The following is a 57,671-nucleotide window of genomic DNA, read 5'->3' on the forward strand; positions in this document are numbered from 1 at the left end:
GTTTCTATTACTGAGCGCAGCGAATCTACCTGCGTTTGTAATTGTGCAGATTCTTTACTTCCACAGGCAGTCAAAAATGCCGCTACAGAAAGGAAAAGGAGAAGTTTTTTCATAAAGGGTTTAATATTTGATATACAAATGTAATTGGTTTGTGTAAGCTTTAGTTAACAAATTAAAATTATCGAAAAAGCACAAGCTTCAAAAGATTCAGGATAGCCGAAATCGATGGCAGCAACATAATCTCCTTTTTGCTTTGCTATTGCTTAAAGGCACTTAACTTTGCCACGTTTTTTTAAAAACACTCAACTAAAATGCCCAAATTAATTTCCACGCGAACGCGTATTGCAGACCTGGGCAAACCTCGGATAGTCGTTATTGGGGGTGGTTTCGGAGGATTGGAGGTAGCAAAGGGTATGGCTGGTTTTAAAGCACAAACCGTTTTATTCGACAAATATAACCACCATTGCTTTCAGCCTCTTTTATACCAGGTCGCTTCTTCAGGGCTTGATACAAGCTCTATTGTTTTTCCTTTCAGAAGAAGATTTGGCAGTCAAAAAGATTTTTACTTCAGATTAGGAGAAGTTACCGCCATTAAACCTGAGGAGAATTATATAGAAACCTCCATTGGTGGTGTTAAATACGACTACCTGGTATTGGCTAACGGGGCATCTACTAATTACTATGGCATGAAGGATGTTGAAGAACATGCCATGCCTTTAAAGAATATTATCGACTCAATTAAGCTGCGCAACCGTATTATCCAAAATTTTGAACTGGCATTACTTACAGATGATGTAGAGTTAATGAACAGCCTTATGGATTTCGTCATCGTTGGTGGTGGTCCTACTGGTGTGGAAATGGCTGGCGCATTAGCTGAATTAAAATCGCATGTATTTCCCCGCGATTATCCCGAGCTACAACTTAGTCATATGGACATTCACTTGGTGGAAGCCACCGGGCGTTTGTTAAACGGTATGTCAGACATTGCCGGAGAAAAAGCTTTGCAGTACCTTCAACAAATGGGTGTAAAAGTACACTTGAACACAGCCGTTAAAACCTATGATGGGCACGAAGTGAATTTCAACAATGGTAATAAACTGATGACCCGTACGCTTATTTGGGCTGCTGGTGTAAGAGCAAATGCCATTAAAGGTTTACCCGATGAAAGCATTGGTCGTGCGGGTAGAATTAAAGTTGATGAGTTTAACAGGGTAGTTGGCTTCGAAAATATTTTTGCTATTGGCGATGCTGCCATTATGGAGGGTGTGGATAAAGATTTTGTTTACGGTCATCCGCAAGTAGCACCACCCGCCATGCAACAAGGTCAGCTGGTGGCTGAAAACATCAAGCGCATCATTACAAATAAAAAATTAAAACCTTTTCGATACAAAGATCAGGGTAGCATGGCAACTGTAGGTCGCAACCGTGCTGTTGTTGATCTCAAAATACCTTTTAAAGTAAAAACACAAGGCACTGTAGCTTGGTTTATCTGGATGTTTGTTCACCTTATGTCGTTGGTTGGCGCCCGCAACAGAGTCTTGGTGTTAATTAACTGGCTATCCAATTACTTCTCTTACGACAAGAGCAATCGAGTTATCATAGCCCGTCCTAAAGACGGTGTATCATAAATGGAAAACGGTCATTCAAAACTTCAGACCCTAACGGGAGCCGGTGTGCTGGTGTCATTGGGCATTATCTATGGCGACATAGGTACCTCACCGCTTTATGTATTTAAAGCCATCATCGGGCAGCGCGATATTACTGAGGAACTCATCTTCGGTGGGTTGTCGCTGGTGATCTGGACGCTGACACTCGTCACCACTATCAAGTATGTGTACCTCGCTTTAAATGCAGATAACAAAGGTGAAGGTGGAATTTTTGCCCTTTATGCATTAGTAAGAAAATACAGAGCCGGTTGGGTAATTTTTCCTGCCATTATTGGTTGTGCTACATTGATCTCTGACGGCTTTATTACACCTGCTATCTCTGTATCATCTGCTGTAGAAGGTCTGCGGATTTTAAATGCAGATATTCCAACAGTACCTATCGTTATCACTATCATCATTGCCATTTTTGTTTTCCAACAATTTGGCACCAGTGTAGTGGGTAAAACATTTGGCCCTATCATGCTCATCTGGTTTACCTTTATTGGTACCATGGGTTTGCTTCAGCTTGTAAAAAATCCTGAAGTACTAAAAGCATTAAACCCAATGTATGCGATCAACTTATTGATTAAATACCCGGGTGGTTTCTGGATTCTAGGTGCAGTGTTTTTATGCACAACAGGAGCCGAAGCCTTATATTCCGATTTAGGTCACTGCGGCAAGAAAAATATTCGTGTGGGATGGGGGTTTGTAAAAGTTGCTTTGCTTCTCAATTACTTTGGTCAGGCTGCATGGTTAATGACACAAGTAGATAGCAGATTGGGAGACATCATTCCATTCTATGCAATCATTCCTGAGCCCTTGCTCATCTTCGGTATCATCATCGCTACAATGGCTGCTATCATTGCCAGCCAGGCTTTAATTTCAGGTACGTTTACACTGGTGAACGAAGCGATGAAATTAAAACTGTGGCCAGCTACACGTCTTCGTTATCCGAGTGAAGTAAAAGGTCAGATATATATTCCATCGATCAACTGGATTCTGATGATCGGTTGTATTGCCGTGGTACTTATCTTCCGGGAATCATCCGCAATGGAAGGTGCCTATGGTTTGGCCATTACATTTGATATGTTAATGACCACGTCACTGCTGGTCTATTACTTCTCCTTATCCAAGAAATCAACGATAAGGGCAATGGGTATGGCTGTGCTCTTCTTCTCCATTGAAGGCGCATTCCTCGTTTCTAACTTAAGTAAATTTGGTCATGGTGGTTGGTTTACTTTTACGATCGCATCTGCTTTTTTCTTTATGATGTTTATACTCGTGCGGGCACGCAAACTGCGCGACAGGCATACTGAGTTTGTTGATGTTAAGCATTATGTAGAATTGATGCAGGATGTGCAGAACGACCAGAGCATACCGAAAGAAGCTACTAACCTGGTGTACCTAGCCGTAGCAGACAGTAAGCGTTACATCGACTCAAATATTATTTATTCGCTTTTCAAGAAAAGACCTAAGCGCGCTGATGTGTATTGGTTCTTACACGTTGATACGGTTGACTCACCTTTTACCAGCAAATACTCTATTGATACTATTATTCCGCGCAAGTGTTTCTTCGTGCGCATGAAGCTCGGTTTTAAAACACCGCATCGCATTAATCTCTTGTTTAATAAAATTGTACACGAGATGGCCGAGTATGGTGAAGTAGATTTAGTGAGCCCCTACCCTGCTTTACATAAACACAGCATGACGGCAGACTTTAAATTTATTATTCTGAATTCATGGGCTTCATCCGATAGTGAAATTTCTAACTTCGACAGAATTGTTATTCAGGGTTATCGACTAATCAAGAAATTCAGTTTAGGTACTGCAGAACTATATGGTTTGGAAGCTGCCAATATTGAAACTGAACGTGCACCTATTTCTGTTGGGCCACAAGCGAAGGCGAAGATCAAGCGGGAAAAAGAAGATGTAGAGCGTGAGAAAGAAGAACGCTATGCTGAGTATGGGAAGAAGTGATTAGTTTTCCATTTTTCGTGGTTAGTTGTTCGTTGGTGGTTGTCGGTTATTGGCTATTTCAAATTTGAAATATGAAGTTTGAAATCTATCTATGGTTTACTGAGAAATAAAATGGATTCTAAGTAAATATGCTATTATGAACGCTGACATTCAGGAATACAATAATGCACAAGTTGCTAGCGACAAAGCAATCTGTAATCTATTAGCGAATGAAATTGATAAAGGACTGCCAGAGGCAGAAAATAAAATCTGGCATAAGCATCCTGTTTGGTTTTTAGATGGCAATCCTGTTGTAGGATACAGTAAATTGAAAGATAGCGTGCGTTTACTCTTTTGGAGCGGTCAGACTTTTGAGGAAGAAGGCTTACAAAAAGAAGGAAGTTTTAAAGCAGCTGAAATGCGATATACTGCTGTTGATCAAGTCAACACAAAAGACTTGGCGCGATGGCTTAAGAAGTCTCGCGACATACAATGGGATTACAAAAACATCGTAAAGCGAAAAGGCAAACTCGAGCGACTTAAATAACGAAGGGTTTTAGTGGGTGCAAATCAACTCATCACCGAATCAGGACATCATCTCATCAGCACATCAACTAACTGTCGATCCCGGATTTACTTCTTCGTTTGGTTCTATCAAACGCAACTTACCTTCGTTATCTTCGGCCATTAAAATCATGCCTTGCGATTCGATGCCCATCATTTTCCGTGGCGCTAAATTAGCAATGAAGGTAACTTGCTTACCTACCATCCCCAACTAGTCTTAGCGTCTCGCTAAGACCAACCAATTTCTCATTGGTTTGTCTTAAGTATTCAATTTTAGGCGAAGGAAAAGTTTAGTTCATACAAAATGATCCTCAGGGAATATAATCCTCTGGCAAAGACTTTTACATTTAATATCTAGAAAAAATTATCGATCTATTGTAGATTAGAATAAATGAAAAGATTATTAATTACCATAATTACACTTAATCTTATTTATAGTTGCACAAAATCGTCTAAGAACCAAGCGAATGAGGCTAAGCTTAAGTCAGAGGATTTAAACCGAATTGAAACTGATAATGGAAGAAATAGGTATTTGGAAATAAAGAAGAAATTTAATGAGGGCTATTATATTGATTTAGGGCGACAGATTTCGCAGTTTTATCAGTACAAGAACCAATCTCCCTTTCTTGATAGTGTTAAACAAATTCATGAAACATTATTGAGAAACAGAAAATTTATTAAGCAATTACGAGATTCCTTATCCCGTGTGTCTGCATTTACATATTTTGAAGGGCTCAATCTTCCAAAATTAGACTCAATTACAGGTGAGAACTATGATGTTAATGAGCACTTGTACGTCTTCGATTTTATTGATTTTGACCAAGATTTGTTTCAATCTAATTGGGATAACAGTTGGTATTTAAGTGAACAAGAATTGTCTAACAAGTTCAAATGTATTACTGTTTGTCATTTTCGAGATTGTGAATTTTCAATTGTGCTCTATAGTATCGGTGGCAATTTCAAAATAACAGATAGTAACGAAATCTTTCAAACTGGATGTTATGCCGAACCAGCCCCTGACTTTAAGTACCAAAACTACTTAGTAAATGAACATCAAAGAACGAGTGCTTCATATTTTCATGCTGACACCGCATTTACATTGATGAGAAGAACTTATTTCAGCCTTAAAGATACAATCACGTCAAGTGTTACCATTGAAATCGGAAGTGAATTTAATGTTACTTATAAACTTGATTCTTTGGGTAAATTAAAAGTTATAACAGATAAAAGTTTCAAAAAGAAATATGTAGAGCCCCTTTATAACGTGCCAATTTAGATAGTATCTCGTAACTTCTTAAAATAGGATTAACTATTTAAATGTTCAAAAAGCTTTTAGAATTTTCAGATATTCTAAGGAGCATAAGGAGCTTTTAATGTATTGGGGTTAATTAAGTAATTTTTAGCAGTATCTTCACAGGATCAATCAACAAATTTATGATAAATAGATTCTACTTTCTCTCTCTTATTTGGTTTTTGATGGTAGGCTGCGGCTCACAAGAAAAACCAAAAGAAATACAGCTGGGAATAGATACAGTTTTTAATGATATCTCCGAATCCTTTACTCCAAATACTAATCAACAAGATTTAAACTTTGAGATTCTATCTATTGAAAATTATGTTGATTCTATAGAATTGCTTCCATCTGCTGATATAAAACATGTAGAATTAAAAAAAAATTTAAATAACAAGGAACTATATTTAAACTCTGAAATTTATAAGAATAAGGGTTCTATATTTAAAATAATCCTTAATTCTAATTACCTTAGTTATTATCATCCATTAATACCTAAAACAGATTCGACAATTACTAATAAATTCTCAAGGGAGTATTATTATAGAAATGGTCTTTTGGTTTATATTAAAGAAAGCTACAATTTAAATAATTCTACCCAAGCTTTTGAAAACACCTATTATCTCAAAAAAGACTCATTAATAAAATGGACTTCTGATTATTTTTTCCAACATCAACAACTTTATCAACAATTAGATTTAGTTCTCACCAAGTTTCCACAACTTGATATAATCGATGTAATATTGAAAGCCACAAATAATTTATCAGATAAGAATTCTCTCTACGGAAAGAGTAAAACTGAAGCGATCGAAAAATGGATTGATTTTAAAAAAATTGAAGATAGTACCCTGATTGATGTGAAAATTCAAAATACAAATCGATTTTCTAACCTGATAGGAATTACAAGTTACTTTAATGGAAAAGATACTTCAGAACATTATCACATTTTAAACTTTAGCTACAACACTTATCTAAGCCCTGAGTATGTAGAAGTAACACAACAATATTTTGGTAAGGCTGTTAAGAAAATAGAGGAAATATCAAGACCAGGAGATGCAATGCTATATTTACTAGCTAAACATCAAGTTAGAGACACAACTTCAATAAAGAAACTCCTCTCAACTGATATTTCTTTAAGTTCTTTAGGTCTAATTGATTTTACAGACAATGAATGTAATATCGGCCTGGATAATAACTTTTTTAATGACAAAGGAATAGGGGAAATTTCATATTCGGGCGGTGGATGGGGTGACACATACGTATGGGAGAAAAGTGGTAAGAATCCAAGATTAATATTTGTTTCACGCTATAGCCATTAAAAAAACATTAGTATTCCAGAGACTACCAAGGAGCGAATGCCACTTTCAATATACGGGATTTAAAATCAGACATTATTCATAATTTGGTATACGCCCCGACTGGTCTTTGTGTCACCAACTGCATTTAAATCTATTCTAGTTAGCCCGTAGAGATATCCTATGACCAGTTAGGAGTTGCGCATATCGCTCGAAAAGTGGGTGCATTTTATATACTTGACTCCTTTGAATAGAATGGACTACTCACGATAATATACTAATATTAAACTTCCTAGCTTTATTCTTCACATTGAAAAGTTTATATGATAAGTAGCATAAGAATGCTTTAATTTTTTGAATAGCAAACAAATAACATGAAGACAGTCGCTTTAACAACAGTGATACTAATGTGCTGTTTTTCGGCTTTGGGCCAAAAGAAAGGTCTTGATTCTTTCTCACATCTTGATTCATTAAAAATTCCAGTCAGGAACTTTTGCCTACCTAACAGCTTTATAAAATTTGATCCAAAGAGTACAACCACATATGGAACTTATTTAGAAATAAATCTTGATACGCCAATTAATCAAGCCTACTCAGTTGGCAATGATAACATAAAATTAATTAAAACAAAGATTAACTCTAAAGACGATAAACAGTACTACATAAGTTTTGGATCCATTGATGGTCCTTCAATTGGGTTTACAATTTTTGAAGCAGCACTGCCCAACAAAATAATTGGACAAATACAAGCTATTAGCCTAATAATTCCAGGAAATGGAAGCTTATACTCAATAGACCGATGTTGGGAAAATTATATTACTAAAAGGAAGCATTCAATTGTAGAAGGAAAAATAATGGAAGACAAACAACCATTTTATTCTGTAGATATTAAATCCTATGCATTAAGACCAATAGAAATATACGCTGACGCCACCTTCAAAGACAAAATGGCAACAATACCCATTAATGGAAAAATTGAAATAATACTATGCACAGGATCTAACAGTACATCAGATATCTACTTAGTTCGAACTAGCTTTGGTTTGCTGGGGTGGGCCAGACTAAGAGCAGGACAATATCAATCTGTAGATGTTGAAGGGCTTTTCTATAATGGAGATTAATTTTCCTATACTCTGAATTTCCCCACCGGGCAATTATATTTTAGCCCAAGCATAGCAAAGTTGATTACAATTAAAAAAATAGAATTATGCACATTGAAAAAAATAAATCCACTTGTTTAATCCTGAATCTTAAATTGAGAAATACCCATTATCAGTTGAATGCACCTAAAATGAAAATCTTAATAATTTTATTGAGCACTTCAATCATATCCGCCTCTTGCACTACAAAAAATAATGATAAAAATGTCGTAGAGTATCCGATACATACTGACTCAATCTACCAATCTCCAATTGATAGTCTAGGAAAGGATAACTATTCTGGTACGAGATATCCTTTAAAAGTAGTAAAGTCTTTTATAAAGGATTTTAGTGGCACGAAATTTAAACTTATACTTTATGCCAGTTTTTCAACTGAAGTAAATGGAAATTTAGATAGTATTTTAATTGTAATTGATAATAAAGAGCATCCAATAATAATAGAAAAAGTCGATTATGAAATGTATCAAAAAGAACAGATTTTAGAAATAGAATCTGGTATCAGTCTCAAAGATTATAATTTTGATGGAGCACCGGATATCTCTATTTATAATACACAAAGTGGAATGAAAAATATTATAGAAACGATTTATCTATTTGACTTTGAGAAGCAAAGATTTAGTAAAAACGAAATTTTATCCCAAAGCTCCAACTGCAGCATAGACTCGATAAATAAAACTATATCAACTTTTGCACAAGGTGGCATGTCAAGTATGATTTTTAATTCAGAGCTCTACAATTGGGAAAATAACAAGCTACGTATAATAAAATCTGTTAGGCAGGATTATATAGATGAAATTGATCGCTTTGTAAGGATTACCAAAACCATGAGGAATCAGGAATGGATTATGCAAGTAGATACGCTATCTGAAGCTCAATTACTGGAAATGAGAGAGGCTCATAATTAAAATCAGTCTAGCAAAGATATTATTAATTTTCTCAACAGTTAAGAGCCAATGATGATGTTTTGTGAACTTTATGTGTCTATAGGAAAATAAATAGAAAAGCTCTTAACTTCAAATCTACTCTTATCCATTAGGAAAGATTTATAAAAGTTGACGATATTAGTCTATAAGAGGCATAAGTACCAATAAAGTGCAGCACTTGTATAAGCATAAACCTTTAAATATATCACGAATAATTTGCTAAAATGAAATACTTAATACTTTGGATTATTTTGTTCATCACAGTGTGGTGTAGTGGACAAACTTTACCCAAAATAAAATTCGAGGGACAATCAATCAACGATTTTGTTCCGGATAATTGGAGAATAATTTCAACTGCTTCTGGAGATCTAAACGAAGACAATTATGTAGATGAAGCAATAGTGATTCAAGAAATGGACTCCAAAAAAGTAATCATCAGTGAAGGTTCAGTGATGGATACATTAGATACAAATCCTCGAATGTTAATAATTTTATTTAAGGACTTTATCTCAAATCAGTTTAGATTAAAAGAAATTTCAGGAAACCTTATTCCTAACCACTATTCACCAACTATGGATGACCCTTTTGATAACATTATGATTTCAAAGGGAGTTTTAACACTGAATTTTCATTTTTGGTATAGCGCAGGGAGTTGGTATCAAACATTTCTAGAATATAAGTTTCGTTTTCAAAAAAATGAATTCTATTTAATTGGAGCAGAATTTGATGAAACTGATAGGGGAACATCAGAAGGGCTTAAAAGAAGTTTTAATTTTTTAACAAGGAAAATGAGCGAAACAAGCATAAGAGTTGAAGAGGATGAAAGCGGGGAACAGATTGAAAAAATTGAGACCAAATGGAAAACATTGGAAATTAAAGAACTTAAAACAATAAAAACTTTGACTGGCCTTTTAAAGTGGACTGTAGCACCTGATGTTGAGATCTAAAATTTTTCCCCACCTACTGGCGCGAGTGTTGTGCGGTGGCTAGCGCATGGATCACTCGAGCCAATTTCAAAAGCGTAATTATGGGGCATCAGTGAACAATCAATATATCCAAAATAAGACTCAATACAGAATCACTTCATACAAACAATATTTCGAATGAGTAAATTGATAATTTTGTTAGTAATCTTAATATCCTGTTGCTGTCGTGATATAAAAAAACCGAATGATTTTGCTGCCATTGACAACAATAAAGCAGAATTAAGACCAAATCTAGTCACGACTGACAAAGCCAGTAAACTCCAAAGATTTAAAGTTTGGATAGATTCGACTAGCATTTTAGATCTCCCATTCAAGGCAATTTTTGACACAACGACCGAAGGAACATTTAGGATTAAGTTCTGGGAAAAAGACTCGATTTTTAGAACTGATTTTAAAAGGGTTGGTGATATTTATTTAATGGGACTTATTTCTGACACAACTGATTTTTACGGGTTCGTTTTTGTTTCTATAACTGCGGCTGGTAACCCTGGTATTGTAACGTTTGATAAATTGGGAAACAAAGTTGACCTTAAGCTACTGACGAAGGATAATTGTATAATATATTCCGGGGATGTTTTACTCTGTAAAGAATATACAACAATTGGTCGTGATTGGTCTCTTGACTATTACTTTAAATCCATCGTTGCAGGAGAGGGTGACTCAATGGACACTGTCTGTACAAATTCAATAAGTAAGGGTAACATTAACAAGAGCGGAGAAATTAATCTCGGACAATTTACTGAGATTAATTGTGAAGATTAAATTTAAATTTGGCATCCCTTCGGTCTTAGCATTTCATAGGTGGTATACAACCCACACTAGTCTTAGCGTCTTGTTAACACCAAATGCATTTTTCTATAATCTTTTTAGGTCGTAGGAAGAGCCTAGGACCAGCGCTGGAATTGATTGTTCAATGCAATAGCAATACTGACATTTGTAAAAGACTAATTGTTGAAGATGTTCAGCAGGGAACCTGGTAATAATAGGTTATTGGATGTAAATTAGTAATTGTAGGTGTTAGTGGTTTGCTCTATTAAATCACAAACAGTGGGTTTACAACATGACTCCATTCTTAGTTCAAATTTAATTGTAAGAAGTCCATAGGATTGAAAAAGAGACAATAACTGTTAAATTTAATTCCAGAGCTGATTATGAGCAGCATATATCGAGAAGACAAATAAACATAACCTGCTTCGAATTTGAGATATGAAAAAATAGGGAAGATAATACTTGGCATATTCTTACCAGTTGCTAGTATCATTCTAGTGTTTGTAACACTTAAGCTGCTTGACATTAAAGGAACTACAGCATTGACCATATTAGTAATAAGTCTAATTGTATTAACCATCATTTTTATATACATAATCTCAGATCGTTATGTAAAACATGGAGTTGTTTGTGGGGCATCCTTACCTTTATTATTATTTGTTTATAGTAGCTGGATAATATATAAAAAATCAAATAGTCCAGAAACAAAATCAGCATTCGTTGAAAAAAGTAAAATCAATCTTCGGGAAGAAGCCAGCATCTTAAATTCATTAACTACAGATAGTTTTGCTATTCACGTTACAGCAGACACAATTCGGGAAAAGCATAGAAACGATGGAGGAGAAGTAAAATCGTTCCAAATTGATTTCAGTGAATTTAAAATCAAAAAGGTAAAAGAATTGAATAAATCAATAACAAATCCAAAATTTGAAATAGTTAACGACACACTTTTTATTCTCTATTTAGAGGTAAATAATATCATTAAGAAAAAACTTAAGCACACACGAAATGGTAGTGACTCTTCCAGCTATTTAGGCTATTTACCAGATAAAAATTTACTAATCTTTGCTGAGAATGTAAGTGAGTTTGGCCCCGACTACTCTTCGATTGATGCAATCACTGGACAAGTAATCGATGGTATTCCTCTTTACAAGTCTAAAAATCATAATTTGTACGGAAGTGTTTTATTTAGACACGATTTAGGTCAATTACAAGTTCCCGTTAAAATCTGGAAAAAAGAAAATACGAGATATAGAATAATTTATGAAAATGAAATTTTATTGCCAGGATATTATGGAGAATATGATAGATTCATCATTTCTGATATTAAGTGGGATAAAAAAGATTTTAAATTTAAGCTGTATGTTGACAATGATTCAATTGAACTAAAATTGAGAGTTTTGGGCATCTAAGTATTTCCAGAACCACTAAATATGATGCCGTTCAATTTTTCTCACTTAATAATTCTTGGCTTATAATCCCTGTATTTTCATCAACCAAATAGGTTTCAGTCTTTACTTCTTTAATAATTTCTTTTTTAGTTCCGTCCTTTCTTATCTCTTTATGCTTCAAAACAATGAATTGTCTACTGTCAAATTCATAACTACAGGCACGCTTACCATTAGTTGATGGATTATTATATCCTATTACAATTTTGTCAATTAATTTTCCTACACCATTAAACGTTGCAAAAGTAACTTTTTCATCTCCTTGAGCATTTATTGTCTTATAAATAATACCGGTGACCACGTCACTGAAAATTAGATCATCTACTGACCATAATGTATTTGATTCAAGAATTTCATCGCCAACTTGCAGGTATCTTACAGCAAGTTGTCTGGGTATCTCTTGAGGATAATCAAACACATCAAGAAAGTCAGTAAAGCGGTCCCCGCTTATTGGTTCCACCTTAGGTTTATTTCTTTTATCAGAAGTAATATCTCTTTGATATTCTAGGGCTATAAATGCCATTAGAAACATAACAATTAAAACGGGTACACCAATAGTGATTTTTTTATTGTATTGCTCAGCATTGTTTTCCTTATAGAATCCAAATTTAATAAGGAATAAATATTGTAAAACAATGTAAATAATGAATAGAAGACCTGCAGCAAATGGAATGGTGTCGGAGGACAGATGAGATTTTGAAATTCCATAAACCACCACACTAAGTCCTATCGCAACAAAAATGATAGTCAAAACTCCTAATATGTATCTATATACTCTCATAATTTATTATTTAATCCTAATGGTCTTAGTGTCTCGCTAAGACCAATTGAATTTCCACTTACGCTTATTAATTCGTATGGAGACTCTACGGCTAGCGAGGGTTAAGGAAAAACTTCAAATAATAGCTTCCCCAGATTGTATTAATCGTGAGTTTCTTCTAATTCACTTTCTTTAATTCGCCTCTTTAATTCATCAAAAGCCGGGTCCTTATAATTACTTAATAATCTCAACAACTCCCTTTGCATTACAGCCCTTATCGGCATCAATCCATCATCTTCTTCTATCGTACAGAGTAAAGGCAAATACACAACACCATCTTGGCTCACCGACTTATTCTTTATCATAACATCTTTGTACAAAATCGGATCATAAATCAAAAAAATGTACTTGCTATACCCAGGGCTACATTCATCCTCACCTTGAGTTATCCCTCTTTTTGCACTATCAAATCTTTTTAATAAAAAATTCTCATCAATCTTAAAATTGACTTGAAATTCATTTAAACGATCTAAAATAAACATTTTCCCTTTACGCTGTTCTTCAGTATAAGGTTTTACGTCATTGACTCTTTTGTAAATCATATTACATACAACAGTGACTTCTTTAGCATTTCCCTCTGTCATTCTTTCTTGAATTGATTTTAGATTTGAAAGTGACTTTTCAAATTGATTTTGACCAATTGAAGCCTTACAAAATTCAATCAATTCAATTTCAGAAAAGATCAATTTATGGAAGCTTATTGCCTTAAAATCTTCTTTCATTAAGGTCAATACCGAATGGTTAATCTGTGCTTGACTAGAACAAGTAGTCATAAAAAACACAAAGAATAAAATCACTTTTCTTTTAATCATGGATCTATTATTTCAGATGATTCATCAATAATAATTTGCTTATTAACGATCGCTCAACAGATCTTAGAGCTTCATTAAGGCCGTTTTATTACATATTAATCTAATGCATTACAATGTCCATATCTGGTTATAAGGAGACTCTACGTAAAGCAAGAGGAAAACCCATATCGTACAAACAGAATTATCATTTATTATATTTTTCGACTGTATGATTTATGGATTTTAACGCTTTAACAATAAGTGGCATTGAACTATTTTTATGCTTACTACTAATATAATCTACTATTCTTTTATTCAGAGTAGATTTTACTTTTGATTTAGTGCCGGGGTAATATCTAAATTCTTCAAATCCAAATTCTAACCACGCATTAAATCGATAAAGTGCTAATTTATCTCTCTCAATATCACTCCATACCGTAGATGGTAAATCAGTAATTAAGCTTATAATACAAGCATCATCAACTTGCTCCGGATACTCAATATAATTTTGGAAAGGAAAAGAATAGTTTTTAAATGTATAATCTCTTTTTAAGGGTTGCAGATTTTCAATTATTAATAAGGATTTAGGATAAATTATTTTATAATTTTTTATTGTTGATATCTGATTTAAAAAGAACACATACTCAAAAGTATGAAAGTATCTTTGCGATTCACTAAGCCTTTTATCAAAGGCTCTATTTATACGTTTTATAAAATCGTTTTGATAAGTAGAGTCTGATTCAATTATCTTTAAAACTTCTTCTGTACAAAAAGAAAGCTCATACAATTCAAGATTAAATTTTTCTTTTTTAATATATTCCATTAGAGCTGAGTCGTACCCGTAAGCCGAACCAAATCGTACGAATCCAAATAAACAAATGGTTAGAATTGGAATTAAAATTTCTTTTTTATACTTATCCACCTGTTTCATATTCATCAGAAATTATTATGATCTTTTCAATAATATCCAAATTAAACTTTTCTTTGATTTTAATTTCCCCAACGGGTCTTAGCGTCTCAATATGACCCACTGCGTTCTTCTATATCCTTGCTTAGTCGTAGGGAGACCTTAAGACAAGTGAGGATGAGGACTTAATAAATTAAAATTCGAATGAATATATTTTAATAGTATAATCAGATTGAAACATTAAATAATATGTATTGTTTAATGAAGTAATTCTTAGGTAGATCGTACTCTCATCGCTGTCGGGAGACGGATAGTCAGAGATAGCATTATAAAAGTCAACTTTTTTATTGCTTAAAATGTTAGGAGAAATTGTTAGTGTTTTATAATGATTCCCGGTACCTCTTTCAAAAAAAATTAATTTACCAAGCCCATGTTCTGGATTTGAGGCAAGTACAAAATACTTCTCATTTATATGGATTAAATCAAAGTTTTTCAGGGATAAATTACTGTTAAGGGTAAATCGGTCAATAGTTAACAATTGATTTACTTCTCCTGCACTAATAATACTGCTTGCTTCTAATGATTGATAATAAATCCTATCATCATGTTTTAAAAAAAGTCCATTTGAATTTGCCGGAATATTTTTATTTCTAGAGAATTCCATTAATTCACACTGAGTTAATTTGTAATTAATACTATGTGTAGACACTTTAATAGGTTCACTTAATAACGAACTCGCAACAAACAGAGGCATAGGTATTTGTGTACGACAAAATAGTTTGTTAGTATTTCTATTGAAAAGAATTAATTCATTTTTTGCCATGCTATAGAATGAGAGGAAACCTGAGTTTACATCGATTAGCTCTATGCGGTAATTTGGGTAGTCACCAATACTTTTAAGCTGGTTGCTTATTTCAAAAATATTTCTATTCCCTTTAGTCTTACAATCATATTCCATCAAGTTGAGAGAGAATTTATCAAAAAAGATCAGCTTATTATTTTCACTGAAAACCGTCTCTGGAAGAAAGGAATAGCGTTGGACTGAATATAAATCGTTATCTAGTATCCCCTTTATAAAAGTTAAGTCCTTTTCAAAATAATTTCTCTCACCAATTCTAGTAGTAAACTCTAAATTAGGTCTTATCAAAATTTCATTTTGTGAGTTACATTTTAAAAATGAAAGCAAAATCAAATACGTTACAATGCTAGGAATATTCTTCATATTAGATAATTAATTATGATTCTCAATCAAGCTGACCCCAAGCGATAAAAGTCATCTGATCACAACTACTATCCCAAACTGGCGCGAGTGTTGTGCGTTGGCTAGGGCATGGTTCACTAGTGCCTATTTTGAAAGTGTAAGTATCTAGCAAAAGTGAACTACACTCAAACAACACTTTCGCCAGAGGGTGCGGATCGATGAAAACACCGTCTGAAGGTGAAAAGATTAGGCTTTATCGAGCAATAAAGTCTATTGCAGAATCTTCAGTTATCTACTTATACTCCTCTTGGTTCAATCAAATTTCTATTCCTTAATCGAGTTAAGTTTCAACCTTACGATTTTCTTCTCATATCCACCTCCATCAATACCATAGAACTGTCCTTTTGAACTGAAATGAAAGAAATCGTACCTATAAACTCCTATATCATTTGGCATTTCCCTTCCGCTACAAATAGGTATTCCTGTTTTATTATCAATTAATATAATAAAACCATAACTATCACCATATATTCCTGTGACCATATATTTCTCGGATAAAGTAAAATTATCTTCATTAACAGCAGATGAATTAATATTGTCCGTCCATAAAAGTTTTCCAGTCGTAGTATCAAGACAATTAAACTTACCATCATTAAAATATATCTTATCACCGAAGACCATTATTTTAACATAAAAATCAGTATAGCTTGAATTATATTTCCATACTACCTTTTTGTTTATTGTATCGTACGCCACAAGACCCTGACCCCTATCCCAATAGATAATAAACCATTCATACGATAGAATGTTCGATTGCAAACCATTGAGTAGTTCAATTTCTGAATCTATATTTCCATTTTTCATATTGATATCATATAAAAAGCGTTTGTTCCCGATAAAAAGATGATTGCCCACTATCAATGTGTGACCATTAAAATTCCCATTTCCTGATATTCTTTTTAATATTCTATTTGTACCTACGTCAACTATAAGAAGCGTACTATCATTCTCAAAAATTGGGATAGACATTCCATTGTAAGATTCTATTCTTTTTATAGTTTTAAATACTCCCGTAGACCAGCGTTTGCGATAATACTGATAGTTTGAGAGAAGATTGAAAATATATTGCTCTTCATTAAGCCAAAGGCAAAGGATTGAGTCTTTAAGAATCTTATAAACTTCTTTACGATCTTCTGCCTTTTTTAAATCAAGAAGTTCTCCATCAACAAGGTTTAATATCCCCTTTTTATGTACGTAAACTAATCCATTCTTAATCTCTCTAATTTCCGTTTTTAGCAGTCCAATATTATAGATTTCGTCAGGTGAATTGTTTATATACTCCGAACAACTAACGTCAAGTCCTTTAATAATCGTATCACTTTTAAATGTGATTTTTGGGACTAAATGATATGTGCCACTCGTTCCATAAGCTTTAAAACCAACATTAAATGCACAAACAGATATAAGAGATAATAAAAATAATTTTCCCATTTTACTTAAGGTTTGGAGTTAACTCATAGAGCTCGAAGTGCATAAAATCCTTTTCATGATTATAATTTCCACCCCCAACTGGCGCGAGTGTTGTGCGATGGCTAGAGCGTGGTTCACTCGTACCAATTTTATAACCGTTTACATATGTGGTAGGAGTGAACTGCCACCTTTTCTCACACAACACTAGCATTGGAGGGATGCGCATTAGTCAAAAAGATTTGAGGAAACATCACAATCTGTTATATCTTTTACTATATCTTTAAACTCATGTTGGATTTCTTTATGACTAAGCCTTTTCAATATTCCTTCTTTTATAGGATTCCGTAGAGTTGTTGGATTTTCATTTGCCCGTAAGTAATTGCATAAAAAAAGACCAGTCCTTTTCCAATCTTCGTTTAGTCCATTTTTTATTAAAGTCCTTTTATAGAGCAAGGGATCATAGCAAAAAAAGGTAAATATACTTTCCTCAACTGTCCCCTCGTCATAACCATTAATTAAGCTTCTTTTGCTAGCATCGATTTGTTGAATAATCAGGTTCTGATCAACTGAAAAGTTTATCATACGTTTTTCACTTAGGAGATCTAAAAGAAATTCCTTACCTCTTTCATACTCCTTATTGTAATTTTTTTCAACCTTTAATTTATTATATAGTAAGTAAAGGGTCAACTGATACTCCCTTTGATCTCCTTCTGTTTTCCTATTAACATTATTATGCTTTCCCAATTTCTTTTTTAACTTATACTGGAAGCTAGTGTCTGTTGCAAGTTGTATTAATTCCTCTGTGAAGAAACTAAGTTTGGAAAATCCGATGCGATTAATATTTTTTTCTAATTCAAGCGTTATCGCACTTTTATTGATTTGCTGTGACGTACAAGAGGTCACGAACCCTACTAATATCAAAAGTGTAATTCCTCTTTTCATAAATCTGTTTTTTCGTCTTGTTCATCGATGATTATTCTTTTTACCACTTGGTCTATCTTATATTTCTCTTTTATCTCGGTTTCCATTGTTTGTATATATTGTTTTAGTTTAAAAGCAGGGTTATTTTCATCGTAGTGTTGATAATAAGTATTTGCAAGTGTATACTTATTTTTATCGGGATTTGATCTCCTAGTCTTTGATGGCCGTTTGCAGACATCTTCTTCTTTTGCCTGAAATGATTCCGGATACTTATCGAATTGAGGCGAGTTGTAATTAATAAGAAAACAGCCATCAGAATTATCCACTCTTGTTCCTCCATGAAGTTTATATGCTGTATGCTCTTTTAGACACATTGTCACATCCCAGAATTTCTCTTCAGTTCCTGTTACACTTGTAGAATAAACGATATCATAGGTTCCCTCAGGATGACGTTTACAATCTTCCAGTTTTGTAGGATTATCTCCTTTTGGCCTTTCCAAGATAAATCCTTTGTAATCAGTCCCCACAATGGTAAACTCCCCCCATGTTCGATATTGATTCCTTCCTTTACGCTTATAGTGTATCACAATCTCTTCAGGAACTATAATTTGACAATCTTTAAGGTTCTCGTGCAAAACATCCGCCCTTTCTTTTAAAGCCGCATCTAACCCATTGACAAATGTTTTCTTTGCACTACTCAGCAGATAATCATTCACAGCTTTTGTGCATTCTGATTTCAACCCGCTAACTGGATAAAATTTCTCTCTAAAAGATACAGTTTTTAATCCGTCTGCTAAAGCAGTATCATACTTGGCATTTACAATGGCTAGTAAATTAAAGTTATCCTCATTAATGTGTCGCTTGACACTATCAATTGCATGATTAAAACTGTTTTCAATTATTTGATCAAATCGATCTATGTTTCCTGAATGGAACCAAACATAAGCAAAATAAATATAAGTCTTTAAATCGGCTGTATCTAGTTGGTATAACTTATCATCAACATAATCAACTGCATCCTGAGTGAATTCATCAGTTCCTAAACTGCTTGCATATGCTCTTGTACTAAGCTGATCGTGCATAAATACATACTCACTAGTCAAGAGACTTTTTATCGCCCCCTCCTCATCACTATCAAACAATCCCAACATCGCTACCGGGTTGTGTATGTAATCCCATTGTGTTTTGTATAGGTTTTTGCCGTTAGCACTGTAGTCCATGAGGTTGTCGCCATTTTGTGGTAGCAGCGGGAAGCTATGCTCTAAGCGGAAGGCACCATGAGCTAACTCATGGGCTATGGTTTTGCTAATGTTTGTTGCCGTAACTTTCTCCGAGCAGATAAAGCCCATTTGTTTCATGCGCGGCATAAAGCCCATCACTTGAGGATCGTCTGTTTTGGGCACTATGAACAAGTAATACGTGTCAGGCATTAATGATCTGTTTTGCAAATAGGTATTGATGATGGTGCGCATTTCTCCAGTGTAATTCGAAAACCAACTGCTGTTTCCATACTCAAGCCCGCTGCTGTCTGTGTCATAAACTATTTGGGTTAGGGTTTGCACAGGCTCCACCTGCCACTGTACAATGGCTTGCTTGTAAATATTATTGAGTTCTGTTTGCAGTGTTTCTTTCTGTATTGGCAATTGCGCACCGTTCACCGAGATCAATACCAAATTTTTGTAGGCCTTGTTGTAGCTGATCACATTCAATTTACCTACTTCTAATCGGTTTGTTGTTGAGTCTGCGGTATTCTCCTGATTAAGGTAAGCACTGATTTGTTCTGCCTGCTCGTGTGTTTTGCCTTGTAATGTCACGATTAATTCGCTGGCATTTTCTCCCTGTTGTTTGGGAAGTGATGCTGCATCTGCACTAAAGCCCACTTCCTGAATCAAGTTTTCGCGCGGTACTGTGGCGGTTACTTTAACTTTATCAAAGCGTCCTGTCTCCACTGATTTCCAGGGGACGGTATAAGTGTCGCCTTCAATACTTGTTGTTTCATAGTGGTTGAGTACTTCATGCACTTTGGCGTCAAAACCATAATCCTGATCTTCTTGGGCGCTAAAGTTTACTTTGTAATGTACCGTTGACGCAACTGAACTTGTCGCACTCGATCCGTTGTTGATTACTTCTCCTTCTTTATTTATTGTATAACTATTGCCTTCACTATCAGTCAGCACTACTGCTTGCATTGCTCCACTGGCTGTTACAGGTCTTATTATTTCTTCTTGTGTTCCATCTTCTTTTAAGACTACAATCGTGCTGTCTTGTACCCACACGCTATCGATGATGCCGATGATAGTAATGGCTACAGGCATGGCAATCGTTTCGCTTGCATTGTTTTGTGCTGCTGCCCTGTCTGCACCGATTTTCTCCATCTCTTCTACAAGCTGCCCCATGGCATTGCCTTTGGCATAGGTGCTCACTATTTCTCCTGCCAGTTCGTGGTTTTTATTCACCTTGCCGCTGAAGCGCACTTTCACGCTCGCATTGTTAAATAACGACACGGGCATTAAACCCGTACCACTGAAGTAGCCATTGCTTCCCTCTACGGTTAGCACCATCATCCGGAAGTCGTGCATCCTTATTTCATCTCCGGGAAATAAGCGTGGTAGTATTTCTGTTGTAGTAGGGGGTGTAAGTACAGGTGCTTGTCCGCAGGTGTATGGTCCGTCTTCCAGTGAGGTGGTGCTCATCTGCAAGGGAGCACTGTACTCGCTAAAAATGCTATTGCGCTCTGACCTTACCTGTACTAAGTAGTTGGTAGAAGGATTCAGTTCGCCTAATGTATAGTAGCGGTTAGTGGTAACAGATTCAAAGTAATTATTTGCAGGACTGCTGAGTGGTTTATACCGGATGCGGTATTGTGCAGGCATCTCTCCTTCACTTGGCAATTCCCATTGCATTGAAAGTGTGGTTGCATTACCGCCTTGTTGTAAAACATTTCTTGGTATGCCAAGGGCATCACCATATTGAAAAACAAACACTTCACTTTTTCCATTATTTCGAAAAAGGTCTCTGTCTTCTGTATCTGTTGCCTGCACTTGCCAGGCGTATTTTCTTCCGGCCATTAAAGTAGGTTCGGCAGGGCCGTACACCAATTGGTTTTGACTCAGGGTTGTTTCATATAACACCGGTTGACTTAAAAAAGCAGCATTGGCGGATTGACTAGTGGCATTGGGTGCCAACTCTACCATTTTAAAAGTATAGTTTGTGGTAAAGGCTGCATTGGGTGAGCCGGTGTGGCGTGGTGTCCAGGTAAAAGCAATATTGGTTGGTTCGAGTATGGCAATTTTAGTATCGTTGCCTGGCAGGTTAAGAATAGGCGGGTCGTTGAGCACAATCCAGGCGGTGGTACCAATTTTATTACTGACCAAGGTCCCTCTATTATAATCGAGTACTTCTATGGTAAAGCGGTAAACACCTTCGGGCAGGCGTTGTGTTCTTTCATACTGACTGCGGGTGAGCCCGGTAAAGTCGAGGTTGGCAGGATTGAAGTAAGCTGCCAGATCATCGCCATAAAAAAATTGTGGTATGCCACCACCTTCCAGGGTAATGGGTTGTGGAAGAAAAGTATTTTTTGTTCGTATGGTAATGCCGACTCCTTCAATGGTTAGTCGTAATTTGCAATTGTAAGTATTGATGGTTGGATCTTGCAGTCGCAGGGTAAGCCAGAAGCGTTGAGAACCCAGTGCAGTTAAGTCGGCCATGTACGGACTATAAGGTGGGTTGAGTACAACGTTGCCTTGTACTGGAAATACCTGAGCCTTGAGGGAAAGTGATAACACTATCGAAAAGAAAGATAAAACATGTTTAGGTATTGACATGCGCGCCCGGTTGTTGCAAAACGAAGTGTAAAGCTTGACAGGGGGCGTGTCATGCGCAGCAGAAATTGTCTGCTGTGTTGGTTAAGTTAGCGCAGGAGGATTGTATAAAACAATGCTGGATTTAATGCAGAAAACGTGAAGATTGTTTTTTAGCTTAATTTGGAAGGGTGGTGAATTTTTACGATGAAGATTGAGCTGGGGAGGATGAAGATTTTTCGAAGCTGGAAGCTGGAAGCTCGAAGTTGGAGGTTCGAAGTTAGAAGCTGGAGAATAGAGGTTAGAGGCTGGAGATTAGATGTTGGAATCTGGAGGAAGGATTGAATTTTCAAATTATCTTATCCTCAATCAGCACATAAGCGATTTGCCATCTTCGTTTATATAGATTCGCTATCTCTAGGGTGCTTCTCACCAAATCATTAGTAAACAGTGATCACCAAATCTTCAAATCAATTAACTAACCGTTGACCCCGGATTAACCTCCTCGTTTGGTTCTATCAAACGCAACTTACCTTCGTTATCTTCGGCCATTAAAATCATGCCTTGCGATTCGATGCCCATCATTTTACGTGGTGCCAAATTAGCAATGAAAGTAACTTGCTTACCGACCATCTCTTCTGCTTTGTAATGCTTGGCAATACCACTCAAAATAGTGCGCACATCTAAACCGCTGTTTACTGTTAACTTCAGAAGCTTATCAGACTTTTCCATCTTCTCAGCAGCGGTAACAGTTCCTATGCGAATGTCCAATTTAGCGAAGTCATCAAAGGTGATGATAGGTTTTAAAGGTGTCAATGGCTTTTCAGCAGTTGATTCCTGTATCACGGTAGGTTTATTTTTTCTTAATTTTTCAACTTGTACTTCAATGTCGCTGTCTTCAACATTTTTAAACAACAATGCAGCAGGTGCTATTTGATGACCAGCAGGTACTGGCTCAACCAACATTTTTGTCTTCCAGAATTTCACTGCTGCTTCTTTCAGATCAACATTCAATTGCGTAGCAATATTTTTTGTTGTGTCTGGTAAGAAAGGCTCACAGGCAATAGCAATGTTACCAACCACCGTGAGTGCATAATTTAAAATACATCCTACAGCTTCCATGTCTTCTTTCGCAAGTTTCCATGGCTCTGTATCCGCTAAAAATTTATTACCAATGCGTGAAATATTCAGCATGTGGAATTGTGCTTCACGGAAACGGAATTCATCTAATGAATTAACCATTTCACCTACCGATTTACTTAAATCAGTATGGGCTTGGTTATATAAATCAAGTATACGCTTACGCTTCTCATTGGTATTTGGCAACTCATGGGCTGAGGGCACTTTACCATCAAAAAATTTCCAGGTAAGTACCATTACACGGTTTACAAAATTACCGAGTATCGCCACTAATTCACTGTTTACCTTTTGCTGATAATCTTTCCAAGTAAAGTCTGCATCTTTTGTTTCTGGTGAAATAGACGTTAGCACATAACGCAACTCATCTCTTCTGCCTGGAAAATCCTCTAAATATTCGTGTAACCAGACTGCATGATTGCGTGAGGTTGAAAGCTTATCTCCTTCTAAATTTAAAAACTCGTTGGCAGGCACATTATCCGGCAGAATAAAGCTGCCTTCAGCCTTGAGCATGGAAGGAAAAATAATGCAATGGAATACAATGTTGTCTTTACCGATGAAGTGAATCAGTCTGGTGTCTTCATCCTTCCAGTATTTTTCCCAGTCAGCACCCTTCAGTTCTTTAGTAGCCGATATGTAACCAATCGGTGCATCGAACCAAACGTATAAAACTTTTCCCTTACCATCTTCGCGTGGTACAGGTATACCCCACTCCAAATCGCGGGTGATGGAACGTGGCTGCAAACCTTGTTCTATCCAAGAACGACACTGACCGTATACGTTAGTCTTCCAATCGTTTTTATGACCTTCCATTAACCACTCGCGCAACCAGCCTTCATATTTATCTAATGGAAAATACCAATGCTTAGTCGGGCGTAGCACAGGTGTGTTACCCGATACCGTAGACCGTGGGTTGATCAATTGCTTTGGACTAAGACTCGTACCACACTTTTCACACTGATCGCCATAGGCATTAGTATGACCACAATTAGGACAAGTACCTGCTATGTAACGATCTGCCAAGAAAATACCTTCCTGCTCATCGAAATATTGATCGGAGGTTTCTTCGAGGAAAATATTTTGGGTATCAATCTTCCTGAAAAAATCCTGCGCGGTCTCGTAATGGATTTTATTAGACGTGCGTGAGTATATATCGAAGGAAATACCAAAATCAGCGAAAGCCTTTTTCATCAACTCGTGGTATTTGTCAACGAAAGCTTTTGGCGTTACGCCTTCCTTTTTGGCGCCAATGGTAATGGCCACTCCATGTTCATCTGAACCACAGACAAAGGCTACATCCTCGCCTTTAAGGCGCAAATAGCGCACATAAGTGTCGGCAGGCAGGTAGGCACCGGCAATATGCCCAATGTGAAGGGGGCCGTTAGCGTAAGGCAGAGCCGCGGTAACGGTATAACGTTTGAAATCTTTTTTGCTCATGGATAATAAAATGTAAAGATGCTAAAGATGGAGCAGTAAGAAAAACGAATAGCGGAGGTAATCTAACCGGGGAAACCTAAATCTCTGCGACCTCCTTTGCTGTTCCAGATGTTCCGAAGGGCATCTGGAACTTTAATGTGCCGGATTTTAAATCCGGTATTATTTGCTGTTCGAGATGCGCTACGCTAACATCTCGAACAGCAGTGATGACGTGAGTATTTTCCGATGTGTTTTTAAGATGAATCCTGACTAAAAACTAATCGCTCTGCGACCTTCGCGGTTAAATTTGAAGTTGTCTTAGGCTAAGGTGCTTTAATCTTAGGCGCCATTACGTGTTTGTTCAGCTCTATTTCGTCATAGTGCTCCTGCGTCATTTCAAAGACCTTAGGCAGGGTAATGCGGAACTCCGTTGCATTAGGCAATTTGTAGAATTCTATATCACCTGATAATTTTTCGGTAGCCAGCTTGGCTATAAACAAACCGGTACCTCCTGTTTCGGAGCGCTCGGAGGCTCGGAAAAACAGGCGGAAAACATCTGCTTTGTCATCAACACCCATACCGATACCGTTGTCGATAATACTGATGATTACTCTTTCGCGTTTTAGTTTAACGGTAATACTGATATATGAATCTACCCGAGGCGAATCGTTGTGGTATTTAAAAGCATTGCTGATCACACTCTCCAGCGCATAGCGCAGCAGTTTGGGGTCAGTAACAAAACCGGGGATATCTTTCAGGAATAAATCAATCTTAATATCCTTCTGTTTGGCAATGCGTTTTTCGTGCTGAACAATTTCATTAATAACTACCGGCAAATTGATAGGCACAATCTGATGCTCGGTGCTCATAATCACACTGATGACAGATAACCTGTCGAGCACTTTGCTGAGCTTAGCAGTAGTCTGGTCAATCTTGGCAAAGTAATCAAGGGCTGTAGCATCCTTTACATCCATCAAGGCCAAATTACAAATACCTTTTAGTGTCGTGAGCGGACCTTTAAGGTCGTGAGATGTTTTGTAAATGAGGTTATCTAACTCAGCATTTACATACATTAATGATTTATTCGATTTTTCGAGTTTCTGTTTAGCCACCGTAAGCTCTGCCGTTTGTCGCTGTACTTCTTCCGATAATTTAGAATTGAGTTTGCGCGCTATGCGGTTCGTGCGCATGATAAATAGAATGAGCAAACCCGATAAAATAAAAGTAAGGGCAATCAGCGAGCTGATGTAACGCTGTTGCTTAATAGTTTGGTCTTTAATGGAAATGGTGGCAAGGTTTTCACGTTCGGCAAATTGTGATTGCACATTTGCTAAATTCTTAATCAGACTTTCACTCAATACACTATCCCGCAAGCTGCTGTACTTCCTGCTGTAGTAAGCAGCGTTTTGGTAGTCGTTTGTTTCTGCATAATAGTCAGAGAATTTTTCATAGAGATAAAGCAGCGACTGAAGATACTCAGTAGATTTTGAGATGACTTCTGCTGTTCTCAACAGTTCTAACGCTTTTTCGTCATCTCCTTCTTGCAAATAGGTTTTGGCCAGCAATGATAATATCTCCATCTCAAAACGAGTGCTTTTCAATTTTCTGGAGAGGGCTAAGGATTTATTAAAGTGATCGATGGCAACTCCTGATCTTTCACTATTCATCAGAGAAACGCCTAAGGCCAATTCCGCCTCCATCACAATTTCATCCGAGCAATTATCACCACAGGCTTTAAAAGCTTCAAGAATACTCTGCTCAGCTTCTATAAAGGCATTAAGCTGATTGAAGCACAAAGCCATATTGATATGCAGCCTATCAAGATCAAAAGTAGATCCGGATTTTTTCTTGGCCATCAATGACTTTTGGTAAAACTTTAGAGATTCATCGTAATTTCTTAGTTTGAAATAAACAAGACCAATGTTGTTACAGGATATACTGATATCTTCTAGATTATTCCTTTTCTCATTGACTGTAAGCGCTTCAAAATTTGTTTTTAATGCTTCATCGTAATTTGCTGTATAGGTATAAGAAACTGCCAGTAGATTAAGTATTTTACTCAACTCCTCGTAGTAGTTGTTTCTTTTTGCAATCCCATAGATCTTTTTCAAGTTCGCTACGGCCTGGTTCTCTTTATTCATTCTTCGCAACAAAAAACTTTGTGCGTATAGGGCCTTCGTTATCAATAAGCTGTCCCCTATTTTTTCTGCATATTCAACTGCATACTCCGATACATTATAAGACTGCACAACACTTTCGCCCAGCAATGATCGCATGTACGATAAGACGACTTCAAATTGAAGATCTTTAGGGGTGTTGTTAACTACACTCTTAAGCGAATCTAAATTCTGACTGAAGCAAAAAATAGGGAGAAGTATGAAAAGTAAAATCTGAATTGCTCTCATCTTCAGCATGAATGTAGGATAGGGTGTTTGTATAACATTGTAGATAAAAAGAGCCAACCAATATTTGCATCGTCAATTTAATTGATTTAAAGCTAATAGTAAAACCTAAACCCAAGTTATATGAAAAAGTTCTTTACAATTCTTGCCCTAGTTTTTGTTGTTGCCCTTACTTTCTCTGCTTGTACTGAAGAAGAAGTGAAGCCAACAGATAATAATACTGAAGGCGGAGCAGGCAGCGTTAAAGGTTTCTAAAAAATTTAATCAACGAGCGTATGAAAACCAAGACATTAATCCTATTGGCAATTGTTGCTGTGGCAACATTATCCTTCACATTTGTTAACAAGCAAAATGCTCAGTCTACAAAACAGACTGCTAACAATCAGGAGCCAATCGGTGGGTTTGTATCAGAAGGCACTTTCTGATTTTTCCCCTCTGAAAAACAAAGATTTAACCATAAGTATGGGTGCCCAAGCCCTTGCTTAAACCAACATGGTATATGCAACAGCGTAACTACAAATGCACTGTTGCATAAAACCTGTTGCACAGGCCAACTTTGTGCTTCACCAATGGCGCGTAAATTGTAGTGTACTCACCGACAGAACAACAACTGTTTGTTAGTGATGACTAAAATTTGAAATGACCAACGGTGCTGAAAATAGTCAAGCCCGAATAATTATTACGCCAACCCACTCCCTACAGGAAAAGGAATAAACAAGCGTTGGCAAACAAGCATGACTACCGCTCAACTCCCGGGCTGAACGCTTAAACGGCAAGCATGAAAAAAGCCTTCCACTTTATTGATGAAAGGCTTTAAACATCTTTGGCCTACCCTCAAAACTGGTGTAATAGGCCTACTTAAAGTGTTACTTTAAGTATCATTTTTCAATTTTCACAAAACTACGTTACATCATAAAACCGGTATTTTCGCCAAATTTTCTTTGTGGCTTGGTCGCGGACTCAACTGTAAAATTTGGAACATTTCCTTATCCTGAACATAACCTGGATTAGGCGTTGTCAGCAGTTTATCACCGGCAAAAATGCTATTCGCACCTGCCATAAAACACAGCGCCTGCTCTTCCAACGTCATGCGCACTCGCCCTGCCGATAAACGCACCATCGCCTTAGGCATAATAATTCTTGCTGTAGCAATCATCCTCACCATCTCCCACACCGATACCTTCTCCTGATCTTCTAACGGTGTGCCTTCAACAGGCACCAAGGCATTTACAGGTACTGATTCCGGATGTTCAGGCAAGGTGGCCAGCGTGTGTAACATACCAATACGGTCTCCCTCCTTTTCGCCCATACCAATAATGCCACCAGAGCACACCGATATTTTTGCTGAGCGCACATTTTCAAGTGTCTCTAATCTATCTCCGTAATTGCGTGTAGTAATTATGTCGTTATAAAATTCTTCGCTTGTGTCAAGGTTGTGGTTGTAAGCATACAAGCCTGCATCTTTTAGTTTCTGCGCTTGCTCCGGACTTAGCATGCCCAAGGTGCAGCACACCTCCATACCCATCGTGCTCACACCCTTCACCATCTCCAACACTTTATCGAAGTCGCGGTTGTCGCGCACCTCGCGCCAGGCAGCGCCCATACAAAAACGTGTACTGCCAGCTTCCTTTGCTTCTAATGCTTTTCCAATTACTTCTTCAACTTCCATCAGCTTTTGCACCTTCACCTCTGTGTGGTAACGTGCCGCTTGCGGACAGTAAGCACAGTCTTCAGGACATCCGCCTGTTTTTACCGATAAGAGTGTACACACCTGCACTTCGCTGGCTTCATGAAATTGACGGTGCACAGTAGCTGCATCATAGATCAGCTCCAGCACTGGCTTGTTATAAATAGATTCTATTTCCTGCTTAGTCCAGTTATTGCGTATTAAAGTCATGCTTGGGGGTTTAGTGTATAGAAAGTTCGAAAGGCAAGCGCGCCTGCGTACCGTTGTAATGTTGTACACGTTGTAGTTGTAGGTAATATGGATAGAACATACCCAATTCTTTCTGCAATGCATTTACTTTCGAATTTTCTTCCAACTGCAACATCAACTCCTGAAAGAAGGGTTGCTTCTGCGGATAGTATTTTACTTTGTAATCATCGCTCACACCAGCGGCTTCCGCTGCCAGGTTAATCGCATCATCAAATCCACCCAACACATCTACAAGTCCACGTTCTTTAGCTTGCGTACCCGTCCACACACGGCCAGATGCCACCTTCTTCAATTCCTCAACATCCATGTTTCTTCCTTCGGCTGCCTTGCTCGTAAATACTTCGTAGCCTTCTTCCGTCTTGCGCTGCCACACTGCTTTTTCATTATCAGTAAGGCCACGGCTAATGGTAATCATTTCACCAAACTCACCTGTCTTCACTTGTTCAGTAGTAATGCCCAGCTTGTTCGTCATCAAATCACTCGCATCAAACAACACACTAAAAATACCGATCGATCCTGTAATCGTATGTGGTTGTGCTACAATGGTATCGCAACCCATGGCCATGTAATAACCACCCGATGCTGCATAATCACCCATCGAAGCGATAACAGGTTTTATCTGAGCAGCCAAAGTAATTTCACGCCACATAATATCCGAAGCCTGAAAACTTCCACCCGGTGAATTCACACGAATCACAATCGCTTTTACTTTATCATTTTCACGCGCCTTGCGCACCTGCTCAGCAAACTTATCGCCACCAATAATACCATCGCTGCCTTTGCCCGGCATAATTTCACCATCACCAACAATTACAGCAATTTCACTCTTAGCCGCCTTATACGTTGTGTAGCTCTTGCGGTACTTATTCAACTTTACAAATTTAATGTCTGCGTCATCAGCCAAGGCAAGTCTGTTCTTCAATTCAGCGGTCAACTGATCATCGTATAACAACGAATCAATCAAACCATATTCAACAGCCTGCTTCGCATTGCGCACCAACATCTTGTCCGACATCTCACGCAATTTTGCCTTATCAATACCACGCGCAGTCGCTACTTGCGTTACTACATAATCGTAAATAGAATTAATTGTTTCCGTAAGCTGCAATCTGTTTTCGTTGCTCATCTTATCCAGCATAAAAGGCTCAACAGCACTTTTAAACTCACCCACCCTGAAAACTTGTGGCTTAATCTCCAGCTTTTCGAACATGCGCTTAAAAAAGCTCACCTCAATCGCCAAACCATTCCACTCCACATCACCTTGCGGATTCATGTATACTTTATCAGCAGCCGAAGCCAAATAATACGCAGCTTCCGACATCATATCGCCATAGGCCACCACCCATTTACCACTGCTTTTAAAATCAATCAACGACATACGAATTTCCTCCAGCGTGGCAAAGCCCGTCATCGGGTAGCTCACCGTTAGGTAAATGCCTTTAATCTTAGTATCGTCTTTAGCCTTACGCAGGGCCTCTTTCAATTCAATTAAACCTACCGAGGCCACTTCACCACCCAATACAGGTAAGCCCTCAAACGGATTGTCCACTTGTTGCTCAGTAATTTGCGCATCCAGGTTCAGGTGCAACACCGAATTTTCAGCTATAACAGTCTCTTGCTCAGAAGATAGGGCGCCAATAAAGCCTATCATCAAAAAGAAGGAAAGAAACATAAATACAAAAAGAGCGAGCAGTGTCGCGAAAAAACTCTTCCAAAAACCCATATTCACTATTAATTAAGTTCCAAAAATAAGGAATGCCCTTATGTTATTAAAAAGTATGTTTGCAGCGTCTATAATTACATGATAGAAGGAGTTTTTTTATTGACAGGCAGTAATTTAGGCCAACTCGAGGCCAATCTTGCCACAGCCGCCAAGCATATAGCGCGCGAATGTGGCGTTATTCTGCAACGCTCCTCCCTTTACCAAACAGCAGCCTGGGGCAAACAACAACAGCCCGACTTTTTAAATCAGGTGCTACACATTAAAACAAGCCTTACCCCCGAAAGTTTGTTAAGCAAGTCATTGGCCATAGAGCAGGCCATGGGACGCATCCGCACCGAAAAGTGGGGACAACGCCTCATCGATATCGACATCCTGTATTTTAACGAAGTCGTTATCAGTGAAAGTAATCTACAACTCCCCCACCCTGGTATAGCCGCGAGGCGTTTCGTGTTAGAGCCATTAACCGAAATAGCACCAGACTTTAATCATCCTGTTTTACTAAAAAGTAATAAAGCATTATTAGCAAGCTGCACCGATCCATTGGTAGTGAAGCGACTGATTTGATTGCCGTAAAATTTTACAAAACACTTTTTTTTAAAATAGAATTATTAGGGCAGCCCCTCGTGCCTCGGGCCGGGCTAATCCGCTGCAATCTTTTTGCCCCGCGCTATTGCCACGCAGCAAAAAGGATTTCCGCTGCTATCCCTGCTGCAGCATTAGTGTAAATAGTAAAATTGAGTAGGCAGTACGTTAGCAAAACCTTCGCTGTTCCAGATGTTCCGAAGGGCATCTGGAACTTTAAATGTGCCGGATTTAAATCCGGCATTATTCGTAGTTCGAGATGCGCTGCGCTAACATCTCGAACAGCAGGAACCGCTTTTCAAACAAGGCATTGCTTCAAGAAATTTATCACTCGTTTCGTCACAACAACTTTCAACTGGTGGGTTGGTGTTGAAATATTCAAATAATAAATAAAGTAATCTGCTAGTTCGTGTCTTTACCTAAAATCCGTCTGATCGCTGTTTGCTGTGTAATAAAGCGGTCTGACGGATGGTTCAGTTGGTTGAATTTTTGTTATCTGAAAGTTAGTGGCATCAAAACGGGCTAACAGATAAATAAATGTTAACTGCAAAAGTTCTCTTAATCCGGATTAAAAATCCTTTGATAAGGCTTCCGAATTACAAATTTGGAAGAGCCGAAATTGGAAAGAGCTATAGTTGTTCGTTTCATCGAATTTGAATTTCCTATGCTTCATTACAGCATGCTCAGGCAAGGCATTATGCTATCTTCGGTCTGGTAGGGAATGTGTGGATAGCATACAGCCTTGAATGAGTCATGCGAGGCCCAGCGGCCTTAGAGCAAAAACTCGCTTATCGCTACTTGCTCTAATAATCTAAAAATAATAATGTATTTTTATTTATGAGTTAGTTCTCTTAATCCGGATTAAAATCCTTTGATAGGGCTTCCGAATTACAAATTCGGAAGAGCTGATTGTAAAATAAATTTGCTGAAGTGTGACTTTTACAGTCAATCGTACACTAATAAGGCATAGAAACATAAATAGCAGACAATTAGTGGACAAAAAAGAAAGTTTTATTGAGGCGTTAAAGGTAAATGAAGGCTTTGTTTACAAAATTGCATCAGTCTATACTGATAATAAGGAAGACAAACACGATTTAATTCAGGAAATTCTATACCAACTGTGGAAATCCTTTGACACATTCAATCAACAATCAAGTTTAAGTACTTGGATGTACCGAGTGGCTTTAAATGTTTCTATTTATCAACTAAAGCAATCTAAGAAAAGAGTTTCTACTGTCCCTATTAATGAAGAAATGTATAATACTTACAAAGAAGACAATACTAACAATGAGGAAAAGTGGAATATTTTTAAACAGCACATTGAAAATCTAAATTTGCTTGACAAAGGAATTGTAATGCTTTATTGTGAAGACAAAAGCTACGATGAAATTGCGGAAATTATCGGGATTTCAAAAAGCAATGTTGGAACGAAGCTCCTTAGAATAAAAGAAAAATTAAAATTACAAATCAATAAATCTTTATAACAATGGAATTAGATGATTTAAAAAATACATGGGATAATGCTGGAAATAAAAAACAGCAACAAAATTCAACTTCCAAACTAATTGACCAAATGACACAAACAAAATACGTTTCTAAATTAAATAGAATTGCTTACCCAGAAATGATTGGAAGCGTAATATGCATACTCACTGCAATGTTCATTGGTTTTGCCTTTTACAAGTTAGATACCATTCTTTTTCAGACTGTTGGCATAATATGCATCCTATTATTACTGTCAATCTCCGTAATAAGTTTTTTAAGTCTTAGACAATTAAAATCATCAAACGATTTTAGTAAACCATATGCAGATACACTAAGAATGTTTGCGACCCAGAAGTTAGCCTTTTCTAAACTACAAAAAATCAATATCAACTTAAGTTATTTGCTATTGATCGTAGTCATTATTCTACTTCCTAGATTATTTAGTGGTCAGGATATTACAGATAGTAAATATTTTTGGATGTTTTCCTTCAGCTTTGGTTACATTTTCCTATTCTATTTCTCCAAAAAAGTAACGAAATACTACCAAAACAAATTGAGACAATCAGAAGAACTATTGAATGAATTACGACAATAGCCAAAAGTAATATGCAGGTGTTGATGTTCCGGATGTTCCATTGAACATCTGGAACTTTTAAATAACCGGATTTAAATCCGGTATTATTAGTAGTTCGAGATGCGCTGCGCTAAACTGTACAATAGCATATAACAACCGGTCTGACCGCTGTATACAATAACAAGAAGCGGTCTGACCGGTCGCTGTTGTTGAACCAAAATCAATTTTTAAAATCGCTGGAAACATCTCGAACAGCAGAAATATTTCTTTAAATTTCTTTAAACAGGGAATAACACTAACAGGAGAGAAGGCTTCAATTTTCAAATCTTCAAATTATCTAATCCTCAAATAACCACAGATACAGCCTTGAATGACTATGCTAGGCCCAGCGGCCTGAGAGCGAAAACTCGCTTATTGCTATTCACCCTAATAATTTTAGAGAAATGATGTGTATTTTGTATTTTTAATTGAATAGATTAACTATCAATATATAGTATGAAACCAATCTCAATTTTATTCCTTGTATTGTTAACCTCCATTACAACAATAGCTCAAGACATTTCAGGGCAATGGAATGGCATATTAAAAGTGCAAGGCACACAACTAAGAGTTGTCTTTAATGTAACGCAAACCGAAAATGGCATAAGCACTACATTAGATAGTCCTGACCAGGGTGCCAAAGGAATTGCTACAACATCTTCAAGTTTTGAAAACTCAGTCTTCAAAGTCACAGTTTCAAATTTAACAGTTGAATACGAAGGAACATTAGGTAGCGACAACATCATTATTGGTAATTTTAAACAAGCCGGTCAATCCTTCCCCATGAATTTATCCAAGGAGATAGTTGAAAAAGAAAAAATTGCAAGGCCACAAGAACCAACAACACCCTATCCATATTACGCTGAAGAAGTAACTTTTGAAAATAAAAAGGCAGGAATTAATCTGGCTGGAACACTTACTCTACCCAAAAAAGAAGGTGTATTTCCTGTTGTGATCTTAATCAGTGGCAGTGGCCCACAAAACAGAGATGAAGAATTAATGGGGCACAAACCATTTCTAGTGCTGTCAGACTATTTAACAAAAAATGGAATTGCCGTATTACGGTATGACGATCGTGGTACTGCATTATCAAAAGGAGATTTCAAAACGGCAACAAGTGCTGATTTTGCTACTGATGTTGAAGCAGGAATTGCTTACTTAAAAACAAGAAAAGAAATTTCTAAAAAGAAAATTGGTTTAATAGGACACAGCGAAGGTGGCTTAATTGCTCCAATGGTTGCCAGTCAATCCAAAGATGTATCATTTATTGTCTTATTGGCAGGCCCGGGTATTCAAGGCGACTCAATACTCTTATTACAACAAAAGTTAATTGGGAAGACAGCAGGAATGAGTGATGAGGTTTTACAAAAAAATGAATTAACAAATAGAAAAATATTTGACATCGTTAACGCATCAAACAATCTTGAGCAACTAACAATTGACTTAACAAATTCCATTACACAAGCTTTAAAAGATAATCCAAATCCACAAAAGCCAGCAGGAATGAGTGATGAGGATTTTGTCAAATTACAGGTTAATCAGATTGCATCACCTTGGATGCAATATTTTATAAAGCATGATCCGGCCCCAACATTAGAGAAGGTAAAATGCCCGGTTTTAGCACTTAATGGAGAGAAGGATTTACAAGTTCCACCAAAAGAAAATTTAGACGCCATTAGCAAGGCATTGGCAAAAGGAGGAAATAAGAAAGCAACCATTATAGCGTTACCAAACTTAAATCACTTATTTCAAGAATGTAAGACAGGTTCACCTTACGAGTACGCGTCCATTGAACAGACATTTTCACCAATAGCTTTAACAGAAATATTGAAATGGATACAAACGCAGACTAAATAAAATATTTTGAAACACTTCATGGCCGGATAAATATCCGGCTTTATTTTTAGTTCGAGATGCGCTGCGCTAACATCCCGAACAGCGATGAAAGCGACACATTTCACAAATACACAAATGTTATCTTCATTATAAAATAATCACAATGAAAAAATCACTCCAATACTTAACACTCTTTATAATATTTACAATTTACAGTTGTTCCCAACAATCCGAAAACCGTTCCTTGGAAATGGCTTACTTGGAAGCAGCCCCCTCAACCGCTGACCAGGAAATAGAAGAAATTGTTGAACGAAAATTAATTAAGGAAGGGCAACTAGAATTTGAATCCACTGATTTTAGCCTAACCAGAAAGACAATTTTTGAGGCCATAAATAAGTACAAAGGATATGTTTCCTCTGACCAGGAATTCAATTCACCCGGCCGAAAAAGCAATACTATAATTATTCGTGTACCTGCCGATAATTTTGATAAACTGTTACAAGATGCTACGAAGGGAGTTGAAAGGTTTGATAACAAGCAAATCACAGTCAAAGACGTTACTGAAGAATTTCTCGACATGCAGGCGAGACTCAAAACAAAAAAAGAGCTTGAGAATCGATACTTAGAAATTTTAAAGCAAGCCAAAAACGTAAAAGAAATTCTGGAAATTGAAAAGGAAATTGGGCAATTAAGAGCAGAAATAGAATCAGTTGAAGGGCGATTAAAGTACTTACTGAACAGAGTTTCGTTCTCAACATTAACAATAACCTTTTACGAAAGTATTTCAACGCAAACAAAATTTGGACAAGAATTCAAGAATGGCGTAAGCAACGGCTGGAACAACCTAATTTGGTTCTTTGTAATGTTAACAAATGTTTGGCCTTTTATACTGCTAGGCATTTTGTTACTCTTTGGAATTAGAACCTACAGAAGGAAGAACTAAGTTATTTAGTCTAACAAGGTTCATTTGTGAAGAGCACACAAGTTATTGTTGAGAGTATTTAACGTACCGAATAAATATCCTGTTCTATTCTTATGTTTGAGATGCGCTGAGGTAACATCTTGAAAAGCAAGATTAGAAATCCTATGATAGGGCTTCCAAATTACAAACTCGGAAGAGCTTAATTCCTAACAGTTCAAGTGAAATGCAAAATCCAAAACAACTTCTAAATACTTTTAGTATTTTAGACGTTCAACACTTAAATAGATCAGAATGTTAAGAAATCACCTGAAAATCGCTTTTCGAAATCTATTAAAGCAAAAGACTTTTACACTAATTAATGCGTTCGGTTTAGCAATCGGTGTAGCCAGCTGTGTTCTGCTCGGCCTCTATGTTAACCACGAACTCTCCTACGACAAAGGCTTTAAAGACTCAGACAGAATACATAGAATTGTACTAGAACGTAAGTATCCAGATCAGACGTCTATCATAGCGGGTGTTCCACATTCCTTGGCAAGTGTAGCGGTGCAAGACTATCCGGAAATTCAGCGTGCCACTACAATTTGTGGCCCGTTTGATGATATGATGATATCTTATAAAAGCACTAACAACGCTGATATTAAGTTTCTTGAAAATGATGTCTATGCAGCAGATAGCAACTTTTTTAAAATTTTCAGTTTCAATATAATCAAGGGTGATCGTGAGACTATGCTACTGCATCCTAAGAGTATGATATTAACTGAAAGTACTGCGAAACGTCATTTCGGAGATCAAGATCCGTTTGGGAAACTTATCACAATGTCAGGCAATGTGTTTACCGTTACCGGAATATGTGAGGATCCACCAGCTAATACTCACTTTAAATTTGGCTTAATAATTTCCATCAACACAATCGAAAGGTTCAATCTTGAAAATTTTAACAAACCTGACGTCTACTGTTATTTAAAACTAAATAAAGAGGCAAATCCCGCTTTACTTGAAGCTAAGCTTGATGTAATGGTTGACAAATACGCAGCAGCCGATTTTGAAAAGGTCAATAAATCATCTTGGTCGGAATATAAGAAAGCAGGTAATGGATATCATTACTTCCTGTGTCCACTAACTGATGTCTACTTATATCCCGAAAATATTGGTGGCATGAAACCTGGTGGGAATATTATTTCAATCAGAATTATGATAGTGATAGTAGTACTGATTCTGGTTGTTGCCTGTATCAACTTTATAAATCTTGCAACCGCTCGTTCATCTGAAAGGGCTATGGAAGTTGGCGTTAAAAAAGTTCTAGGATCATCAAGAAATCAATTAGTATTTCAATTTCTTAATGAATCCTTATTAGTGAGCTTTCTGGGAGTCGCCATTGGCGCAATGTTAATAACATTACTTCTACCTCATTTTAGTCAGTTTACTGATATTAACTTACAGATTGATTTTGGAATTCAGGAAGGTATTGTCTTAATAATAGTAGCAACTGCTTTAGGCGTACTTGCTGGCATCTATCCATCATTTGTTCTGTCATCCTTCAAGCCTGTAACCGTATTAAAGGGTGCGTTTACCTCAACTTCAAAGGGGAAGTGGATTAGAAACGGATTAGTCGTTTTTCAATTTTGCATATCGATTTCACTTGTTATTTGCACAGTTATCATGCAGCAGCAAATGAATTTTATAAGTCAAAAAGATCTTGGCTATGACGAAGAGAATTTAGTTGTTATAGAAGGCAACTTTCATATGAGACCCAACTTCACAAGTAGCTTGATAAAAGAGCTTAAATTAATGCCTCAAGTCGTTTCGGCTGCCGGGAGTTTGTCTATGCCCACTATTGCTGGCATTTATCCTCAACAATATAGATCAGAAGGATCACCCGAAATCAAATCCATCCATACGATGTATGCCGGTGATGAGTTTGCTGAAGTAATGGACTTTAAACTAATGGAAGGGAAGTTATTCTCCGAAAATACAAATGACTCACTATCTATCATTTTAAATGAGTCTGCCGTTAAGACTTTAGGATTAAAAAATCCCATTGGAGAGAAAATAAATTTCATTGAGCAAACTTATGGAACCGGAAATCAAACAACTTTTACAATCGTGGGTATCATTAAGGATTTTCATTATGAAACACTGCATCAAGAGATTAAACCACTTATCATTCAAAGTAATGAGGTAATCTTTAATAGAATGAGCTTTGTAGTGGTGCGACTAAGGCAGGGAGAAAACACATCTGCAATTTCCGAAATGGAGAACAAATGGAGAGCCTTAGCATCCGATATGCCTTTTCAATTTAGATTTTTAGACAATGTGTTGGATGCACATTACAAAAAAGAAAAGCGTATGGGTGAAATTTTTACACTATTTTCCTGTCTGAGTATAATTGTAGGCTGCATAGGTCTTTTTGGTTTATCTGCTTACACAATAGGGTTAAGAATGAAAGAGATAGGTATTCGTAAAGTGTTTGGTGCTAGTGTTACAAACATTCATGTTTTGCTTTCAATGGATTTCATTAAAATGATTCTTATATCTTTTTTTATAGCCGTTCCTGTTTCAATATATGTTATGGACATCTGGTGGCTTCAAGAATTTCCATTTAGAATTGAAATCAGCCCTTGGACAATTTTAGTTTCTGGTCTTGTTGCTCTTGTGATAGCCTGGATTACTGTAGGCTATCAATCCTTTAAGGCATCGGTTCAAAACCCGATAAAAATCTTAAGAAATGAATAATCAAATGCAATTCCCGCTAAAAAAATTCTCAGGTAATCAACAGAGAATAAGACTATAATTTATATGAGAAAGATTATTGCAGCAATCAACACGACAATTGACGGGATTTGCGACCATACAGCTGGTATCCCCGATGAAGATTTACATCAACATTATACCAGTCTTTTAAACAACGCAGGAATTATATTATATGGCCGTACAACCTATCAACTTATGCAATTCTGGCAAACGTTGCTAAAAAAACCTTCAGGTCAAAAATCAATGGACGACTTTGCTTTGGCAATTGACAAAATACCAAAAGTCGTTTTTTCTCAAACCTTAAAAAACACTGAATGGGACAGTGCCGAAATTGCAACCAAGGAAATTGAAAAGGAAGTTTTAGAACTCAAACAACAATCTGGTAAAGATATTTTAGTTGGCAGTCGGAGTATAATTATTCAGCTAATAAATCTTAATTTGATAGATGAGTTTCAACTTTGTATTCATCCTGTCATAGCAGGCAAAGGCTCTCCACTCTTCGAAAATATAAACGACAGAACAATTTTTAAGCTTTCCAGAACAAAAGCCTTTAACTCTGGTGCAATAATACTTTACTATGAACGAACTTAAGATCGTTGTCAAATCGATTAAAACACTATCTGTGTAATCATCAATCTCCCGAAGCACAACAATAAGCGTGAAGAATTAGTGTTGCGTTTTTTCCACACATAATTACTTTAAATACAATAACATACTTTAGCAATAAGCAGATGTATTGTTTAATGCTTTATTTCAAAGTCATTAAAGTGTGGCCTATAATATGCTCTTTATTCTATGTGAATAATGCAACTACAACAACTGCGCAATTCAATTTAATATAAGCAGCTCCTTCATAAACATAAAATTTCATTAATCACTTAAATTCAAAAAATTATGAGCCACGAAAAATTTCAAGACTGCATCAATGCCTGCAATGCGTGTGCGGCTGAATGCGAACACTGTGCGACTTCCTGCTTGCACGAAAAAGACGCACAGATGTATGCTAAATGCATTGAACTTGAGCGCTATTGCGCGGATATGTGCAGAACAGCTGCTGCTTTTATGGCCAGGGCTGATGAACACACCACTTCATTCGTAAATAAGTTTTGTAGCCTGTGCGCAGAAATTTGTGATGCCTGTGCAAAAGAATGCGAGAAACATTCTCATTCAGAGCATTGTAAAAAATGTGCAGAAGCATGTCGAGCATGTGCAGAAGAGTGCAGGAAAATGGAAATGCAACCAGCATAAATCTTAATCGATCTGAAATCAATAAAAGTTAAAATACACTTTTGTCTGGCTGCAGCCATCAAACTCAAAAAATCAGCGTCTCTTCAGAGACGCTGATTTTATAAATATGTTTTAAAGGATAATAAATTTCAACAAATATACCGTCATTGTGATGAACGAAGCGTTGATTGTGTGTAAGGGCGAAGAAGCAATCTTTATTAATACAAACCCAAAAAATCAAAGACGCTATATTAATTTCAAATTTAAAGTTTCAAATTTCAGATTTCAGATTTTGAATTTTCAAATCCATCAGCACATCAACGAATTAGCATATTAGCATATCAGCACATCAAATGGATTTAAAGACTCGAAACCTCAGCCTCCGGTGAAATTTTCTTCACTAGTCCTTGTAATACTTTTCCAGGACCACATTCTATAAATGTTTTTGCTCCATCAGCTGTCATCTGTTGTACAGATTGCGTCCAGCGCACTGGTGCTGTTAATTGCGATACTAAATTTTTCTTGATGCTAGCAACATCAGTTGAGGGCTTTGCATTTACGTTTTGATAAACCGCACAACGTGGTTGACTAAAATTAGTGGCTTCAATGGCTGCTGCCAATTCTTCTCTGGCTGGTTCCATTAATGGTGAGTGGAAGGCCCCTCCTACCTGCAATACCATGGCACGTTTAGCACCAGCTGCTTTCATTTTTTCACAAGCTATTTCTATACCTTTAAGCGATCCTGAAATAACAAGTTGGCCGGGACAATTATAATTGGCCGCTACCACAATTTCTTCTTTTATCGATGCGCAAACTTCTTCTACAACCGCGTCATCCAAACCAAGAATGGCTGCCATAGTGGAAGGATTAATCTCGCAGGCTCGCTGCATGGCTAAAGCACGTTTGCTTACCAATGTTAAACCATCTTTAAAAGATAAAGCTCCGTTAGCTACCAACGATGAGAATTCTCCCAAAGAATGACCCGCTACCATATCGGGTGAAAACGAATTGCTTGACAACGCAACGGCTACTGAATGAATAAATACTGCCGGCTGTGTTACTTTAGTCTGCTTCAACTCATCAGCAGTACCATTAAACATTACTGATTTAATATCGAAACCTAGTATGTCGTTGGCTTCATCGAAAAGAGTTTTAGCTGCGGCACTTGACTCATAAAGGTCTTTACCCATTCCGGTAAATTGTGCACCCTGCCCTGGAAAAATGTATGCTGTCATGTGTTTTAGGTCTGTGTTTGTAATTAGACCAGCAAATTAAGCATGATTTTTTAAAAGACTAATCAAGAAAACGATTCTTCCACTCAGGAGAAGGAATCATACAGGCATCTTTTTTACCAAAAAATCTGTATCGGTTGCTCGAAATCCAATTATAAATACCGTCTCGTATAAACCTGGGAACAATTTTAAAAGCATAAAGTAATGGCCAGACCCCTGATAAGCTTCGGGCAATCTCCAATGCGGCTTCACTTTGCGAAAACCATTTATTATCCTGAATTAAAATAATGGTTTCTACCGTTGTGGTTACTTTATATTTCAACAATAGATTTTTACCAATTTCTGATTGAAGTGATGCAAAAACGAACTTCTTTTTAGCATCTCTTTTTAAAATAAACTGAACAGCTCCGCTACAAAGATTGCAGACGCCATCAAAAAGTATAATCGATTTTTCTACTGTCACCTTATTAAATGCACCCAACCCTTGATTGTCTGAACCCGATTGTCTGGGTTAATTACATTAAAAGTAACATCAGCTGCGTAATAGTAAACTCCGGAATTCAGTAGTGTACCACTGTTATCACGTCCATCCCAATCAATATAAATAGTCTTGTCTACATCATCACCCAAAACAGATTCGTAAGTATACACCTCAACGCCCCAGCGATTGTATACCCTGAAAAGAACTTTCTCAACAAAGCGTGCGCATCTTTCTTTGTAGGCGGGCTGGCAATTTAAACTACTCGGATTAGGTGACTCTTCACCTGTACCCTCGCGGTTACTATAGGCACTGAAAAAGTCGTTGCAGCCATCTCCATTAGGTGTAAATACATTAGGTAGTTCGTAATAAGGACAGTTGTCATTACAAATGGATTCACTCAATTCACTTTCATTTCCAGAACGGTCTACCACAGAAATCTTATAGCATCGGGCAAATGAGGTCAGGTTATTGTCTACAAAAACAGTGTCTCTGGTAAAAGTTTGTCCATTAATAAGTATTGGTTGAAACTCTCCGTTTATTTCGTTGGCAACATAAACACGATAGCCTAACACATCACCTTCGCATTCGGTGGTTGTCACCCTATTCCACCTTACTTCATTGCTGAAAGTATTTATGTTACAAGTAGATTGATCAGCAAAAAACTCTTCACATGAGCGAATATCTGCCAGTACTGGAGAGGGTACACATACTGGTGGTTCTTCATCTGCTGCTTGTGCACAAATTATCTGAGAGTAATTTTCCAATGGCTCATCTATGGCGGGGTTTCCATAAGTACCTCTTGTCATAACACGGTAACAATACACTTCATCTTCTACCAGAGGCGGGGCTGTTTCTCCCGGATCGGAAAAAATAAAACCATTTACACTCACATTCACCTGTTGATACAACACTAAACCTGCGGTTTCAGTAGAGCCTTCTGCACCTCGGTATACATCATGCAAAGGAAAATTTTGAGAGAGGTTGGACCATGGTGTAAATGCCTGCCAACTCAAGTCTAAACGTTGATCGCCCGACTGGACATCGAGCCTCACCATACTGGCAGTTGCTGAGGTGTCGACTGGAGCAATGGCCGGATTGTTAATTGTGGCTGAGTATAGCTCTACATGGTAACTGTATATTTTATCAAGCGTATTAATCGCATTATCGATAGCCGTTGTGTCTGATATAGTTCCTGAGCTGATGGCTACCCATGGCTTAGCGCCAGTAAACCCTTCTGATCTCCATACTTTATATTGATATGGCGGTGGAAATTGTACAGGATCAATTTCAAAAGGTTTGCGCCAGCTAACTCTTATTTGTCCATCGCTCTCACCGGTCTTTTCAACTGTTACATGCGTAATTACTGGTGCATCTGCCAAAATTGGGGCAATGCACAACTCTTCCGACATATAACTTTCACCGCCTCTGGGCAAAGGAAAAAGCGCTACCAATCTATAACAATATTCAGCACCGACTGCAAGCCCGAGGCCACCATTCGTGTCAGTGTACGTAATGGAGGATGCCGGAACCAATGCAATCATTTCGTAGCCGAGCCCGGGGGAAAGACCAGTTTCACAATTAGCGGGTGTATAGGCAAACGAATCTACACGTCTCCATACCTGAATACTCGAGGCATTTTTACATGTGTACTCATCCCAATCAAGTTTTACATGCCTTTTAGCAAAGTCGACTGTAGCCAGATTCCATTCCGGAGCCGGCCCCACCACTTTTACAAACCATGTTTTAAAAGTGACAAGATTAGGCTGGCCGTTATCTGTTATTTTAAATACAACCTGATATGGTTGATCTTTTACATGCTCACAAACAGTCTCCCATTCAAAAGTTAACTCAGCCGGATCAGGAACTACCGATTGAAAAACCGCAGGATTTGGAGACACCTTGGCCGGACTAATAAATGTATCTCCGAACAACTCGCTGAAGGCCTCAATTTTAACATTGTTGTTGTCAATGTCTATTCCGAAAATTGTAACGTTAAGTGTAGTGCCTGCTACAACACAAGTATCGTTGGGTATAATTAAGTCAGGCCTTTCATTATCACACTCATCTATTATGATTTGCATGTCGCGTCTCACATAACCAATTTCTACCCATTGGCCTGCTATCTCTCGCCATTCAACAATATTAAAGGCTATATTATATTCTCCCCTAATACCAGGTGCATCCCAGGTAATTGTTCCAGTTATCGGGTTAATTGAAAAAGTGGGTGGACCATTCTGATTTTCATTGGCAGTATCAAAATTACCTGTATAAAAGCCGCTATTGTTCGGATCTCTGTAACCTGTTACAACGGTGTTGCGATCTCTGAAAGGGATCACCATTTCATAAGATAAGCTGTCTCCATCAGGATCAAAGGCACCAGGGTTGTGTTGAAAAGCAACGCCAGTACAACCCTTGTCTACTGGCGCAATTAACAATTTAGGGCTATTGTTACAGCCGTAGAAAGCATCAGTATTAATTTCAGTCTCTATATAAAATGTAGTTAGAATGGAATTAACCATATTCAATACTCCACCATTTCTATTGGGTTCCTTGTAAGAAATTAAGTATCTTCCAGAACCACCATAAGTATGTTCAGTGGTAAATGAAGCTACCGCAATGTTAGCCCCCAGTTCAGGCTTTGCTACGCTTGGCGTTTCAGGAATAATTATTCTTATACCATCACCAAAATCCAGCACATCAAGGCCATCTGACTGCCTGCCCCCAAAAGGAACTGTTGACTCCGAATCTGTATAAACTGTAACTGTAATAATAAATGTTAAGCCAGCACAGCTTTTACGCACAACTGTTATTTCTCCTGCGCGCAAATGGGTTGCTTGCGCAATAATTGAGCTACTCAGTACGAGTAGAGTAATAGCTATTAAAAATCGAAACATTGTCATGTCTGCTTTGCAAAAAATTGCTGGAATAGGTTACAAGATATAACTCTAAACGTTCTAAGGAAACTCTTGTTAGAAACGATAAGTTTCCACTGATCGTCTATTCTAGCAAAAAACTTTTTTCAACATGCATTTTATTGATAATCTGCCTAGAAAAAATGCTTTCTATCATTAACTTAGCATCTAATAACCTAAAATACCCTATTTTTTAACCTTCATGAATTCCGAAAAAGAGAACCTACGCAAACGTGAACTGGAGATACAACGCCTTATGAGACAAATGAAGTTTGATGAACTTCACAAAAGTCAGGTATACCGCAACTTGGAGCAGGAACTTCAGAAGATTAAGCAAAACAATGACATTCTTGCGGAACAGGAAACTCCCACCAGCACAGTTTACACTTCTAACCAGCAAAAGTAGTCGAGCTTAAACCTGACTTAATTTCCTTAAAACCAGTTTGAAATCACATCTTTGCTCAAAATCCACTGAAATTAGCAATGAGAGTTTTAAAGGAAATACCCACCCCCCATTACAAAATAACCCTTTACGCCTGGAATAACCGCTACATCATAAAACTTGAGCAAGGTTTACTTGAGCAAACCTTTAAGGTGAACGAGTTTGATGTAACCAGTGAAGCAGATATCGAAAAAATGATAGATGAAACCTTCTTAAAGGAGGCTATGGAACGATTTAACTCCATGTCTCGCTCATTAGGAGAAGCCCTTAACAGGGTATAATTAAGATCACAGACGCCAAATCCAATGGTAGAATTGTGTTATTTTGCGCACCCAATAGCTGGCGATGGATATTCAGGAAAAGAAGAATAAGAATAAGAAGTACAAGCCAATTTTGGAAGGTATCCCGGATTGGCCTGTTTATAAACTCAGTAAAAACAGAAAGGAATTTATTGAAGAAGTAGCTCAGAAGTCCTTTAACAGGGTTAAAGAACTACGAGCCTCTACTAAGCAATTAGTGGATGAATTAGAGGCTACTGTTTATCGTGAGCAGCAACGTATGAAGCGTAACCGCTGGCGTGCCGACCCTCAGGATGAACCAAAGTTCTGGAGCAAAGTAAAAGAAGACCTGCAGGCACTCTCTGGTAAAACTGAAGAAGAACAACAGGAGAAAGCCAATGAGATTCTGAAAAGAATAGTTACACGCTATGCAGATGAAATTGCCGGCAACTTTAAACCAAGCCGCTATCGCCTGGCTCGTGAAGTAATTAAGTTTTGGTTTGCCCGCTTATTAAATGGTGCAAGAGTAAAAAAATTTGGTGCCTTTTGGCGAAACCAATATACCCTGCGTGATAAAATTCATATTGTTGGTAAGGTAAAACAACTAAGAAGATTAGCCCGCAAGGGTACCGTTGTTATGGTGCCCACCCATTTCAGTAATCTGGATTCCATATTGATCGGATGGGTAATACATTCACTGGGCTTACCAGCTTTTATTTATGGCGCAGGACTTAACCTGTTCAACATAAAAATATTTGCCTACTTCATGAATAGCCTGGGTGCGTACAAGGTAGATCGCAGAAAAAAGAACATGCCCTACCTTGAAACACTAAAACTCTATTCAACACTGGCATTGCAAAAAGGCGCGCATAGTTTATTCTTTCCGGGGGGTACTCGCTCGCGCTCAGGTATGATTGAAAAGCAACTCAAGCTTGGCTTGCTCTCTTCAACTGTAGAAGCACAACGCGATGCTTATCTGGACGCTAAACCTGGTGAAGAGGTAAGGAAGATTTTCATTGTTCCTGTTACACTTAATTACCATTTTGTATTAGAAGCACCAGACCTTATTGAAGACTATCTCTCTTCTAAAGGACAGGATCGCTACATGCCTGAACAAGATCGCTACGGAAGCTGGCAACTGATTCAGTTCATGTTTAAATTCTTTACTAAAGGATCAAGCATTTCCGTTTCTATCGGCAAAGGTCTCGACATCATGGGCAATTACGTTGATGATGAAGGAAACAGTATTGACGAGCACGGAAGATCAATTAATACAAGAGATTATTTTATTACCAACGGTCAACTTTCGGCTGATAGGCAACGCGAAGACGAGTATACACGCATGCTCAGTCAAAAAATTGTAAGCGAGTATCACAGAATCAATAGGGTTTTCGCCAGTCACCTGGTAGCATTTGTCGCTTTTACTATGTGGCAGAAGCGACATCCAAAACTTGATCTGTTTAGTTTACTGCGTTTGCCTGAAGAGGATCTGACATTGCCATACGAAGAATTTCGTGACACCTGTAAGCGTGTGCGCAAACAGATTTACAGAATGAAAATTGAAAATAAAGTCAACATCGCTTCACACCTGAAAGGTGATATTGATGAAGTGATTAAACGTGGACTTTATAACGTAGGTATATTTCACTTAAAACGCCCCTTACTCAGAAACCGCGATGGTAATATTATCACTCGCGATTTGAACGTACTATACTATTATCAAAATCGCCTGGTCGGATATGAACTCGATAAATTTATCGGACAATAAGCCTATAGGCGTAATCGGAGCAGGCAACTTTGGGTCTGCCGTTGCTAACTTATTAGCAAGGCAACGCCCTGTATTGCTTTATGCGCGAGATCCGGAGGTTGTACATAGAATTAATACAAGCAGAGATAACCGCGGCCATATTATAGACAAAAATGTAACCGCTGTTAATGATCTGGCTAAAGTTGCAGCAGAATGTGATATTATTTTTCCTATCATTCCATCTTCGCATTTTCGTTCTGTTATTCGAAGCCTTTCTCCTCACCTGCATCCTTATCACATTTTAATTCATGGCACTAAAGGTTTTGATATAACCTTACCCAAGCACAGTACTATTGAAGAAATTGAAACGCTCAATAGACATCAGGTTAAAACCATGAGCGAAGTAATTCGTGAAGAAAGTGCTGTAGTGCGTGTGGGTTGCTTAGCAGGCCCCAATCTTTCAAAAGAGCTGGCCGCTCAACATCCTTCCGCAACTGTAATAGCTAGCCCTTTTAATGAAGTAATTGAACTCGGTAAAAAATTATTGCGCAACGACTATTTTCAGGTTTACGGCAATAACGATTTAACTGGGGTGGAGCTTGCCGGTGTATTAAAGAATGTGATCGCCATTGCTTCAGGTGCACTGAGCGGTTTAGGTTATGGAGAAAACGCAAGGGGTTTATTAATAAGTCGTGGTGTAGTTGAAATGATTTACCTGGGTCGTGCTCTCGGAGGAAATACAAAAGCATTTTTGGGTGTGGCAGGCATAGGCGATCTTGTCACCACCTGCAACAGCTCGCTGAGTCGCAACTTTCAAGTAGGCCATAAATTAGCTCAAGGAAAGACCTTACAGGATATATTAGCCGAAACCGATGAGGTGGCTGAGGGTATAAATACGGTGCGAATAGCAAAAAAATGTGCAGATTATTATCAGGTGAAAGCCCCGATTACGCATGCTCTTTATCGTGTTTTATTCGAAAAACTCACAGTTCAGCAAGCTTTACAATATTTAATGCGCTATCCTCTCAATGTTGACATCGACTTTCTAGACAAGTAACATTTGAGGGTTACATTTCTTATTCTAATTTAGCAGTGTAAACCAACCAATTTCCTCTCAACCATGGAAATCTTCTTAACAGCCGAGGCTTGGCTAGCCCTAGTAACACTTACCTTTTTTGAGGTAGTGCTCGGCATCGATAACATTATATTTATTTCTATTGTATCCAACAAACTCCCTATTGAGCAGCGAGCCAGAACGCGCAATATGGGCTTAGCATTGGCCATGATCGTGCGTATAATGCTGTTGTTAGGTATAACGTGGGTCATCACTTTCACTGAACCTCTTTTCTTCCTATCCGATATACTGGGTCATGGTTTAGTAGATCGTTTTATTGGTCATGACCATCCATTTAGCGGACGTGATCTTATTCTTATGTTTGGTGGACTTTTCTTAATTGCAAAAAGCACAAGAGAAATGAACCACGAAGTTGAAGGTGATGATGAAGAAGGTGAAATACAGGCTAAGGCTACTAAGAGCATAACCAATGTTATTATTCAAATTATCTTGCTGGATATTATCTTTTCTTTCGATTCCATTCTTACTGCAGTTGGTCTAACGCAAGAAATACTGATCATGGTAATTGCTGTAGTCATTTCTATTGGTATTATGATGGTATTCTCTGGAAGAATAAGTGACTATATTCATAAACATCCATCGCTGGAAGTATTGGCTTTAGGTTTCCTCATTCTTATTGGCTTCATGTTATTTCTTGAGGGTCTGGAATACGATATACCAAAGGGTTATATCTACTTTGCTGTGGTCTTCTCCTTACTTATCGAGATGTTTAATATTCGCGTACGCAATCGAAGGGATAAAGCCAGACAAAAATTAAAAGCTGCAAAAGCGCAGGCAAAAGAAGCCAAAACAAATGCTTGATATTGATCAACTTCGTTATCCTATTGGCAAATTTGCCCCTCTGACCTCTTATACTATAGAGGAAAAGAAAAAACTGATTACAGAAATTGCTAACCTTCCTGCACAACTAGCAGAAGTTGTAAAACATTTTTCGAAAGAACAATTCACAACACCCTATCGGGATGGAGGTTGGTCTGTGCAACAACTTATTCACCACATTGCCGACAGCCACATGCATTCTTATATACGCTTTAAGTGGGCGCTTACGGAAGAGAAGCCTGTAATTAAAGCCTATGAAGAGAAGATCTGGGCAGAAACTATCGATAACCAACTTGATCCTGCTTTGTCTATTTCGCTGATTACCTCTTTCCATGCTAAATGGTCTGCCATGCTAAGCCTGCTTGATGACGATGCATGGCATCGTAGTTTTATTCATCCACAAACGCAAAAAGAAATTAATCTTGAGCGTATGCTTGCATTGTATGCATGGCACGGCAAACACCACCTTGCTCATATTACTTCACTTAAAGAAAGAATGAAATGGTCTTGACAGATCGTTGAATATTCTATTTCAAAATAAATTGACAAAATTCAATAATTACCAACGCCCTACACTTCTCTTTCACCCGCACGTTGAAACCATCTACCCTGCTATTTTCAGATCTGTTGCCTTAAAGCCTTATCAACGGGAACGAATCACAACACCTGATGATGATTTTCTTGATTTAGATTGGATTAAACAAGGATCAAACAAACTCGTCATCATCTCGCATGGCCTTGAAGGCAACACTGAGAGAGCCTACATAAAAGGGATGGCTAAAATTTTTCATGACCAGCAGTACGATGTGCTCGCGTGGAATTATCGTGGCTGCAGTGAAGAGATGAATAAACAAAGGCGATTCTATCATAGTGGTGCCACCGATGACTTGGATGTAGTTGTGCAGCATGCACTTGCTCAAGCTTATGAAGAAATTACCCTGATCGGTTTTAGTTTGGGTGGTAACCTTACTTTAAAATATTTAGGTGAACACAAAAGAGATGAACGCATCCGAAAGAGTGTTGTGTTTTCTGTCCCCATGGATTTACACTCCAGTTGCATACAATTGGGAAAGTCGTCAAATCGTTTGTATGCAAAAAGGTTTCTAAAAACACTAAAGCAAAAAGTAAGAGACAAAGCTGCATTACGCAACGACCTTGATATTAGCAGAATTGATCAGGTAACAGACCTTCAGAGTTTTGACGATCAGTTTACTTCTGTTTTGCATGGCTACCGCGATGCAGTTGATTATTATACCCAATGCAGTTCAATACGCTTTGCAGAATATATTCAAATACCAACCCTGATTGTAAATGCTTTGAATGATCCCTTTTTAAGCGAAACTTGTTTTCCGGTTCAAAAGCTACAGCACCATCCGTTTGTACAGTTAGAAGTAACGACTGAGGGAGGACATGTTGGTTTTGCGCAGTTCAATAAAAAGAATGTATTTTGGAGCGAAGAACGAGCACTTCATTTTGTAAAACACCATGATTGAACGCTACACCCTTACCGCCACCCGTGAACAACTGCAGCAGCGCTTTGGTGTAGACGTACCAGAATCTTATAAGTCGTTGTACAACGCAGCCCCTACTCATTTACTACCTGTTATTTTACAAGGTTCAGCAGGCATATCATTTTTTTATTGGGGCACCCCGCCTGAGTGGGCCAAGAATAAACACGTAAGTGAAAAGCTTATTAATATAAGAGCAGAGAGTTTTAGTGAACGCCCGGCCATGCGTAAAACACTGAAACGATACCGTTGCCTTATTCCTGCTGATGGATTTTATGCCTGGAAGAAAGTGGGTAAGAAAACACTTATTCCTCACCGTTTTATAATTGCTGATAAAAGTCCTATTTCATTTGCAGGCATTTGGGAGGAGTTTGAAGACAACGAAGGTCAAACGCACCACACCTTTATGTTAATTACAGCACAGTCAAATCCATTGGTGAACTCGATGAGCGAAAGGATGCCAATGATTTTTGAGAAAGCTCAGGAGCAAATATGGATGGATGCTGATGCAAGTGAAGAAGCATTACTCGCTTTATTTAAAGTATATCTTGAAAGTAAAATGAGTTTGTATACTGTGTCTCCAAGGATTAACGATAGCACAATTAATGTTCCGTCTTTGATTATTGCTACACCACCTGCTGATCAGTTTGGTAACCTTACTTTGTTTGATTGAGACTCGAAGCTAGATACTCGTAGGTCGCAGCTCAAATCATCACATAAACGAATCAACTCATCAGCACATCATCAAAACCCATCATCTTCATCCTCCTCTTTTTTAGCAGGTGCCGGAGTTGCCTCAACTGGTTTCTTTTCTTTTTTCTTCTTTACTTTTTTGGTCTTAACCTTGTTAGGTAAAATAGTCGCTGAAGTTGTGCCTTCATAACCTTCCAGGCTATCTCCTTTTGATTTTGATTTCTTGAAAAGACCTCCTCCACGTTCCCGCTTAGCTTTGCCTTTCACTTTAGGTTCATCTTTCTTCTGGTCTTTAGATTCCATGGCAGCCAGCCTTGCGTCAGGCAATACAAGCACATGACGCAGATACCACATGTAATTATCTTGATCGTTATTATAACCGAGGGTATCTACCCAATATTGTCTTTTGTTGTTATCATACTTAAGCACCCTTATTTCTGCATCTTTAGAGATTTTGTATTCTTCGGCAGAGGCAAGGGTATCAATACGAACAACGGCAGTGCTATCATCCACATTTCTTTCTGCCATTGAAAACGCCTCCTCCGGCTTCTGATAACCCTCTTTTAAGGAATCCGGAACAACTACCCACACAGCCTTCTTTTCCACAGTCTGTATGGTTCGCTCTTTCTTTTTATAGGTAGTGGGTTCAATAATCAAGAACTTCGACTTACTGGTGGCATATACTTTGGGAGCCGAGTCATTGACGAAATAGCTGAATTTCTTACGTAAAGCGTCTTTATCATGAATATAAGCACTCTGATAGGCAGGGCAAGTCATCGGCTGGTAGGCACAGCTACTCAGCAGGATTGTTAGTCCAACAATGACAAAAAGACTCCTAGACATCGATTCGATAATGCTTAAGCTATCAAAATTAAGGAAATAACTGAGAAATCCGACCTCAGAGTTCCTTTAAGATTTCTCTGTCCTTCTTTGGTAATGAGGCACTTACCAGGTTGTATGAGTCGTCTATCCATTCGCATATCAGGCTGTCTTTTAGGGTTCCGTCTAGCATAACGCTGATCCAGTGCTTTTTATTCATATGATAGCCAGGTAAAACTGCAGAAAATCGTTCCTGCAGCAGCATCACCTGCTCAGGGTCCGCTTTTAAGTTGACACTTTCAAAATTATCTAAATCAGTAAGGGCAAACATCTTACCCATAACCTTATAGACAAGCGTGTTGGCATCAAAAGGAAACTCCTCTGTTACACCTTTCTTGGCAAGGCAGTAAGCACGGAAGCCTTCGATGTTCATCTTAGAAATAATTACGTGCAATAATGCGGGTGACGATTATAATCACGCAAGCGAGAAACATCACAATTGATAATTTATTAACGCCATGCATCATTTTTAAACTTGCATTAGTTGGACGGTTCGGATCTTTCGCTCTAAAAAAATAACCACCTACTTCTCCTAATTTGAAGAAATCCTTCCAACTTCTCTTTGCTCCTTGCTTTGCTAAATCTCTTTGCTCTTCCATAAATTAATTTTCTTGTTCTACCCAATCTCCATGTTCACGAATCAGGTTAACTAATTCGTCTACTGCCTTTTCTGTTGGTATGTTTCTTCGCACTACCTCTTTGCCTTTATACAATGTTATCCTTCCGGGCCCTGAACCTACATAACCATAATCTGCATCTGCCATTTCGCCCGGACCATTCACAATACAACCCATAATACCAATCTTCAATCCTTTTAAATGATTGGTGCGCACACGTATCTTGTTGGTGGTCTCTTGTAAATCAAATAGGGTTCGTCCGCATGAGGGACATGAGATATATTCCGTTTTCGAAATGCGTGTACGCGTAGCCTGTAAAATATTAAAGGCTGTTTCGTTCAGCATTTTTTCAGGACCACAATTAATAGCCGACAGAAAAATACCATCACCTAAACCATCTAATAGTAGCGCACCAACATCGGTAGCTGCATGCAATTGCAATTCCTCCTGCGAAAGGTCTACATAATTTCTACGGATAATTACCGGAGCAGAACAATCAGCATCAATAATGTTCAGCATGAGTCTTCTTTGCTCTGCCATACCATGCTCATTGTCAGTGGTGATCACTAATACTATATTTTTATTAGTTCTAAGTGTTTCAATCAAAGATGCATTTACATTTTCAATAGACACCTGAACAAAATTTAGTGCGTTTGAAAGCTGCTTACCTTCAAGGAAAGTATTTACATCCAACAAAGGATAAACCCTGTCTTTTTCATTTTGTGTAAGCCAGGTTGTATAATCATAGATAATACCCAAAGTACCGGGTATGGCAAAGTCAATAAGTTTATTGCCTGCATAAACATAGTCGCATGCCATGTCTGTTATATTCCACTTATCTAAAGGAACAGAGTAATGATAGCCCAATGAAAACAGCGAAGCCTGAGTGATAGCTTCCCGTTGAGAAAGATCTGCGATTACTCTTGGCACCCAATGCTCTCCACCAATATTTACTACTTCATGTGTTACTCTTCGTGTATACTCAAATGGGTTGATGGCGTAGTGCTTAATTTCAGGAATGTTTTTATGATTGGCGCGTTTATCATAACGCTTAGCTAACGTATAAGCTACTGGTACTTCCGCTTCAGGCTCTTCAGTTAATGATACACGAATAGTATCGCCTAAGCCATCTTCAAGTAGGGTTCCAATACCCACTGCTGATTTTATTCTACCATCTTCTCCATCACCCGCCTCAGTAACGCCTAAGTGTAACGGATAAGGTTTAAAACCACCTTCATCTAATTTTTGCACAAGTAAACGATAAGCCTGCACCATCACCTGTGGATTGCTGGACTTCATAGATACTACAGTGTTGTAAAACTGTTCGTCTTCACAAATGCGTAAGAACTCTAGTGCAGACTCCACCATACCAAGTGGTGAATCACCATAGCGGCTCATAATTCTATCGGACAAAGAACCATGGTTAGTTCCGATACGCATAGCCGTACCGTGTTCTTTACAGATTTTTATTAGTGGTGTAAATTTATCTCTGATGCGATCTAACTCAGTTTGATAGGAAGCCTCTGTGTAATCGATATTTTCAAATCTTTTTTTATCAGCGTAGTTGCCCGGATTAACGCGTACTTTTTCTACAATGCGCGCAGCCAGTTCTGCTGCGTTGGGTGTAAAATGTATATCTGCCACCAAGGGTACGTTATACCCACGTTTTCTTAATTCTTTTTTTATCTCCGCAAGATTTTGTGCTTCTTTTAAACTTGGGGCAGTTATGCGTACATATTCGCAGCCAGCCTCTACCATGCGTATAGTTTGCTCTACTGAGCCGATGGTATCCATCGTATCAATAGTAGTCATGGACTGTACACGAATAGGGTTATTACCCCCCATAGGCACATCACCAATCTTTACTTCAATGGTTTTTCTGCGGTTGTATTGCACAAGACTATTGCAGTATTGTTTTAAAGAGGCTATTGAGTTATTCACACGAAAATGCTTTACCCAAAATTAACCATTACTTATTGAAAATGTTCAATAAGGAGAGGCTCAAATAAGAGAAGGGTTAAATGTGAGCTTAAAGTGCGGCTTTGATCTTTTCGGTTACTTCAGCTAGTTCCTCTTTTGAAGGGCTAAGCTTGGGTTTTGTGAAATTGATGTCGCCCATGCTATTCATAGGTACAAGGTGAATATGCACATGAGGAACCTCGAGGCCAATTACGGCCACGCCTACCCTTTTGCAAGGAATAGCTTTCTTCACCGCAATGGCTACTTTCTTGGCGAAAAGTGTTAAGCCGGCAAGCGCATCATTCTCCAGATCAAAAATATAATCAGATTCCTGTTTAGGTATAACCAGCACATGGCCCATTACTAAAGGACTAATGTCGTGTATAGCAATATAGCGTTCATCTTCTGCCACAATGTAACCCGGTATTTCCCTGTTAATAATTTTTGTGAAAATGCTGGCCATACACTTAAGCTGTTATGTCCATTACCTGAAATTCAATATCTCCGGCAGGTGTTTTAATCATAGCACTTTCACCCTTCTTTTTACCGAGCAATCCTTTACCAATTGGTGATTGTGTAGACAAGCGGCCAATTTTTAAATCTTGCTCTTCTTCAGAAACTAAAGTATAGGTAAAAGAAGCTCCATTCTTCAGGTTCTTGATAGTAACCTTAGATAGGATAGATACTTTAGAAGTATCAATATTGTTTTCATCTAATAAACGAGCATTAGAAACCAAGTCTTCTAACTGAGCAATTTTTGCCTCGAGATGACCTTGTGCATCTTTTGCGGCATCATATTCTGCATTTTCACTTAGGTCACCTTTATCACGCGCTTCTGCAATTTGGTATGCAATAGCAGCACGTCCTTTACCTTTCAGTTCAGCTAATTCAGTTTTCAACTTCTCGAAACCGTCTTTGGTATAGTAGGAAATTTTCTTGCTCATAATTATCGACTTTACTAAAAAAACAAACAACGGCTTTGCGGGGCAAAACCGTTGTCGTATTCTACAAAGGTAAGGATTCTTTTATTTAGTCAAAATCAGGTTCCTACCAGCTCTGGTAGGTTAGTTTTGATCTCTTCTAGTATTTCATCGTCAAATCTGGCCATATACAAGGTTTTGGCTTTGGATAATTGTTCAATGGTAAGTCCTTTAGCACCTCTTAAATCAGCTTTATATAAGCTGGCATTTTCAAAATCAGCCCCCATTAAGTAGCTGTTTTGCATGTTTGCTTCCATTAAATAGGCATTATTGAAATTAGCCTTGATCAAAAAAGCACCTTCAAACTGGGTTTTAATTAAAAATGAATCCTTAAAATTGGCACCACTGGCGTAAGCGCCTTTCAAATTGGCCTGATTCAAATTCGAGTTCTCAAAATTGGTTTGGTTTAATCTGGCATTTTCCAGATTAGATTCAATTAATGAGGACTGCTGCAGATTACATGAGTTGATATTAGAACCTGCCAGATTTACGTAGTTCAAGTTTGTACGTGCCAGGTAACAGTTCACAAGATTGATCTCATGTATCTTATGGCGATTTAATCGCTTAATATTACCCACGGTACGAAAGGCAGCTTCTTCAGATTCCCACAACCGAAAGTCATCAATTTCATCTTTATAAGTACGAATACGCTGACGTACTTCTCCATTCTGGTTTAGCCAAAATATCAATATACCGATCACCGCGATATCGAAGATCATACCGTGAGCTTCACTCAGTACTTGCCCTACAAAATTATAGGTATCATTTAGGTAGTAGTGTAAACTTAAAGAAAGTACCAGAATGGCAACGAGGACTAATACAATAGTTGATGTAAGCAGCGGCTTTTCTATGATATCATCATAGAATTCATTAAAACGCTTCATCTGCTTCTTGTAAAAACTCATTTTCTTGTTCCTGTCCTTAAATTATCAAAATCTTTTGTTCAAAGAAAACTTTCAACACAATCAGAAGCCGAGGGCTTGTAATTTTTGCACCAGTATTTGATTTATTTTATAATGCGACTCGTTTGTCCAGCCCGCAATATGTGGTGTAAAGATCACATTTTTCCTATGTGTTAGGAAAGTAAATGCTTTTTGTTGTTCGGAAGTGAGGGATGTAAGTTTTTCATTTTCCAATACATCTAATGCTGCCCCTCTGATTATACCAGTCTCAATCCCTGATGCTAATGTGTTTAACTTAACAATCTCACCACGTGCAGTGTTTATGAGAATAAAGGGCTTTTTAAAACGCGTAATAAATTCCATACTCAGCATTTCTCTAGTTTCATGCGTTAATGGAATGTGCAAGCTCAATATGTCTGTTTCTTCAAATATATTTTCAAGTGAAGCCTCGTGAGACCACTCATCTGAAATACTTTGTTTATACTTATCGTAGGCAATCACCTTACACCCAAACCCGGAAAGACGTTTAGCAAAGGCTTTACCCATATTGCCATAACCGATAATGCCTACTGTTTTACCCATTAGTTCTTCACCGCGGTTTTCTTCCCTCAACCAAATGGATTGTCGTACTTCAGCATCCGCTCTTGGTATATTTCTGAGCAGTGACAGTAAAGCGCCAACAGCATACTCACCCACGGCATCTCTATTGCCTTCCGATGCATGCAAAACTTTTATATTATGTTTTAGTAAAAATTCCTGATCTATATTATCCAACCCTGCTCCCGCTCTGCCTACAAACTTAATAGTCGGTTTGTTGCCTAATAGTTGTTCATCCACTCTGGTGCGCGTCCTGACAAACAAACCTTCGTATTGATTAATGAGCGGTTTTATAGAAGCAATATCTTTAACTGAAACGTCTACACCTTCCCAACCAATTTCTTTCAGCATAGTAAATATGCTAATATGCATTGGATCAATAATCAAACACTGACGCAGGGAAGACATTAAATCAATAATAAGTTTACTGTAAAGAAATAAATGGTGAGCCCCAACAAATCGTTGGTAGTAGTAATAAAAGGTCCTGAAGCCAGCGCAGGATTAAAACCAAAA

The 57,671-nt window shown here is 37.8% G+C and carries 52 protein-coding genes and 1 pseudogene (2 of these 53 running past the window's edge); 28 read left to right on the top strand and 25 right to left on the bottom strand.

The window, feature by feature from the left end:
• Positions 1-113 carry the start of a hypothetical protein gene (locus SanaruYs_RS17795; RefSeq protein WP_127123958.1) on the bottom strand. It extends 631 nt beyond the left edge of the window, so only the first 113 of its 744 coding nucleotides appear in the window; the start codon lies at positions 111-113; its stop codon lies beyond the left edge, outside the window.
• 198 nt (positions 114-311) lie between these two features.
• On the opposite strand from SanaruYs_RS17795, the gene SanaruYs_RS17800 reads away from it, so the two are divergent.
• The 3 genes from SanaruYs_RS17800 to SanaruYs_RS17810 all read left to right on the top strand — a co-directional run bounded on the left by SanaruYs_RS17800 (position 312) and on the right by SanaruYs_RS17810 (position 4,149).
• Positions 312-1,628 (top strand): NAD(P)/FAD-dependent oxidoreductase, encoded by a 1,317-nt coding sequence (locus SanaruYs_RS17800; RefSeq protein ID WP_127123959.1) that lies wholly within the window; start codon positions 312-314, stop codon positions 1,626-1,628.
• Positions 1,629-3,623 (top strand): KUP/HAK/KT family potassium transporter, encoded by a 1,995-nt coding sequence (locus tag SanaruYs_RS17805; RefSeq protein WP_127123960.1) that lies wholly within the window; start codon positions 1,629-1,631, stop codon positions 3,621-3,623.
• 136 nt (positions 3,624-3,759) lie between these two features.
• A complete protein-coding gene (locus tag SanaruYs_RS17810; RefSeq protein WP_127123961.1) occupies positions 3,760-4,149 on the top strand; it encodes a DUF1801 domain-containing protein in 390 nt (129 codons plus the stop codon).
• A gap of 63 nt (positions 4,150-4,212) precedes the next feature.
• On the opposite strand, the pseudogene SanaruYs_RS17815 reads toward SanaruYs_RS17810, so the two are convergent.
• A pseudogene (locus SanaruYs_RS17815) lies at positions 4,213-4,371 on the bottom strand (hypothetical protein); the annotation flags it as partial.
• A 186-nt stretch (positions 4,372-4,557) separates the two neighbouring features.
• Between SanaruYs_RS17815 and SanaruYs_RS17820 the strand changes: the two are divergent.
• From SanaruYs_RS17820 to SanaruYs_RS17850, 7 genes are all read left to right on the top strand, one after another.
• Entirely contained in the window at positions 4,558-5,442 is an 885-nt protein-coding gene (locus SanaruYs_RS17820; RefSeq protein ID WP_127123963.1) for a hypothetical protein, read from the top strand.
• 158 nt (positions 5,443-5,600) lie between these two features.
• Positions 5,601-6,776: a hypothetical protein gene (locus SanaruYs_RS17825; RefSeq protein ID WP_127123964.1), complete on the top strand. Its 1,176-nt coding sequence runs from the start codon at positions 5,601-5,603 to the stop codon at positions 6,774-6,776.
• Positions 6,777-7,177: 401 nt separating this feature from the next.
• Positions 7,178-7,873 carry a hypothetical protein gene (locus SanaruYs_RS17830; protein ID WP_127123965.1) on the top strand — a complete coding sequence of 232 codons (696 nt, stop codon included), beginning with the start codon at positions 7,178-7,180 and terminating at the stop codon, positions 7,871-7,873.
• A gap of 86 nt (positions 7,874-7,959) precedes the next feature.
• Positions 7,960-8,817 (top strand): XAC2610-related protein, encoded by an 858-nt coding sequence (locus SanaruYs_RS17835; RefSeq protein ID WP_127123966.1) that lies wholly within the window; start codon positions 7,960-7,962, stop codon positions 8,815-8,817.
• A gap of 242 nt (positions 8,818-9,059) precedes the next feature.
• Positions 9,060-9,782, top strand: coding sequence for a hypothetical protein (locus SanaruYs_RS17840; protein WP_127123967.1), 723 nt, complete (start codon positions 9,060-9,062; stop codon positions 9,780-9,782).
• A gap of 156 nt (positions 9,783-9,938) precedes the next feature.
• Positions 9,939-10,583 carry a hypothetical protein gene (locus SanaruYs_RS17845; RefSeq protein WP_127123968.1) on the top strand — a complete coding sequence of 215 codons (645 nt, stop codon included), beginning with the start codon at positions 9,939-9,941 and terminating at the stop codon, positions 10,581-10,583.
• A gap of 437 nt (positions 10,584-11,020) precedes the next feature.
• Positions 11,021-12,001, top strand: coding sequence for a hypothetical protein (locus SanaruYs_RS17850; protein WP_127123969.1), 981 nt, complete (start codon positions 11,021-11,023; stop codon positions 11,999-12,001).
• A 31-nt stretch (positions 12,002-12,032) separates the two neighbouring features.
• Here the strand turns inward: SanaruYs_RS17850 and SanaruYs_RS17855 are convergent, their stop codons facing one another.
• The 9 genes from SanaruYs_RS17855 to SanaruYs_RS17895 all read right to left on the bottom strand — a co-directional run bounded on the left by SanaruYs_RS17855 (position 12,033) and on the right by SanaruYs_RS17895 (position 26,914).
• Positions 12,033-12,818 (bottom strand): hypothetical protein, encoded by a 786-nt coding sequence (locus tag SanaruYs_RS17855; protein ID WP_127123970.1) that lies wholly within the window; start codon positions 12,816-12,818, stop codon positions 12,033-12,035.
• Between the two features lie 140 nt (positions 12,819-12,958).
• The gene (locus SanaruYs_RS17860; protein WP_127123971.1) at positions 12,959-13,669 is read right to left on the bottom strand and encodes a hypothetical protein; all 711 of its coding nucleotides are present in this window, start codon (positions 13,667-13,669) and stop codon (positions 12,959-12,961) included.
• 184 nt (positions 13,670-13,853) lie between these two features.
• Complete coding sequence (locus SanaruYs_RS17865) at positions 13,854-14,579, bottom strand: hypothetical protein (RefSeq protein ID WP_127123972.1); 726 nt, start codon at positions 14,577-14,579, stop codon at positions 13,854-13,856.
• Positions 14,580-14,748: 169 nt separating this feature from the next.
• Positions 14,749-15,777 (bottom strand): hypothetical protein, encoded by a 1,029-nt coding sequence (locus tag SanaruYs_RS17870; RefSeq protein WP_127123973.1) that lies wholly within the window; start codon positions 15,775-15,777, stop codon positions 14,749-14,751.
• Between the two features lie 303 nt (positions 15,778-16,080).
• Positions 16,081-17,247, bottom strand: coding sequence for a PQQ-binding-like beta-propeller repeat protein (locus tag SanaruYs_RS17875; protein WP_127123974.1), 1,167 nt, complete (start codon positions 17,245-17,247; stop codon positions 16,081-16,083).
• Between the two features lie 204 nt (positions 17,248-17,451).
• Positions 17,452-18,168, bottom strand: coding sequence for a hypothetical protein (locus SanaruYs_RS17880; RefSeq protein ID WP_127123975.1), 717 nt, complete (start codon positions 18,166-18,168; stop codon positions 17,452-17,454).
• On the bottom strand, positions 18,165-21,971 hold the full coding sequence (locus tag SanaruYs_RS17885; RefSeq protein WP_127123976.1) for a fibronectin type III domain-containing protein: 3,807 nt from the start codon (positions 21,969-21,971) through the stop codon (positions 18,165-18,167). Before SanaruYs_RS17885 ends, SanaruYs_RS17880 begins: the two co-directional genes overlap by 4 nt.
• A gap of 450 nt (positions 21,972-22,421) precedes the next feature.
• Positions 22,422-24,521, bottom strand: a complete 2,100-nt coding sequence (gene metG / locus SanaruYs_RS17890; RefSeq protein ID WP_127123977.1) for a methionine--tRNA ligase — start codon at positions 24,519-24,521, stop codon at positions 22,422-22,424.
• Positions 24,522-24,823: 302 nt separating this feature from the next.
• Positions 24,824-26,914 (bottom strand): ATP-binding protein, encoded by a 2,091-nt coding sequence (locus SanaruYs_RS17895; protein WP_127123978.1) that lies wholly within the window; start codon positions 26,912-26,914, stop codon positions 24,824-24,826.
• A 111-nt stretch (positions 26,915-27,025) separates the two neighbouring features.
• Between SanaruYs_RS17895 and SanaruYs_RS20435 the strand changes: the two genes are divergently transcribed.
• The gene (locus tag SanaruYs_RS20435; protein WP_262708692.1) at positions 27,026-27,157 is read left to right on the top strand and encodes a hypothetical protein; all 132 of its coding nucleotides are present in this window, start codon (positions 27,026-27,028) and stop codon (positions 27,155-27,157) included.
• 20 nt (positions 27,158-27,177) lie between these two features.
• Positions 27,178-27,327 (top strand): hypothetical protein, encoded by a 150-nt coding sequence (locus SanaruYs_RS20160; RefSeq protein ID WP_160118715.1) that lies wholly within the window; start codon positions 27,178-27,180, stop codon positions 27,325-27,327.
• Between the two features lie 485 nt (positions 27,328-27,812).
• Here the strand turns inward: SanaruYs_RS20160 and bioB are convergent, their stop codons facing one another.
• Together bioB and sppA are read right to left on the bottom strand one after the other, a co-directional pair.
• Positions 27,813-28,799 carry a biotin synthase BioB gene (gene bioB / locus SanaruYs_RS17900; protein WP_127123979.1) on the bottom strand — a complete coding sequence of 329 codons (987 nt, stop codon included), beginning with the start codon at positions 28,797-28,799 and terminating at the stop codon, positions 27,813-27,815.
• A gap of 10 nt (positions 28,800-28,809) precedes the next feature.
• A complete protein-coding gene (gene sppA / locus SanaruYs_RS17905) occupies positions 28,810-30,561 on the bottom strand; it encodes a signal peptide peptidase SppA (RefSeq protein ID WP_127123980.1) in 1,752 nt (583 codons plus the stop codon).
• A gap of 78 nt (positions 30,562-30,639) precedes the next feature.
• Between sppA and folK the strand changes: the two genes are divergently transcribed.
• The 8 genes from folK (at position 30,640) to SanaruYs_RS17945 (ending at position 39,998) form a co-directional block, all read left to right on the top strand.
• Entirely contained in the window at positions 30,640-31,125 is a 486-nt protein-coding gene (gene folK, locus SanaruYs_RS17910; protein ID WP_127123981.1) for a 2-amino-4-hydroxy-6-hydroxymethyldihydropteridine diphosphokinase, read from the top strand.
• A 1,010-nt stretch (positions 31,126-32,135) separates the two neighbouring features.
• A complete protein-coding gene (locus SanaruYs_RS17915; protein WP_127123982.1) occupies positions 32,136-32,627 on the top strand; it encodes an RNA polymerase sigma factor in 492 nt (163 codons plus the stop codon).
• A gap of 2 nt (positions 32,628-32,629) precedes the next feature.
• On the top strand, positions 32,630-33,223 hold the full coding sequence (locus SanaruYs_RS17920) for a hypothetical protein (RefSeq protein WP_127123983.1): 594 nt from the start codon (positions 32,630-32,632) through the stop codon (positions 33,221-33,223).
• Positions 33,224-33,697: 474 nt separating this feature from the next.
• Complete coding sequence (locus tag SanaruYs_RS17925; RefSeq protein ID WP_127123984.1) at positions 33,698-35,098, top strand: alpha/beta hydrolase family protein; 1,401 nt, start codon at positions 33,698-33,700, stop codon at positions 35,096-35,098.
• Positions 35,099-35,240: 142 nt separating this feature from the next.
• A complete protein-coding gene (locus SanaruYs_RS17930) occupies positions 35,241-36,020 on the top strand; it encodes a DUF4349 domain-containing protein (protein ID WP_127123985.1) in 780 nt (259 codons plus the stop codon).
• 270 nt (positions 36,021-36,290) lie between these two features.
• Entirely contained in the window at positions 36,291-38,732 is a 2,442-nt protein-coding gene (locus tag SanaruYs_RS17935; protein ID WP_127123986.1) for an ABC transporter permease, read from the top strand.
• 63 nt (positions 38,733-38,795) lie between these two features.
• The gene (locus SanaruYs_RS17940) at positions 38,796-39,341 is read left to right on the top strand and encodes a dihydrofolate reductase family protein (RefSeq protein ID WP_127123987.1); all 546 of its coding nucleotides are present in this window, start codon (positions 38,796-38,798) and stop codon (positions 39,339-39,341) included.
• 303 nt (positions 39,342-39,644) lie between these two features.
• Positions 39,645-39,998 (top strand): four-helix bundle copper-binding protein, encoded by a 354-nt coding sequence (locus SanaruYs_RS17945; protein WP_127123988.1) that lies wholly within the window; start codon positions 39,645-39,647, stop codon positions 39,996-39,998.
• A gap of 338 nt (positions 39,999-40,336) precedes the next feature.
• Here the strand turns inward: SanaruYs_RS17945 and fabD are convergent, their stop codons facing one another.
• From fabD to SanaruYs_RS17960, 3 genes are read right to left on the bottom strand one after another with little or no spacing between them, the layout of a single operon-like run.
• Positions 40,337-41,212 carry an ACP S-malonyltransferase gene (gene fabD, locus SanaruYs_RS17950; RefSeq protein ID WP_127123989.1) on the bottom strand — a complete coding sequence of 292 codons (876 nt, stop codon included), beginning with the start codon at positions 41,210-41,212 and terminating at the stop codon, positions 40,337-40,339.
• 58 nt (positions 41,213-41,270) lie between these two features.
• A complete protein-coding gene (locus tag SanaruYs_RS17955) occupies positions 41,271-41,672 on the bottom strand; it encodes a thiol-disulfide oxidoreductase DCC family protein (RefSeq protein ID WP_127123990.1) in 402 nt (133 codons plus the stop codon).
• Positions 41,669-44,584, bottom strand: a complete 2,916-nt coding sequence (locus SanaruYs_RS17960; protein ID WP_160118716.1) for a T9SS type B sorting domain-containing protein — start codon at positions 44,582-44,584, stop codon at positions 41,669-41,671. Before SanaruYs_RS17960 ends, SanaruYs_RS17955 begins: the two co-directional genes overlap by 4 nt.
• Before the next feature lie 220 nt (positions 44,585-44,804).
• Between SanaruYs_RS17960 and SanaruYs_RS17965 the strand changes: the two genes are divergently transcribed.
• The 8 genes from SanaruYs_RS17965 to SanaruYs_RS18000 all read left to right on the top strand — a co-directional run bounded on the left by SanaruYs_RS17965 (position 44,805) and on the right by SanaruYs_RS18000 (position 51,204).
• Positions 44,805-45,008, top strand: a complete 204-nt coding sequence (locus tag SanaruYs_RS17965) for a hypothetical protein (protein ID WP_127123992.1) — start codon at positions 44,805-44,807, stop codon at positions 45,006-45,008.
• Positions 45,009-45,085: 77 nt separating this feature from the next.
• Positions 45,086-45,325 carry a hypothetical protein gene (locus SanaruYs_RS17970; RefSeq protein ID WP_127123993.1) on the top strand — a complete coding sequence of 80 codons (240 nt, stop codon included), beginning with the start codon at positions 45,086-45,088 and terminating at the stop codon, positions 45,323-45,325.
• Positions 45,326-45,389: 64 nt separating this feature from the next.
• Positions 45,390-47,090: a 1-acyl-sn-glycerol-3-phosphate acyltransferase gene (locus tag SanaruYs_RS17975; RefSeq protein ID WP_127123994.1), complete on the top strand. Its 1,701-nt coding sequence runs from the start codon at positions 45,390-45,392 to the stop codon at positions 47,088-47,090.
• Positions 47,062-48,126: an NAD(P)H-dependent glycerol-3-phosphate dehydrogenase gene (locus SanaruYs_RS17980; RefSeq protein ID WP_127123995.1), complete on the top strand. Its 1,065-nt coding sequence runs from the start codon at positions 47,062-47,064 to the stop codon at positions 48,124-48,126. Before SanaruYs_RS17975 ends, SanaruYs_RS17980 begins: the two co-directional genes overlap by 29 nt.
• Before the next feature lie 63 nt (positions 48,127-48,189).
• On the top strand, positions 48,190-49,005 hold the full coding sequence (locus SanaruYs_RS17985; RefSeq protein ID WP_127123996.1) for a TerC family protein: 816 nt from the start codon (positions 48,190-48,192) through the stop codon (positions 49,003-49,005).
• The gene (locus SanaruYs_RS17990) at positions 48,998-49,534 is read left to right on the top strand and encodes a YfiT family bacillithiol transferase (protein WP_127123997.1); all 537 of its coding nucleotides are present in this window, start codon (positions 48,998-49,000) and stop codon (positions 49,532-49,534) included. Before SanaruYs_RS17985 ends, SanaruYs_RS17990 begins: the two co-directional genes overlap by 8 nt.
• Positions 49,535-49,565: 31 nt before the next feature.
• The gene (locus SanaruYs_RS17995) at positions 49,566-50,516 is read left to right on the top strand and encodes a YheT family hydrolase (RefSeq protein ID WP_127123998.1); all 951 of its coding nucleotides are present in this window, start codon (positions 49,566-49,568) and stop codon (positions 50,514-50,516) included.
• On the top strand, positions 50,509-51,204 hold the full coding sequence (locus tag SanaruYs_RS18000) for an SOS response-associated peptidase (RefSeq protein ID WP_127123999.1): 696 nt from the start codon (positions 50,509-50,511) through the stop codon (positions 51,202-51,204). The genes SanaruYs_RS17995 and SanaruYs_RS18000 overlap by 8 nt, the downstream gene beginning before the upstream one ends.
• A gap of 71 nt (positions 51,205-51,275) precedes the next feature.
• Here SanaruYs_RS18000 and SanaruYs_RS18005 read toward each other — a convergent pair whose 3' ends face one another.
• From SanaruYs_RS18005 to mgtE, 9 genes are all read right to left on the bottom strand, one after another.
• On the bottom strand, positions 51,276-52,067 hold the full coding sequence (locus tag SanaruYs_RS18005; RefSeq protein ID WP_127124000.1) for a hypothetical protein: 792 nt from the start codon (positions 52,065-52,067) through the stop codon (positions 51,276-51,278).
• A gap of 55 nt (positions 52,068-52,122) precedes the next feature.
• The gene (locus SanaruYs_RS18010) at positions 52,123-52,476 is read right to left on the bottom strand and encodes an MmcQ/YjbR family DNA-binding protein (RefSeq protein WP_127124001.1); all 354 of its coding nucleotides are present in this window, start codon (positions 52,474-52,476) and stop codon (positions 52,123-52,125) included.
• A 1-nt stretch (position 52,477) separates the two neighbouring features.
• Positions 52,478-52,702 (bottom strand): DUF6728 family protein, encoded by a 225-nt coding sequence (locus SanaruYs_RS18015; protein WP_127124002.1) that lies wholly within the window; start codon positions 52,700-52,702, stop codon positions 52,478-52,480.
• Positions 52,703-52,705: 3 nt separating this feature from the next.
• Entirely contained in the window at positions 52,706-54,661 is a 1,956-nt protein-coding gene (gene ispG / locus SanaruYs_RS18020) for a (E)-4-hydroxy-3-methylbut-2-enyl-diphosphate synthase (protein ID WP_127124003.1), read from the bottom strand.
• Between the two features lie 88 nt (positions 54,662-54,749).
• The gene (locus tag SanaruYs_RS18025) at positions 54,750-55,142 is read right to left on the bottom strand and encodes an HIT family protein (RefSeq protein WP_127124004.1); all 393 of its coding nucleotides are present in this window, start codon (positions 55,140-55,142) and stop codon (positions 54,750-54,752) included.
• A gap of 4 nt (positions 55,143-55,146) precedes the next feature.
• Positions 55,147-55,623, bottom strand: a complete 477-nt coding sequence (greA, locus tag SanaruYs_RS18030) for a transcription elongation factor GreA (RefSeq protein WP_127124005.1) — start codon at positions 55,621-55,623, stop codon at positions 55,147-55,149.
• 95 nt (positions 55,624-55,718) lie between these two features.
• Entirely contained in the window at positions 55,719-56,564 is an 846-nt protein-coding gene (locus SanaruYs_RS18035; protein ID WP_127124006.1) for a pentapeptide repeat-containing protein, read from the bottom strand.
• A 60-nt stretch (positions 56,565-56,624) separates the two neighbouring features.
• Positions 56,625-57,566 carry an NAD(P)-dependent oxidoreductase gene (locus SanaruYs_RS18040; protein WP_127124007.1) on the bottom strand — a complete coding sequence of 314 codons (942 nt, stop codon included), beginning with the start codon at positions 57,564-57,566 and terminating at the stop codon, positions 56,625-56,627.
• A protein-coding gene (gene mgtE / locus SanaruYs_RS18045; RefSeq protein WP_127124008.1) for a magnesium transporter crosses the window boundary here: on the bottom strand, positions 57,566-57,671 show its 3' portion. Its footprint extends 1,244 nt past the window's final position; 106 of the gene's 1,350 nt are visible here — the last part of the coding sequence; its start codon lies beyond the right edge, outside the window; it ends in the stop codon at positions 57,566-57,568. Before mgtE ends, SanaruYs_RS18040 begins: the two co-directional genes overlap by 1 nt.

The sequence above is a fragment of the Chryseotalea sanaruensis genome (assembly GCF_003990915.1).
GTDB lineage: Bacteria > Bacteroidota > Bacteroidia > Cytophagales > Cyclobacteriaceae > Chryseotalea > Chryseotalea sanaruensis.

Coding starts and splice junctions, on each gene's coding strand:
- SanaruYs_RS17975 (WP_127123994.1), top strand. CDS start 45,390: ATGGATATTCAGGAAAAGAAGAATAAGAATAAGAAGTACAAGCCAATT.
- metG (WP_127123977.1), bottom strand. CDS start 24,521: ATGAGCAAAAAAGATTTCAAACGTTATACCGTTACCGCGGCTCTGCCT.
- SanaruYs_RS17920 (WP_127123983.1), top strand. CDS start 32,630: ATGGAATTAGATGATTTAAAAAATACATGGGATAATGCTGGAAATAAA.
- SanaruYs_RS18000 (WP_127123999.1), top strand. CDS start 50,509: ATGATTGAACGCTACACCCTTACCGCCACCCGTGAACAACTGCAGCAG.
- SanaruYs_RS17965 (WP_127123992.1), top strand. CDS start 44,805: ATGAATTCCGAAAAAGAGAACCTACGCAAACGTGAACTGGAGATACAA.
- SanaruYs_RS17875 (WP_127123974.1), bottom strand. CDS start 17,247: ATGGGAAAATTATTTTTATTATCTCTTATATCTGTTTGTGCATTTAAT.
- SanaruYs_RS17930 (WP_127123985.1), top strand. CDS start 35,241: ATGAAAAAATCACTCCAATACTTAACACTCTTTATAATATTTACAATT.
- SanaruYs_RS17845 (WP_127123968.1), top strand. CDS start 9,939: ATGAGTAAATTGATAATTTTGTTAGTAATCTTAATATCCTGTTGCTGT.
- SanaruYs_RS18035 (WP_127124006.1), bottom strand. CDS start 56,564: ATGAGTTTTTACAAGAAGCAGATGAAGCGTTTTAATGAATTCTATGAT.
- sppA (WP_127123980.1), bottom strand. CDS start 30,561: ATGGGTTTTTGGAAGAGTTTTTTCGCGACACTGCTCGCTCTTTTTGTA.
- SanaruYs_RS17895 (WP_127123978.1), bottom strand. CDS start 26,914: ATGCTGAAGATGAGAGCAATTCAGATTTTACTTTTCATACTTCTCCCT.
- SanaruYs_RS17810 (WP_127123961.1), top strand. CDS start 3,760: ATGAACGCTGACATTCAGGAATACAATAATGCACAAGTTGCTAGCGAC.
- SanaruYs_RS17980 (WP_127123995.1), top strand. CDS start 47,062: ATGAACTCGATAAATTTATCGGACAATAAGCCTATAGGCGTAATCGGA.
- SanaruYs_RS17970 (WP_127123993.1), top strand. CDS start 45,086: ATGAGAGTTTTAAAGGAAATACCCACCCCCCATTACAAAATAACCCTT.
- SanaruYs_RS17805 (WP_127123960.1), top strand. CDS start 1,629: ATGGAAAACGGTCATTCAAAACTTCAGACCCTAACGGGAGCCGGTGTG.
- fabD (WP_127123989.1), bottom strand. CDS start 41,212: ATGACAGCATACATTTTTCCAGGGCAGGGTGCACAATTTACCGGAATG.
- folK (WP_127123981.1), top strand. CDS start 30,640: ATGATAGAAGGAGTTTTTTTATTGACAGGCAGTAATTTAGGCCAACTC.
- SanaruYs_RS17885 (WP_127123976.1), bottom strand. CDS start 21,971: ATGTCAATACCTAAACATGTTTTATCTTTCTTTTCGATAGTGTTATCA.
- SanaruYs_RS17820 (WP_127123963.1), top strand. CDS start 4,558: ATGAAAAGATTATTAATTACCATAATTACACTTAATCTTATTTATAGT.
- SanaruYs_RS17840 (WP_127123967.1), top strand. CDS start 9,060: ATGAAATACTTAATACTTTGGATTATTTTGTTCATCACAGTGTGGTGT.
- SanaruYs_RS17855 (WP_127123970.1), bottom strand. CDS start 12,818: ATGAGAGTATATAGATACATATTAGGAGTTTTGACTATCATTTTTGTT.
- SanaruYs_RS18010 (WP_127124001.1), bottom strand. CDS start 52,476: ATGAACATCGAAGGCTTCCGTGCTTACTGCCTTGCCAAGAAAGGTGTA.
- SanaruYs_RS17985 (WP_127123996.1), top strand. CDS start 48,190: ATGGAAATCTTCTTAACAGCCGAGGCTTGGCTAGCCCTAGTAACACTT.
- SanaruYs_RS18025 (WP_127124004.1), bottom strand. CDS start 55,142: ATGGCCAGCATTTTCACAAAAATTATTAACAGGGAAATACCGGGTTAC.
- SanaruYs_RS18015 (WP_127124002.1), bottom strand. CDS start 52,702: ATGGAAGAGCAAAGAGATTTAGCAAAGCAAGGAGCAAAGAGAAGTTGG.
- SanaruYs_RS17860 (WP_127123971.1), bottom strand. CDS start 13,669: ATGATTAAAAGAAAAGTGATTTTATTCTTTGTGTTTTTTATGACTACT.
- SanaruYs_RS17880 (WP_127123975.1), bottom strand. CDS start 18,168: ATGAAAAGAGGAATTACACTTTTGATATTAGTAGGGTTCGTGACCTCT.
- SanaruYs_RS18040 (WP_127124007.1), bottom strand. CDS start 57,566: ATGTCTTCCCTGCGTCAGTGTTTGATTATTGATCCAATGCATATTAGC.
- SanaruYs_RS20160 (WP_160118715.1), top strand. CDS start 27,178: ATGAAAACCAAGACATTAATCCTATTGGCAATTGTTGCTGTGGCAACA.
- SanaruYs_RS17945 (WP_127123988.1), top strand. CDS start 39,645: ATGAGCCACGAAAAATTTCAAGACTGCATCAATGCCTGCAATGCGTGT.
- SanaruYs_RS17825 (WP_127123964.1), top strand. CDS start 5,601: ATGATAAATAGATTCTACTTTCTCTCTCTTATTTGGTTTTTGATGGTA.
- SanaruYs_RS17990 (WP_127123997.1), top strand. CDS start 48,998: ATGCTTGATATTGATCAACTTCGTTATCCTATTGGCAAATTTGCCCCT.
- SanaruYs_RS17960 (WP_160118716.1), bottom strand. CDS start 44,584: ATGTTTCGATTTTTAATAGCTATTACTCTACTCGTACTGAGTAGCTCA.
- SanaruYs_RS17800 (WP_127123959.1), top strand. CDS start 312: ATGCCCAAATTAATTTCCACGCGAACGCGTATTGCAGACCTGGGCAAA.
- SanaruYs_RS18005 (WP_127124000.1), bottom strand. CDS start 52,067: ATGTCTAGGAGTCTTTTTGTCATTGTTGGACTAACAATCCTGCTGAGT.
- SanaruYs_RS17865 (WP_127123972.1), bottom strand. CDS start 14,579: ATGAAACAGGTGGATAAGTATAAAAAAGAAATTTTAATTCCAATTCTA.
- SanaruYs_RS17925 (WP_127123984.1), top strand. CDS start 33,698: ATGAAACCAATCTCAATTTTATTCCTTGTATTGTTAACCTCCATTACA.
- SanaruYs_RS17935 (WP_127123986.1), top strand. CDS start 36,291: ATGTTAAGAAATCACCTGAAAATCGCTTTTCGAAATCTATTAAAGCAA.
- SanaruYs_RS20435 (WP_262708692.1), top strand. CDS start 27,026: ATGAAAAAGTTCTTTACAATTCTTGCCCTAGTTTTTGTTGTTGCCCTT.
- bioB (WP_127123979.1), bottom strand. CDS start 28,799: ATGACTTTAATACGCAATAACTGGACTAAGCAGGAAATAGAATCTATT.
- SanaruYs_RS17870 (WP_127123973.1), bottom strand. CDS start 15,777: ATGAAGAATATTCCTAGCATTGTAACGTATTTGATTTTGCTTTCATTT.
- SanaruYs_RS17940 (WP_127123987.1), top strand. CDS start 38,796: ATGAGAAAGATTATTGCAGCAATCAACACGACAATTGACGGGATTTGC.
- SanaruYs_RS17835 (WP_127123966.1), top strand. CDS start 7,960: ATGCACATTGAAAAAAATAAATCCACTTGTTTAATCCTGAATCTTAAA.
- greA (WP_127124005.1), bottom strand. CDS start 55,623: ATGAGCAAGAAAATTTCCTACTATACCAAAGACGGTTTCGAGAAGTTG.